The 56,200-nt window shown below is 63.5% G+C and carries 49 protein-coding genes, 5 tRNA genes and 1 pseudogene (1 of these 55 only partly in view); 26 read left to right on the top strand and 29 right to left on the bottom strand.

Features of this window, described 5'->3' with window-relative positions; genetic code table 11:
• Positions 1-519 precede the first annotated feature (519 nt).
• From AC56LY_RS06250 to AC56LY_RS06230, 5 genes are all read left to right on the top strand, one after another.
• Positions 520-1,482 carry an ATP-binding protein gene (locus AC56LY_RS06250; RefSeq protein WP_499577489.1) on the top strand — a complete coding sequence of 321 codons (963 nt, stop codon included), beginning with the start codon at positions 520-522 and terminating at the stop codon, positions 1,480-1,482.
• A 15-nt stretch (positions 1,483-1,497) separates the two neighbouring features.
• A complete protein-coding gene (locus AC56LY_RS06245; RefSeq protein ID WP_499577485.1) occupies positions 1,498-2,727 on the top strand; it encodes a hypothetical protein in 1,230 nt (409 codons plus the stop codon).
• Positions 2,720-4,537: a hypothetical protein gene (locus AC56LY_RS06240; protein ID WP_499577480.1), complete on the top strand. Its 1,818-nt coding sequence runs from the start codon at positions 2,720-2,722 to the stop codon at positions 4,535-4,537. The genes AC56LY_RS06245 and AC56LY_RS06240 overlap by 8 nt, the downstream gene beginning before the upstream one ends.
• An 8-nt stretch (positions 4,538-4,545) precedes the next feature.
• Entirely contained in the window at positions 4,546-5,190 is a 645-nt protein-coding gene (locus tag AC56LY_RS06235; RefSeq protein ID WP_499577477.1) for an OmpA/MotB family protein, read from the top strand.
• A 437-nt stretch (positions 5,191-5,627) separates the two neighbouring features.
• A complete protein-coding gene (locus tag AC56LY_RS06230) occupies positions 5,628-7,268 on the top strand; it encodes a nuclease-related domain-containing DEAD/DEAH box helicase (protein ID WP_499577475.1) in 1,641 nt (546 codons plus the stop codon).
• Here AC56LY_RS06230 and AC56LY_RS06225 read toward each other — a convergent pair.
• Together AC56LY_RS06225 and AC56LY_RS06220 are read right to left on the bottom strand one after the other, a co-directional pair.
• The gene (locus tag AC56LY_RS06225; RefSeq protein ID WP_499577473.1) at positions 7,259-8,266 is read right to left on the bottom strand and encodes a helix-turn-helix transcriptional regulator; all 1,008 of its coding nucleotides are present in this window, start codon (positions 8,264-8,266) and stop codon (positions 7,259-7,261) included. The two genes, AC56LY_RS06230 and AC56LY_RS06225, sit on opposite strands and share 10 nt — an antisense overlap.
• Complete coding sequence (locus AC56LY_RS06220; protein ID WP_499577471.1) at positions 8,266-8,673, bottom strand: hypothetical protein; 408 nt, start codon at positions 8,671-8,673, stop codon at positions 8,266-8,268. The genes AC56LY_RS06225 and AC56LY_RS06220 overlap by 1 nt, the downstream gene beginning before the upstream one ends.
• A 562-nt stretch (positions 8,674-9,235) precedes the next feature.
• Between AC56LY_RS06220 and AC56LY_RS06215 the strand changes: the two genes are divergently transcribed.
• Entirely contained in the window at positions 9,236-10,522 is a 1,287-nt protein-coding gene (locus AC56LY_RS06215; RefSeq protein ID WP_499577467.1) for a DUF445 domain-containing protein, read from the top strand.
• Between the two features lie 88 nt (positions 10,523-10,610).
• Positions 10,611-10,742 carry a transposase gene (locus AC56LY_RS06210; protein WP_499577465.1) on the top strand — a complete coding sequence of 44 codons (132 nt, stop codon included), beginning with the start codon at positions 10,611-10,613 and terminating at the stop codon, positions 10,740-10,742.
• A gap of 866 nt (positions 10,743-11,608) precedes the next feature.
• Here the strand turns inward: AC56LY_RS06210 and AC56LY_RS06205 are convergent.
• The 6 genes from AC56LY_RS06205 to cysS all read right to left on the bottom strand — a co-directional run bounded on the left by AC56LY_RS06205 (position 11,609) and on the right by cysS (position 17,821).
• Positions 11,609-11,701, bottom strand: a tRNA-Ser gene (locus AC56LY_RS06205).
• A gap of 97 nt (positions 11,702-11,798) precedes the next feature.
• Positions 11,799-13,046: an aspartate kinase gene (locus AC56LY_RS06200; RefSeq protein ID WP_183551359.1), complete on the bottom strand. Its 1,248-nt coding sequence runs from the start codon at positions 13,044-13,046 to the stop codon at positions 11,799-11,801.
• A gap of 157 nt (positions 13,047-13,203) precedes the next feature.
• Positions 13,204-14,628 (bottom strand): tRNA lysidine(34) synthetase TilS, encoded by a 1,425-nt coding sequence (gene tilS, locus AC56LY_RS06195; RefSeq protein ID WP_499577462.1) that lies wholly within the window; start codon positions 14,626-14,628, stop codon positions 13,204-13,206.
• 26 nt (positions 14,629-14,654) lie between these two features.
• Positions 14,655-15,632 carry an acetyl-CoA carboxylase carboxyltransferase subunit alpha gene (locus AC56LY_RS06190; protein ID WP_482898391.1) on the bottom strand — a complete coding sequence of 326 codons (978 nt, stop codon included), beginning with the start codon at positions 15,630-15,632 and terminating at the stop codon, positions 14,655-14,657.
• A 99-nt stretch (positions 15,633-15,731) separates the two neighbouring features.
• Positions 15,732-16,421, bottom strand: coding sequence for a DNA-3-methyladenine glycosylase family protein (locus AC56LY_RS06185; RefSeq protein WP_499577460.1), 690 nt, complete (start codon positions 16,419-16,421; stop codon positions 15,732-15,734).
• Positions 16,421-17,821, bottom strand: a complete 1,401-nt coding sequence (cysS, locus tag AC56LY_RS06180) for a cysteine--tRNA ligase (protein WP_499577457.1) — start codon at positions 17,819-17,821, stop codon at positions 16,421-16,423. Before cysS ends, AC56LY_RS06185 begins: the two co-directional genes overlap by 1 nt.
• A 286-nt stretch (positions 17,822-18,107) precedes the next feature.
• Between cysS and AC56LY_RS06175 the strand changes: the two genes are divergently transcribed.
• The 7 genes from AC56LY_RS06175 to AC56LY_RS06145 all read left to right on the top strand — a co-directional run bounded on the left by AC56LY_RS06175 (position 18,108) and on the right by AC56LY_RS06145 (position 23,265).
• Positions 18,108-18,725 carry a peptidylprolyl isomerase gene (locus AC56LY_RS06175; RefSeq protein WP_499577454.1) on the top strand — a complete coding sequence of 206 codons (618 nt, stop codon included), beginning with the start codon at positions 18,108-18,110 and terminating at the stop codon, positions 18,723-18,725.
• Between the two features lie 59 nt (positions 18,726-18,784).
• Positions 18,785-19,276 (top strand): peptidylprolyl isomerase, encoded by a 492-nt coding sequence (locus AC56LY_RS06170; RefSeq protein ID WP_499577451.1) that lies wholly within the window; start codon positions 18,785-18,787, stop codon positions 19,274-19,276.
• A 31-nt stretch (positions 19,277-19,307) separates the two neighbouring features.
• Positions 19,308-20,090, top strand: coding sequence for a UDP-2,3-diacylglucosamine diphosphatase (locus AC56LY_RS06165; protein WP_499577448.1), 783 nt, complete (start codon positions 19,308-19,310; stop codon positions 20,088-20,090).
• A gap of 163 nt (positions 20,091-20,253) precedes the next feature.
• Positions 20,254-20,622, top strand: coding sequence for a GntR family transcriptional regulator (locus AC56LY_RS06160; RefSeq protein ID WP_499577445.1), 369 nt, complete (start codon positions 20,254-20,256; stop codon positions 20,620-20,622).
• A complete protein-coding gene (locus tag AC56LY_RS06155) occupies positions 20,619-21,491 on the top strand; it encodes an ABC transporter ATP-binding protein (protein WP_499577443.1) in 873 nt (290 codons plus the stop codon). The genes AC56LY_RS06160 and AC56LY_RS06155 overlap by 4 nt, the downstream gene beginning before the upstream one ends.
• Positions 21,488-22,471 carry a hypothetical protein gene (locus AC56LY_RS06150; protein ID WP_499577442.1) on the top strand — a complete coding sequence of 328 codons (984 nt, stop codon included), beginning with the start codon at positions 21,488-21,490 and terminating at the stop codon, positions 22,469-22,471. The genes AC56LY_RS06155 and AC56LY_RS06150 overlap by 4 nt, the downstream gene beginning before the upstream one ends.
• A 5-nt stretch (positions 22,472-22,476) precedes the next feature.
• Positions 22,477-23,265, top strand: a complete 789-nt coding sequence (locus tag AC56LY_RS06145; RefSeq protein ID WP_499577440.1) for a hypothetical protein — start codon at positions 22,477-22,479, stop codon at positions 23,263-23,265.
• Here AC56LY_RS06145 and AC56LY_RS06140 read toward each other — a convergent pair.
• From AC56LY_RS06140 to rnr, 3 genes and pseudogenes are all read right to left on the bottom strand, one after another.
• Positions 23,225-23,890, bottom strand: a complete 666-nt coding sequence (locus tag AC56LY_RS06140; RefSeq protein WP_258837690.1) for a YceH family protein — start codon at positions 23,888-23,890, stop codon at positions 23,225-23,227. The genes AC56LY_RS06145 and AC56LY_RS06140 overlap by 41 nt on opposite strands.
• A gap of 186 nt (positions 23,891-24,076) precedes the next feature.
• Complete coding sequence (rlmB, locus tag AC56LY_RS06135) at positions 24,077-24,820, bottom strand: 23S rRNA (guanosine(2251)-2'-O)-methyltransferase RlmB (RefSeq protein ID WP_332530077.1); 744 nt, start codon at positions 24,818-24,820, stop codon at positions 24,077-24,079.
• Between the two features lie 1,185 nt (positions 24,821-26,005).
• Positions 26,006-28,295, bottom strand: a pseudogene (rnr, locus tag AC56LY_RS06130) (ribonuclease R); the annotation flags it as partial.
• Between the two features lie 385 nt (positions 28,296-28,680).
• Between rnr and AC56LY_RS06125 the strand changes: the two are divergent.
• From AC56LY_RS06125 to AC56LY_RS06110, 4 genes are all read left to right on the top strand, one after another.
• Positions 28,681-28,765: transfer RNA gene (locus AC56LY_RS06125), tRNA-Leu, on the top strand.
• Between the two features lie 40 nt (positions 28,766-28,805).
• Positions 28,806-28,890, top strand: a tRNA-Leu gene (locus AC56LY_RS06120).
• Positions 28,891-28,946: 56 nt separating this feature from the next.
• A tRNA-Leu gene (locus AC56LY_RS06115) sits at positions 28,947-29,031 on the top strand.
• 52 nt (positions 29,032-29,083) lie between these two features.
• A tRNA-Leu gene (locus AC56LY_RS06110) sits at positions 29,084-29,168 on the top strand.
• A 103-nt stretch (positions 29,169-29,271) separates the two neighbouring features.
• On the opposite strand, the gene cueR is transcribed toward AC56LY_RS06110, so the two are convergent.
• On the bottom strand, positions 29,272-29,661 hold the full coding sequence (cueR, locus tag AC56LY_RS06105) for a Cu(I)-responsive transcriptional regulator (protein WP_499581966.1): 390 nt from the start codon (positions 29,659-29,661) through the stop codon (positions 29,272-29,274).
• A gap of 115 nt (positions 29,662-29,776) precedes the next feature.
• Between cueR and AC56LY_RS06100 the strand changes: the two genes are divergently transcribed.
• Both AC56LY_RS06100 and phaP read left to right on the top strand, forming a co-directional pair.
• The gene (locus tag AC56LY_RS06100) at positions 29,777-29,992 is read left to right on the top strand and encodes a hypothetical protein (protein WP_499577439.1); all 216 of its coding nucleotides are present in this window, start codon (positions 29,777-29,779) and stop codon (positions 29,990-29,992) included.
• Between the two features lie 72 nt (positions 29,993-30,064).
• On the top strand, positions 30,065-30,628 hold the full coding sequence (gene phaP, locus AC56LY_RS06095; protein WP_499577438.1) for a TIGR01841 family phasin: 564 nt from the start codon (positions 30,065-30,067) through the stop codon (positions 30,626-30,628).
• A 50-nt stretch (positions 30,629-30,678) separates the two neighbouring features.
• Here the strand turns inward: phaP and tssA are convergent, their stop codons facing one another.
• The 7 genes from tssA to AC56LY_RS06060 form a co-directional block, all read right to left on the bottom strand.
• On the bottom strand, positions 30,679-31,665 hold the full coding sequence (gene tssA, locus AC56LY_RS06090; protein WP_499577436.1) for a type VI secretion system protein TssA: 987 nt from the start codon (positions 31,663-31,665) through the stop codon (positions 30,679-30,681).
• Positions 31,666-31,680: 15 nt separating this feature from the next.
• Positions 31,681-34,338 (bottom strand): type VI secretion system ATPase TssH, encoded by a 2,658-nt coding sequence (gene tssH / locus AC56LY_RS06085; protein WP_499577434.1) that lies wholly within the window; start codon positions 34,336-34,338, stop codon positions 31,681-31,683.
• 12 nt (positions 34,339-34,350) lie between these two features.
• Positions 34,351-34,848, bottom strand: coding sequence for a type VI secretion system baseplate subunit TssE (gene tssE / locus AC56LY_RS06080; RefSeq protein ID WP_499577432.1), 498 nt, complete (start codon positions 34,846-34,848; stop codon positions 34,351-34,353).
• Positions 34,849-34,922: 74 nt separating this feature from the next.
• On the bottom strand, positions 34,923-35,414 hold the full coding sequence (locus AC56LY_RS06075; protein WP_183551309.1) for an Hcp family type VI secretion system effector: 492 nt from the start codon (positions 35,412-35,414) through the stop codon (positions 34,923-34,925).
• A gap of 55 nt (positions 35,415-35,469) precedes the next feature.
• On the bottom strand, positions 35,470-36,960 hold the full coding sequence (gene tssC, locus AC56LY_RS06070; RefSeq protein ID WP_499577431.1) for a type VI secretion system contractile sheath large subunit: 1,491 nt from the start codon (positions 36,958-36,960) through the stop codon (positions 35,470-35,472).
• A 1-nt stretch (position 36,961) separates the two neighbouring features.
• Positions 36,962-37,477 carry a type VI secretion system contractile sheath small subunit gene (gene tssB / locus AC56LY_RS06065; RefSeq protein WP_499577429.1) on the bottom strand — a complete coding sequence of 172 codons (516 nt, stop codon included), beginning with the start codon at positions 37,475-37,477 and terminating at the stop codon, positions 36,962-36,964.
• A 60-nt stretch (positions 37,478-37,537) separates the two neighbouring features.
• Positions 37,538-38,119, bottom strand: coding sequence for a tetratricopeptide repeat protein (locus AC56LY_RS06060; protein WP_499577427.1), 582 nt, complete (start codon positions 38,117-38,119; stop codon positions 37,538-37,540).
• Between the two features lie 203 nt (positions 38,120-38,322).
• Between AC56LY_RS06060 and tssJ the strand changes: the two genes are divergently transcribed.
• Genes tssJ through icmH form a run of 3 tightly spaced genes read left to right on the top strand, consistent with a single transcriptional unit; the run spans position 38,323 to position 41,093 of the window.
• Positions 38,323-38,886 carry a type VI secretion system lipoprotein TssJ gene (gene tssJ / locus AC56LY_RS06055; RefSeq protein ID WP_499577424.1) on the top strand — a complete coding sequence of 188 codons (564 nt, stop codon included), beginning with the start codon at positions 38,323-38,325 and terminating at the stop codon, positions 38,884-38,886.
• A 54-nt stretch (positions 38,887-38,940) separates the two neighbouring features.
• On the top strand, positions 38,941-40,332 hold the full coding sequence (gene tssK, locus AC56LY_RS06050) for a type VI secretion system baseplate subunit TssK (RefSeq protein ID WP_499577422.1): 1,392 nt from the start codon (positions 38,941-38,943) through the stop codon (positions 40,330-40,332).
• Positions 40,329-41,093, top strand: a complete 765-nt coding sequence (gene icmH, locus AC56LY_RS06045; RefSeq protein WP_499577421.1) for a type IVB secretion system protein IcmH/DotU — start codon at positions 40,329-40,331, stop codon at positions 41,091-41,093. The genes tssK and icmH overlap by 4 nt, the downstream gene beginning before the upstream one ends.
• Positions 41,094-41,136: 43 nt before the next feature.
• Here the strand turns inward: icmH and AC56LY_RS06040 are convergent, their stop codons facing one another.
• The 4 genes from AC56LY_RS06040 to AC56LY_RS06025 form a co-directional block, all read right to left on the bottom strand.
• Positions 41,137-41,910: an OmpA family protein gene (locus tag AC56LY_RS06040; protein WP_499577419.1), complete on the bottom strand. Its 774-nt coding sequence runs from the start codon at positions 41,908-41,910 to the stop codon at positions 41,137-41,139.
• A gap of 1 nt (position 41,911) precedes the next feature.
• Complete coding sequence (gene tagF / locus AC56LY_RS06035) at positions 41,912-42,859, bottom strand: type VI secretion system-associated protein TagF (RefSeq protein ID WP_499577417.1); 948 nt, start codon at positions 42,857-42,859, stop codon at positions 41,912-41,914.
• Positions 42,859-46,623 (bottom strand): type VI secretion system membrane subunit TssM, encoded by a 3,765-nt coding sequence (gene tssM, locus AC56LY_RS06030; protein ID WP_499577415.1) that lies wholly within the window; start codon positions 46,621-46,623, stop codon positions 42,859-42,861. Before tssM ends, tagF begins: the two co-directional genes overlap by 1 nt.
• A gap of 119 nt (positions 46,624-46,742) precedes the next feature.
• Positions 46,743-47,582, bottom strand: a complete 840-nt coding sequence (locus tag AC56LY_RS06025; protein ID WP_499577413.1) for a M15 family metallopeptidase — start codon at positions 47,580-47,582, stop codon at positions 46,743-46,745.
• Between the two features lie 60 nt (positions 47,583-47,642).
• Here AC56LY_RS06025 and AC56LY_RS06020 point away from each other — a divergent pair, with 60 nt between their 5' ends.
• The 3 genes from AC56LY_RS06020 (at position 47,643) to AC56LY_RS06010 (ending at position 52,407) form a co-directional block, all read left to right on the top strand.
• Entirely contained in the window at positions 47,643-48,377 is a 735-nt protein-coding gene (locus AC56LY_RS06020) for a hypothetical protein (protein ID WP_499577410.1), read from the top strand.
• Positions 48,378-48,464: 87 nt separating this feature from the next.
• The gene (locus AC56LY_RS06015; protein ID WP_499577407.1) at positions 48,465-50,120 is read left to right on the top strand and encodes a VRR-NUC domain-containing protein; all 1,656 of its coding nucleotides are present in this window, start codon (positions 48,465-48,467) and stop codon (positions 50,118-50,120) included.
• Complete coding sequence (locus AC56LY_RS06010; protein WP_499577404.1) at positions 50,059-52,407, top strand: ATP-dependent DNA helicase; 2,349 nt, start codon at positions 50,059-50,061, stop codon at positions 52,405-52,407. Before AC56LY_RS06015 ends, AC56LY_RS06010 begins: the two co-directional genes overlap by 62 nt.
• Positions 52,408-52,411: 4 nt before the next feature.
• Here the strand turns inward: AC56LY_RS06010 and AC56LY_RS06005 are convergent, their stop codons facing one another.
• From AC56LY_RS06005 to AC56LY_RS05980, 6 genes are all read right to left on the bottom strand, one after another.
• Entirely contained in the window at positions 52,412-53,140 is a 729-nt protein-coding gene (locus tag AC56LY_RS06005) for a LytR/AlgR family response regulator transcription factor (protein ID WP_499577402.1), read from the bottom strand.
• Positions 53,141-53,144: 4 nt separating this feature from the next.
• Positions 53,145-54,212, bottom strand: coding sequence for a sensor histidine kinase (locus AC56LY_RS06000; RefSeq protein WP_499577399.1), 1,068 nt, complete (start codon positions 54,210-54,212; stop codon positions 53,145-53,147).
• A complete protein-coding gene (locus tag AC56LY_RS05995; RefSeq protein WP_499577397.1) occupies positions 54,212-54,937 on the bottom strand; it encodes a LiaI-LiaF-like domain-containing protein in 726 nt (241 codons plus the stop codon). The genes AC56LY_RS06000 and AC56LY_RS05995 overlap by 1 nt, the downstream gene beginning before the upstream one ends.
• Positions 54,927-55,304, bottom strand: coding sequence for a LiaI-LiaF-like domain-containing protein (locus tag AC56LY_RS05990; RefSeq protein ID WP_499577394.1), 378 nt, complete (start codon positions 55,302-55,304; stop codon positions 54,927-54,929). The genes AC56LY_RS05995 and AC56LY_RS05990 overlap by 11 nt, the downstream gene beginning before the upstream one ends.
• 179 nt (positions 55,305-55,483) lie before the next feature.
• Positions 55,484-55,660 (bottom strand): hypothetical protein, encoded by a 177-nt coding sequence (locus tag AC56LY_RS05985; protein ID WP_499577391.1) that lies wholly within the window; start codon positions 55,658-55,660, stop codon positions 55,484-55,486.
• 395 nt (positions 55,661-56,055) lie between these two features.
• On the bottom strand, positions 56,056-56,200 hold the 3' portion of the coding sequence (locus AC56LY_RS05980; protein ID WP_499577390.1) for a TonB-dependent receptor. The gene runs 2,879 nt beyond the window's last position; 145 of the gene's 3,024 nt are visible here — the last part of the coding sequence; its start codon lies off the right edge, out of view; its stop codon occupies positions 56,056-56,058.

Raw genomic sequence — 56,200 nt, 5'->3', positions numbered from 1 at the left:
CGATCCGTAGTACAAATTTCCGGATAACTCATGTTGCTGCCGCGACAGCGTTGCTCGCCGATCTGCACGCACTGCAGACAATACATGATCACACCGCCTGCATGCGCCAACCCGCCCCCCCGCCGCCGCCGCCCATGCAAAACGGGTGGGGATCAGCATCCATGCATTTCTTGGGTCTGGTGAATATATGAACCCTCCCCCCGTCAACATACTGGGCCTTCGCTTGTGCGCGGGATAGCACGCACAGGCGGGCACTACTTTAGTCTTAACCCCGGCTTTAGCCATCAACGGCACGAATGCAGGGAAGCAGACTCGGGCGAGGTTGAGCAGCCACACGTAAATGGATTCCAAACTTGCTGCGTGCTCGTCGTATCCCCTCCACATACCAACAGTTACTAACCATACAAACTGCAATTTAGTTTCCAAAATGAACTATTTTTGTTATGATCATAGAGATGGGATTTCGTATAAAAAAGGCATGCGACGCAGTTTGTCGTCAGTGTGGTGCATATTGATTACATGCAGCGAAGTGAAACCAGTATTGAAAAAATGTGGCGGGCGTTTTTCGCTAGATTAAAACAACTAAAAAATATGACGAAATTTCTGACAAGTGCACCACGTTTCAAGCTTGACGAAGACCTCGTCCTTTCCGACGTCACAGCCCTTCAGCTGAAGGAATGCCTGGCCAAATTGCGATTTCGCAAAATAATCTACGATGACTGGGATTTTGCATCCGTCGATCCAATGGGGTTGTGCACAGTCATCAACTTTTACGGGCCACCCGGTACCGGAAAGACGATGGCGGCGGAAGCTATAGCGGGACAATTGGGTCTGCAATTTCTTTCGCTGGGGATAGCCGAAATAGAAAGTAAATTCCTTGGCGATACGGCAAAGAACATCCGTGCAGCCTTCGATGCTGCACGCGACGAGCAGGCCTTGCTGTTTTTCGATGAAGCCGACACGCTACTTGGCAAACGCCTTTCATCGGTAACGCAAGGCGTAGACAATGAAGTCAACGCGATGCGTTCAACTTTGCTGATCGAACTGGAACGATTCAACGGAATCATTGTGTTCGCAACCAACTTTGAACGCAACTATGACCAGGCCTTTCGCAGCCGCATCGGTTACCACATCCATTTCGATCTACCCGACTACCCGGCGCGCCGTCGCCTGTGGGAACGCTTGCTAGTGCCGGGCATCCCGCTAAATATGACGCGCGAACAAGTGCTGAACCTTTGCGCCGAACTGAGCGAAGGTTTTTCCGGCCGCGAAATTCGCACTTGCATGCGCTTGGCCTTGCCTAAGGCGCTTCTAGCAGCGGAAGCGATCGGCACGGCACCGGCCTTGGACCAGCTTCACTTGACCGAAGCAATCGCAGAGGTTAAGCGTGCAATGCAACACGTCGCCAGCCCGGCGACGAGCTTCCTTCCAGCAAACGACACAACAGTCGCACGGCGCCTGCTCGGCGTTCACAATTCATAAAGAAAGAAATACATCATGGGATGGTTCGACAGTGTTAGCAGTTTCATAAGCAGTGGCGTTAGTGCAGCGATATCGGCCGTTCGCAACGTGGTGACGTGGTTGGCGAATGAAGGAGAAACTTTTATTGGCACGGTCAAGGAGACCTATGCCAAGGTCAAGCCGTTTTTGCAAAAGACCAAACCCTACCTTCAAGGCCTTGCTATGGCGGCGCCGTTTCCTTGGCTAAAGGCTGCCATCTTCGCGGTCGATACTGCCATCACCAGCTTGTTGGCTCTGGAGAACAGCCCAGTCCTGCGGCAACTGGAACGTGCAGCACGCTGGGTCATTGAGCTGGCTACACGGATCGATAAAAAACTTTCTGCGGCAGAAGAGGAAATTGCGCGCGAACACCAGCAAGGCTTTGCCCAAGCTAAAGCCCACGCCCAGACCGAAGAACAGGTCAAGGTTTTCGACGTTGCGGCCATGCTCAACGATCTGGTTCTTGTGAAGACGCGCATCGACAACCTGCTGGAAAGCGGGGATTTTGCCGGATTCGATCATTACCTGCGTCTACGCGCAACCCACAAGTTGATGCGCTCGGTGGAAGATTCGCTGATCAGCGCAAAGACCATTGATCAAGTAAGTGCCGATGACATCTTCCTCGTTGAGGCTGGCGCGACACTGGTCTCCGACACACCGCAATTGAGCGATGAGGAAGCGTTGCGGCTTGATGGCATTGTCATGTCACGTTACGGCAAAAAGCTCACGCCATTCGTGTTTGAAGAGATGAGCAAAATGTGGCAACTGGCTTTGACCGACGACCAGCGCCAATGGAAGCGCATGGCACAGAAGCTTTCCACTGCGAAAGGAACGTTGAGTCGCCTGAAATTCGAAGCGATCGTGGCCCCGCTGTCCACCAGCGATCAGGTAATGCTTGAGGAACTGAGCGCCATGCTTCCTCAGCAACTGGCTGCCAATGACGACCTGATGAAGCGCAATGCGGAACGTGAACACTATGTCAGCGCCACTGAAGGCTTTTTACAACTACTTGAAAAATCGCCTGAGCAGCTGCGCGCCGAAGATAAAGAATATTTACTGACGCAAGGTCAGGAAGTTGGCTCGTTACTGATCGACTGCGCGCAAAAGGGCCTGCGCTGGGCTGATTTGACAGTAGAGCAGCAAGGCCTGATCGCTGATTTCGCCAACATCTTCCGCGCCGATAGTATCGAGCGGGGCGATGCCCTCGAGGTAGAGTGCAATGGATAATTTACTGCTGCGCTTCTTTCTGCCGACGGTCGATGGCAGTATCCACGCTGTCCTGCAACTGACCTTCGCTGCGATTTTCCTTGGATCGGTTGCCCTGACGATCATACAGGTAGCACGCCAGGCGAAGCCTGAGCAGTGGGCGCGCCGAGCGGCCAATTCCGATGCGGACGAGGACAGCGCCATAGCTCATGCGAACGTCGATGAATTGGCTGCGACAATAGCGACGCCGGCTGAGCGCTGGGCTGATATTCTGCCCAGCCTGCTACTGGTCTTCGGCCTTCTGGGTACGTTCATTGGCTTGGGCCTGGCGCTGACGGAAGCCGCTGGCGTGCTGGGCCCCGGCACCGACGCGCTGAGTGGCCTGACACCGATCATGGATTCACTTGGTTCGAAATTCAAAACCTCGACCTGGGGCATTATCGCGTTCCTGTTCTTGAAGGTCTGGTTCATGCGCAATCCGTATGATGAGCCGCGCTTTGCCTGGGCCGCGCACGAAGTGCGTCGTCAAGCGACGCTGGAGCAGGCGCGCTGCCAGAAAGAACGCGTGGAGGAACGCCAGCAACTGATCGGCGCCATCGAGCGCTCCAGCGCGTCCCGCTATGTTGAAGAACTGGTCACTGCGGCTCACAAGCAACACGAAATGGACGATGCCCGTTCGCAGCGGATAGCGCAGATCGTTGTCGGCCTCGAGGCGTTGCGAAAGCAGCAAAATGAACTCGTGGCCGATGCAAGGGCGACGTCATCGAATACGGCGCGTCTCGTGCAATCTGGCGAAATCCAGCTACAGCATTTGGGCGGGATCGCACAGGATAGCGCGGCGAACCGTGCTGCTATGGACGATTTTGTCGCCAGCGTGCCTAAAAACATGGTCAAGATGGCAAACGCTGCGAACAAGATGTCGGAAGCGGCTGAAGCGGCCGGTACTGCCAGCTCGGAGCTGGGTACGGTCATTGGCAATTTCCGTGAAACGATGACAACGGTACTCAGTGAGGTGAAAACTGAACTGGGCGCGACCATGGAGGGAATGAACAGCACTTTCAGCGCCAATATGGAAACAATGTCCGGTGAACTGACCCGCGCAACCACTGGCATTGAAAACGCCAGTCGCTCTTCGGGGGAAATAATGGCGACGGTGCTTGGTGAAGTCAAGACGGAACTGGGCGACACGATGAAGGCGATGAGCGAGACTTTCAGTGGCAATATGGAAAAAATGTCAGGCGACCTGACTGTTGCAACAACTGGCATCGCAGACGCCATCGGGACGATGGCAAGCGGGATCGAAGGCACGATCACCACCCTTGAAAACGCCAGTCGGCAATCTGTAGAACGCCAAGCTGTAGCTCAAGGAACATTCAAGACATCCGGCGACGCCTTGACGGGATCGATCGAGATGATCACCTCTGTTGTAGAAGCATTGGGAACGAAGATCGAAAACAGTTTGGCATCGGTCTCAAAATCCAATATGCAGCTCGCCACATTCGAAAGCGAGCTTAAAAAGAGTAGCCTGAATGTCAATGCCACCCTGGTCATCGTAGAAAAGCTTGTGGCCGGGATCAACGGCCAGCAGGTAAACACGGATCAAAATGCTCTGCTGCAGCATCGCCAGCTCGACGAATTCATAGCACTCAAGACTCGGATAGTGTCATTAACCGAGTCAATTGAGGAACTGACTAATGTCAGGAAAAGCGATGCCGGCACTGAGGATGGGCAACGTGTCGCCGCGACGCTGGTGCGCATTGAAGCATTGCTGACAAGTCTCGCGCAAAGCCGCAGTCGCGCGCAACGTGCCACCGACGTGCTCGCGGCATGAGAAATGCAATGAAAGAAAAGCCCAGCGAGTGGATCGTGATCGCCGACCTGATGTCCGGCGTGGTCGCCGTGGTGATGCTGATGCTAGTGGTGTCGGTGGTGCAAAAGCAGGTTGCCGAAAAACGCCACAAGGCGCAACTGACGCAAGGCGCGGAGGCGCAGCAGCAGCGCATCGCCGGTGTCCTCAGCCAGATGCAGTTGGCATTTGCACAGGAAGGCGCATCCAGCTACATTGCGATTGATGCAGGTGCCGGCAAGGTCACGCTGAAGGAGCGCGCCTTTCGCAGTGGCAGTGCTTGTATCGAACCGGAAGCAAAAGCGGCATTCGCCAAGGTCGAAGACCGGATCGCTGCTTATTTAGTGCAATTCAAGGGAGGGCAGATTTTTGTGGAAGGCCATACCGACAACGCACCGGTAAAGGCCGCCGTGTTGGACCTGCGTGCTTTCTGCACCGTTTATGACGACAATTTCACGCTGTCGGCAGCGCGCGCCAGGGAGGCACGCAAACTGCTCGTCGGCCACAGCGATCGCGATGCCGCCCGCCGCGTGGTCGTGGCCGGATTTGGGGATTCATATCCGCTGACCGGTCTCGATCCAGGTGACGCACGTAACCGGCGCGTTGAATTACGTTTTGCGAACGGCGAACAGCACTGATCGCTTATCAGATGGCGATTCCAGCTACCCGGCCCAAGTGTCCACCCAATGCCCGCTGCCGTGGTGATATGCACGGTGACGGTTTCCAGATGGGGCTGTGAACCGGCGATAATCTGGGATGCTGGCAGGCCGTCATTTTCACCCGGTCCGGCATGATGCCGGTACGGTAGTGTCAGACCCGGTCAAACGTAAAGCCTGCCGTACGCCGTTATCTGATGCACATCACTCTGCGCCACGCAGCGCTTGTTGTCGTCCAGGTTCGCCGCTGTGCACTTCCGCTTGGCGTTACCTACCTGCACGAGCCTGGCGCTATCCTTGATCGGATGTCAGGCATCTTCTCACTGGATCAGCGCGAGAAATAATGTCGCAGAAATAAATTATTTTGTTAAACGGCAATTCCGACCGATAATCAAAAAAACACTACGACGGGCTTGCACATGGCAATCGTTTCACCAAATATGGTTGCGCCGCTGCGTCTTGACGCCGGACGTTTTCGCGAACTGGACGTACTCGAACGCCTGCGCGAGCATTTGCCTGCGCAGTTCGAAGTCTTCCACAGCATCGGCCTGCACTCGCTGCAAGGCCCCCACGATCGGTATGGCGAAATTGACGTCGCGATATTGGCGCCCAATGGTTCCCTGCTGCTTATGGAAGTCAAGGCCGGGGCAGTTGTGCTGCGAAACGGCGAGATTTTCAAGGTGTACAACGATGCGGAGTGCAACGTCGCCCGCCAGAGCCTGACGCAGCGGGCGGCGCTACAGAATCGGTTGGGCGAAGCCCACCTCAGGACGCCACTGCTCAGTTGCCTGGTGCTGCCCGACTACACGCTCGATGACACGCAGCTCGTCTCCATCCCGCGCGAACGCATCATCGACGCGACGCGCTTTGACATGATGGTCACGCTGGTGCAGGAGTGGCTTAGTAGCGTGCACAGCGACGTCGATCGCAGCGCACTGCGCCGGCTTTTGCTGAACCAGTTCTGCGCAACGCCCAATCTCGACGTGTTGCGCGACCAGTTGCGCGGAACCGTGCGTCACTTGGCTGACGGTCTGGCCACCTGGGTGCCGCGTATCGAGTCGCTCTCCGGCATCTATTGCGTGCAAGCCACCGCTGGCTCGGGAAAAACCCAATTGGCCCTGCAACTGCTGGAAACCGCGGCGTCGAGCCAATTAAAAGCACTGTACGTCTGCTACAACCGCAGTCTGGCTGACTATGTGCGCAAGATTGCACCTACGCGTGTCGAGGTGGTGAACTACCACGACCTCTGCGTGGACCATCACCGGCGCCATCACGGCGAACCGGATTTCGCCGCATCCGGTGCATTCGATGCCATGGTCGATACCTACCAGCTTGCCAGCGCCAGCTTCCCCGCGAAGCTGGACCTGCTGATCATTGACGAGGCCCAGGACTTTGCGCCAGGGTGGGTGGACAGTGTGGGCAATCTGCTCAAACGCGGTGGCAGGCTTTACCTGCTCGAGGACGCGCACCAGCGCCTGTACCAGCAGGACGATTTCAAGCTCGAAGGCGCGGTGGTGATCCGCTGCCAAGACAACTTCCGCAGTCCTGGCGCAATCTGCGATGTCATCAATTCTTTGGCACTGGCGCCATCGATCCGCAGCATGAATCCGTACCGCGGCGACTTGCCGGATATCCTCACGTACGAATCCGACGCCCAACTGGTTGCTGGCGTTGAAGCCGCCGTGAACGCGCTGCTGGCACGTGGGTTTGCATTGAATGATATCGCCGTCGTCACGGGCCGCGGACGGAACAACTCCGCGTTGCTGAACCGCGCGCAGATCGGCGCCTGGTGCACACGCCGCTTCACCGGCGAATTCGACCGATCCGGTGAAGCGTTGTGGAGCGCAGGTGACTTGCTGATTGAATCGGTGTACCGCTACAAGGGGCAAAGTGCACCCGCGGTCATCGTGGCCGAATTTGATTTCAAGGAACTCGACGAGCACGCCCGACGCAAGCTGTTTGTCGCCCTCACCCGCGCGCAGATGGCGGCATCGCTAGTGCTGTCGACAGGCGCCGAGCGGTGCCTGATGGCGGAGGTGCACGCTAACGTTCAGGCGTAAGCAGCAGCCATTTTGGTCGCGATGCTGGCCATTTCTGCACGCAGCTCGGCCGGCTCCTGCACCTCGACGCCGTCACCGAACCCAAGCAGCCACCACACCAGCGATCGCGTGTTCGGCACCGATGCGACAAGCTGCAGGCGCCCGTCCGTCCTGGCACTGAGCATCTGGTCGCTACTCAGTGGAGTTTCAAACAGGTGCTCACCGGCCACCCGCGAGAACGTGGCGCGCAGTGTAATTGGTGCGCCGGCGATCACCCCGAACTGGCCCGACGCGATGTAGGCATCCAGGTTGAAACCGGACTTCTTGCGCGCATCGTCATAGCGCATCTCGGCTTTCTGGACACGGTGCAGCGCGATGGTACGCACGTCATCGTAATCGGCAAACATGCACACTAGATAAATCAGCCCGCAGCGCTCGACGATCCCGAGGGGATGGACCGCCGCATACACTGCTGCCGCAGGCGCATCGCGCTTTTTGTAGTGCAGTGTCAGCTGGCGATCATGAAGCAGGGCCAGGTAGACAGTCTGCTGGCACTCCAGGTCGAGCGACGGCGGCAGCAACGGCTGCGCGGGCGGAATGCTGCGTACCTTGTTGAGCCAGGCTTTTGACAGCGTCGCGCCATTCACGGAAGACAGCGCGCGCGCGGCTGAGTGGAAGTACGGCTGCAGCGCAGCGATGGTATTCGGCGGCAGATGATTACCAAGATGCTGTTCGACCAGGGTCAGCGTCAGCGCCTCGGGCAGCGACAGGCCGGGCAAGTCGAAACTGGCGGCGTCTTTCTGCCAGCTCCAACCGAACGGCTTGTTACGGTCGTCGACAGTGAGCGGAAATACGGTCGCCAATTCGATCAGGTCGCGCTGAATGGTGCGTTCGGTGACCTGAAAATCCATGTCGCGCAGGCGATCGCACAGCTCGCGCACGGCTATCTTCCCGGGGGTCCGCGGTAACAAACGCAGCATGTTCCACTGGCGAAGCAGCGATAGTTGATTGGTCGCCATCAGAGGACGTCCCAGTAGCGTTCCCAGAAGCCGGGGGCGTCGTGTGCCGCGTTGCGCCGGGCAAAGTCGAGCGGCATTACATTGAAGCGCACGCTGGCGTGGCGCATGCTGCCGTCCGCGTGTTCCAGATAATTGCGGAGCGTGCAATACGCCGGCAGGCTGTCATCGAACGGGACGTCGAGGCAGATCTGGCCCAGATAGCGCTGCGGGTTGGTTGGGTTAGCAAACGGGCCGCACGGCTGCCAGACAAATCCATTCTCGTCAAACCAGGCTAGCACGGCATCCCGCATGGTGTCGGTTTCAAATTGGTAACCGCGCCAGTCGTCATGCGGGTGGAATTCGAGCCATAACACGGCACGTTGCTGGCAGCGAGCGATGGCGTCAACGTGGTCAATCGATTCGGGCATGGATGGAGGGACATGGATAAAGCGGAGATAATGGAGGGTTGACCATATTTGTTTTATTTTAACAAATTTCGCTTATTAAATATTGTATTGAAGCACCATTTTTGAGCTTCTCGGAAATCATGCATTTCACCAGCGACAAGGCGTGTCGCGTGCAGTGATTTCCAGTGCTGCGACGCCTCTTGTCGCATTTCCTCATACAGTGCATGGGAAACCCGAACCTGACAAAGGATGCGCGATGCAGACAGAGACCCTTACAGATGCACAATTCAACGTCATTGGCTATATCGAGACCGATTCCAGCGGAAAGCAAACTGCAAAAACCGCACGATACGTGACAGTTGGCTATTACTGCCCTCGCAACAACTGGACTGTTGACCGACACTTTTGCCGCGTGTCGTCGGGGAATACTCTGGCGTGTCTGGTACTGGACAGCTCAGCCGCGTCCGTGAAGTATCCAAAACAAAATTATTGATGAATTCATACAACTTCGAGTATTGTGAAATTGTTACATTCATTTTTGCCGCGGCCGTATCGCACCTGCGGTTTGATCATCAAGGAAGTCATGAACACTGAAGCAAATATTGTCGCGCAGCTCGACGTTGTAGAAGACACGTATCGTCGCAGCCGACTGCGCGTAATGCAGCGCATCGCACTGGGACTACTGCTCGCGGCTGGTGTGCTGTTCGCCGTTGCGCGTTCGCAGCATGGCCAGCATCCGGCGTGGGGATACCTGGAGGCCTTCGCGGAAGCCGCCATGGTTGGCGCCATCGCTGACTGGTTTGCCGTCGTGGCGCTGTTCCGCTACCCGCTTGGAATCCCGATTTGGCATACTGCCATCATCCCGAACAGCAAGGACAGCATCGGCAAGAGCCTCGGCAACTTCGTCGAAAATCATTTCATTACCGAAGACAGTATCGTCGAGCATGTGCGCAAGGCGGACATTGCGATGCGCTTGGGCGAGTGGCTGATTCATCCAGTCAATTCAAAACAGGTCGGCAATGCCGCGGCCGGTTTTGTGCGGCAAGCGCTGCAGCAGTCGGATGGTGATGCCATCCGCGAAATAATCAGCGAATTGGCGACCAACGAGCTGGTCAAGCTCGACCTGCCTGCACTGGCGGGTGGCGGCATGGACGCGCTGGTTGCGGAGGGCATGCCCCAAACAATACTTGACGCGGTGCTCGCGCAAGTCGGTGGCTGGCTAGCCGATGAGGACAATCATGAGACGATCGGTAGCGTCATGATTCGCAGCCTGGGGATCGAAAATGGGATGATCAAATCCGTGGTGCAGGCTTACCTGCCGAAGGTGATCGAGTCGCTGCAAAATCACGTCACCGAGGCAAGACAAGATAGCCACCATCCGCTGCGCGCCAAGGTGGGAGGTTGGATCGCCGAGAGCTCGATGCGTCTGAAAGCCGATCCGGAGTGGAAATTGGCCATCACGCGCTATCAGCAACAACTCGTGCACAGCGAACGGGTCCAAGATGCGCTAAACGGACTGTGGGATACGTTCCGCGAGCGGATGCTTGCTGACCTGCAAGGGAAATCTCCAGCGCTGGTGAACGCAACACAAGGGCTGGTGGAGAAAGCCGGGCGCATGCTGGTGACCGAAGATAGCGCGCGGCAATGGTTGAACGCCGCGATCGAGTCGATCAGCCGTACTCTGGTTCAGCGGTATCAAGGTGAGGTGACGCCGTTCATTGAGCAGCAGCTTGCAAAGTGGACGAAAGAGGAAATGAGTGACCGGATTGAACTGGCCATTGGACGGGATTTACAATTCATTCGAATCAACGGGACGATTGTTGGTGGACTGGTCGGGATCGTGATCCACGCGCTTACCGTCGTGCTCTAAGAATCATTCAGTCGCAGCGCGGCACACGCTGAGGTGATCTGACTTTTTAGGATACTTCCATCTGGTAATTTTCAGAGGGAGTGAGAGTATGAAATTAACGACCTATACACCAAAATTCCAAGCAGAAGTGGTCAACCCGGTCCTCGTCGAAGGCCTTACGCTTGACGAGGCTGCGAAGCGAGTAAGCATTTCCAAAGGGGTTTTGGCGAACTGGGTTTAGCGCAGAAAACAAAGGCAGCCTCCGACGGCGCCGCCAGGCAGTCGCAGCGTATCGGGTCTGGGCGCCAGGGTAACCAAGCTGCGCAAAAAACTGATGGTCGAGCGCATCGAAAAAGAAGTGCTGAAAAAGGCCACCGCATACTTTGCAAGGAAGTCGCTGACCCGAACTCGTTAATGAGATTGGTGCGACTCGATTACCCGCATAGATTGTTGTACCGTGGCGTCGACGTTTTGCGGAATGGATTCGATGTGGCGCTGGAACGTCTACCATGGCAACGCGCGCATGACCAGATCCGTTTCAGCGTCACTCACCAGCATCGTTTTAAACACCGTCGAGGCATGCGTAGCGAGCGTCGTGTCCCACTACGCCGCGTGCTTGGCACTTTTTCCACTGCCGCGATGGAATCAATGTATGCAGCGGCGCACCGTTCACAGGTGTTTAAACGGGCCGCTGAGAGGGTCTGCGACGTCCTGTCGGCGTCGTGCGCTGCGATTGGGCTCAATGCCACGTACGACCAGGCGACGGCACTCCTGAGCCTTTTCGCGCGCCATCCCGAGGCTGACAGAGCGGCGAGGGTCTGGTCTGACATTGCGACACGGGCTCGGCCTGGGCAGATGGCTGCGGACGCCGCGCTTTGCGCGAGCTGGGGCGCTGGGGCGCATGCTTTACTGCGGAAGTGTGAATGGGAAGCGCGCCCATGGCGCGCTGCGCTGTGCGCGTTGCGCACAGCAGATGGACGATTCGGAGAGGGCTGCCCAAATATGGGCAGCCCTTCGAATCCCACGAGGGGGCCATGCAGATGGCCCCCTCGTCTCCGGGAGGTGTTAACGGAAAAAGCTCCCTTGCGGGAGCTTTTTGCTTTTTTCTGGCGGAGACGGTGGGATTCGAACCCACGATACAGGTATAAGCCGTATGCATCCTTAGCAGGGATGTGCCTTCGGCCACTCGGCCACGTCTCCAATCAGTGCCACCGTTTCCGTCGGCGCTGAGTGCAAGCATCTTAAGGGTTGGTGCTCATTTGGTCAAGAAAACACACCCAAAAAATTGCAAACTGGCTTAACTTTGTTCGAGATTAAATGATTTGTGCAGGGCGCGCACGGCCAGTTCCATGTACTTCTCGTCGATCAGCACCGAGATCTTGATCTCCGACGTCGAGATCATCTGGATATTGATGCCCTCTTCCGACAGCGTGCGGAACATGTCCGAGGCCACGCCGACGTGGCTGCGCATGCCCACGCCCACCGCCGAGACCTTCGACACCTTGGCGTCGCCGACGATCTTGGCCGCGCCCAGGATGTCCTTCTGGTCTTCCAGCACTTTCATCGCCTGCACATAGTCGTTGCGCGAGACCGTGAAGGTGAAGTCGGTCTTGCCGTCCACCGACTGGTTCTGGATGATCATGTCGACTTCGATATTGGCTTCGGCGATCGGGCCCAGGATGTGGAAGGCGACGCCCGGCTTGTCCGGCACGCCCAGGACGGTGATCTTTGCTTCATCGCGATTGAAGGCGATGCCGGAGATGACGGCTTGTTCCATATTGCTTTCTTCCTCAAACGAAATCAGGGTGCCGGAGCTGGCTTCTTCGGCCAGGGGCATCAGGGGATCGGTCAGCGACGACAGCACGCGCGTCGGCACCTGGTAGTTGCCTGCGAACTCGACCGAGCGGGTTTGCAGCACTTTCGAGCCCAGCGAAGCCAGCTCGAGCATTTCTTCAAAGGTGATCTTCGACAGGCGGCGCGCCTCGTCGACCACACGCGGGTCGGTCGTGTAGACGCCGTCGACGTCGGTGTAGATCAGGCATTCGTCGGCCTTCAGCGCAGCCGCAATGGCAACCGCCGAGGTGTCCGAACCGCCACGGCCGAGGGTCGAGATATTGCCGTCCTCGTCCATGCCCTGGAAACCCGTGATGATGACGATCTTGCCGTTGGCCAGGTCGCGCAACACGCGAGTGTCGTCGATCGACTGGATGCGCGCCTTCGTGAACGACGAGTCGGTGCGGATGCCCGCCTGCCAGCCGGTGTACGAGACCGCGTCCTTGCCGATGGCCAGCAGCGCCATGGCCAGGAGGCCCACGGACACTTGCTCGCCGGTCGAGGCGATCATGTCCAGTTCGCGTGGATCGGGCTGGTCCATGATCTGCTTGGCCAGACCGATCAGGCGATTGGTTTCGCCCGACATGGCGGACGGTACGACGACGATCTGGTGACCTGCGTCGTGCCACTTGGCCACACGGGCCGCGACATTCTTGATACGGTCCGTCGATCCCATCGACGTCCCGCCATATTTGTGGACAATTAAAGCCATATCAGGAAGGGTTCCAGCTAGGGTAAGGATCAAAAAGGGACCCTTACTCTAGCATGGTGCAGCGCGGCATCACAAGGCTCGTTGGCGGAAAAGCTATACGAAAAGAACATAACCTAATGCTTTTCGCAACGCCACTGGCCGCGCTTGCCTCTCTGCCTCAGGCCGTGTTCGGTTCCCAGTGCAATTCGATCCTGTCCTCGCCGCTTTCCAGCACATGCGCGCAATCCATCCCGATACCGGCAGCGAACAGCAGCTCGCGGCCACGGCTGACAGTGGGCAGGCGCTCGCGCTCCCAGGCCGGCACGCCCAGCGCCTGGAAATGCGCCTTCAACCCGCGCGTGGGCCGGTTGGCCGCTGTCTTGAGACGCTCGCCACCCTTGCGGAAATCGATCATCAACGGCAGCGCGCGCAACCAGGCGGCGTCGAACCCGCGTGCGGCCGGCACGAAATGCAGCACGCCGCCGTAGGCCGGAAACGCCATTGACGCTTCACCCTGCCAGCGAAAGCGCTGCCCTTCCTTGACGAAGATGCCGAGATCGTCGGGGTCGCGCATACCTTCCAGTTCGGGCAGGTGCGGCGTCAGGTACAGCTTGCCGCGATGGCGGCGGATGTGGCAGTCGGGATGCGTGACCTTCAGCTGCGCATCCTCACGCGCCGAAAACAATTGCCAGACCATCTCGGCGAGCCACGCCGTCGACGGCATCGCCAGCCCGCGTACGGCAAACAGGTGACGCAGGCAATTGTCGATACGGTCGGCGCTAAGCGCCCCGAGTATGGCGAGGTCGACTGCGTCGCCATCCAGGCAGGCGGCCAGGTCCTGCGCCGCCAGTTCTTCGAGCATGCGCTGGGCCGACGCCACGTGCGCGGCACCGCGCGCCAGGCGCGCCTGGAAGCCGGGGAAGTTCGCGGCCAGCGCCGGCATCACCTGATGGCGCAGCGCGTTGCGTGCATAGCGCGCATCCTGGTTCGATTCATCCTCGACCCAAAGCAAAGCGTGCGTCGCGGCATAGGCCTCAAGCGCAGCGCGCGATTGCGTCAGCAGCGGGCGCGCCATCACGGTGACATCGTCGCCCAGCAAGCCGGGCGAGCGGTTGGCCGCTTCCATGCCGGACAAGCCGGCCGGCCCCGAGCCGCGCAGCAATTGCAGCAGCACGGTTTCGGCCTGGTCGTCGAGGTGATGCGCGGTCAGCAGCAGCGTCGCGCCATGCTCACGGCACATGGCGCCCAGCGCCGCATAACGTGGGCGGCGTGCGGCCGCTTCCACGCCGGAGCCGTCGACCGGGATCGTCACGCGACGGTGGTCGAACGGCACACCCAGCGCTGCGCAACTGCGTTCGCAATGCGCGAGCCAGGCATCGGCGTTCGGGCTCAGGCCGTGATGGACGTGGAAGGCAAACAAGGGGATCCCCTGCTGCGCGCAAAAGGCGTGGGCCAGGTGCAGCAAGACCATCGAATCGAGGCCGCCACTGCAGGCGATCGCGATCGAGGTGGGCGTGTAGGTGGTGGACAGGCGCGCGAGCGCCTCAATGCATGCTGACGGGACCGATCCGGCTGGATCGGTCCCGCGATTGGTTCTGCTCACTGTTGAGACTCGCTTACTTTTGTTGCTTACTCTTCACGCGGCAGCGTTTCCTTGAACTTGCCATACGCCATCAGCTTGGCATGACGGGCTTCGAGCAGGTCCTTGGTCTTCATGCCCTGGAACTGGCGCAGCGTGTCGGCCAGTGCGCGCTTGAGCAGTTGCGCCATCTGTTTCGGATCGCGGTGCGCGCCGCCCAGTGGTTCGTTGACGATCTTGTCGACCAGGCCCATCGCCTTCAGGCGGTGCGCGGTCAGGCCCAGTGCATCGGCGGCATCGGCCGCGCGCTCGGATGTCTTCCACAGGATCGATGCGCAGCCTTCCGGCGAAATCACCGAGTAGGTCGCGTATTGCAGGATCAGCACGGCGTCGCCCACAGCGATGGCCAGCGCGCCGCCAGAACCGCCTTCACCGATGATGGTGGCGATCAGTGGCACTTTCAGTTCGGCCATCACGTACAGGTTGTGACCGATGGCTTCGGACTGGCCGCGCTCTTCGGCTTCGATGCCCGGGAATGCGCCCGGCGTGTCGACGAACGTAAAGATCGGCAAGCCGAATTTTTCAGCCAGCTTCATCAGGCGCATGGCCTTGCGGTAGCCCTCGGGCTTCGGCATGCCGAAGTTGCGCATCGCGCGCTCTTTGGTGTCGCGGCCCTTCTGATGGCCGATGACCATGCAGGGCTGGCCATTGAAGCGGGCCAGGCCGCCGATGATCGACTGGTCGTCGGCGAAGGTGCGGTCGCCATGCAGTTCATGGAAATCGGTGAAGATCGAATTCACATAGTCCATCGTGTACGGACGCTGCGGGTGACGCGAAATCTTCGACACTTGCCACGGAGTCAGCTTGGCATAGATGTCTTTGGTGAGCTGCTGGCTTTTCTTGTCCAGGCGATCGATCTCCTCGGAGATATCGACAGCGGAATCATCTTGTACGAACCGCAGCTCTTCAATCTTGGAATCGAGCTCGGCGATCGGCTGCTCGAAATCGAGGAAAGTTAATTTAGTCATTGTCACTCCGGGGTAATGTCTTGGCCGTGCTCTGAGGCTGCGCGGCGGATCAGGGCGCTATTCTACCGTAAGCCAGTGGCGTGTCGGGCGGATCGGGGCTCAGGCCGCAGGGGCGACCGGGTCCAGGCTGCGCCACAAATACCAGGTCGCCACCGTGCGCCAGGGTTCCCAGTTGGCCGACACCTCGCGCGCATCGCTGCGCGAAACCGGTTCGCCCGAGAAATAGTTTTGGCTGATGCCCTGGATCAGGCCGGGATCGTCCAGTGGCAGGACGTTCGGCCGCAGCAGATTAAATATCAAAAACATCTCGGCTGTCCAGCGGCTGATGCCGCGAATCCGGATCAGCTCGGCAATGACGGCTTCGTCATCCATTTCGGACCACAGGTCGGCGTGCACCCGCTTGGCCTTGAAATGGTCGGCCAGGTCGAGGATATATTCGGTCTTGCGCTTGGACAGCCCGCAGCCGGACAGCTGGACTGCGCCCAGCTTGATGATCTGGCCCGGGCCCAGGGTCGGGCAGACAGCCAGCAGCTTGCCCCAGGCCAGGTCGGCCGCTTTCGGCGTAACCTGCTGGCCGACGATCGAGCGCGCGAGCGTCGTGAACGGGTCGGGCTGGCCGCGCAGATGCAGGTCGCCGAACTGCGGGATCAGCTTGTTCATGATGCGGTCGCGCTGCATCAGTTCGCGCTTGGCCTCGGCCCAGTAGATCGGCACGGCGAGCGCATCGTGCGCCGGCGACGTGCCTGCCAATGCAGCCACGCTGCCCGACTTGTCCTTGTTCGCTGGCATTATGTACGGCGCCAGGTCGTTCCGTCGGCCTTGTCTTCCAGGACGATGCCCGCCTCCGTCAACCCCTTGCGGATGGCGTCGGCGCCAGCGAAGTCGCGCGCGGCCTTGGCGGCTGCGCGGCGTGCGATCGCGTCCTGGATCGCTGCTTCGTCCAGGCCACCCTCGCCCACATCGGGACTGCCCGCCTGCAGGAACGCCTGTGGTGAGCGTTCGAGCAGGCCGAGCACGGCGGCGAGCGCCTTGAGCTGGCATGCGGCGTCAATCGACCGGGTGCGGTTGACTTCGCCGGCCAGATCGAACAGCGCGGCTACCGCCAGCGGCGTATTGAAATCGTCGTCCATTGCGTCGCGCACGCGGCGGGCGTGGGCTTCGTCCCAGTCGACCGCGACCGGCTCGCTGCCAAGCTCGATGCCGTTCAGCGCCGTGTACAGGCGGGTCAGCGCTGCCTTCGCGTCGTCGATATGCACGTCGGAATAATTGAGCGGGCTGCGGTAGTGGGCGCGCAGGATGAAGAAGCGCACGACTTCGGCGTCGTACTTCTTGAGCACGTCGCGGATCGTGAAGAAATTGCCCAGCGACTTGGACATCTTTTCGTTATCGACACGCACGAACCCGTTGTGGATCCAGTAGTTGACCATCGGCGCGCCGAACGCGCCTTCGGACTGGGCGATCTCGTTTTCGTGGTGCGGAAACTGCAGATCGGCGCCGCCGCCATGGATGTCGAAGTGTTCGCCCAGCGTCGCGCACGACATGGCCGAGCATTCGATATGCCAGCCTGGCCGGCCCTGGCCCCACTGCGAATCCCATTTCGCTTCGGCGGGCTCGGATTCCTTGGCGGCTTTCCACAATACGAAGTCGAGCGGATCGCGCTTGCCGGTGTTGACATCGACGCGCTCGCCGGCGCGCAGGTCGTCGAGCGATTTGCCCGACAGCTTGCCGTAGCCGTCGAAACCGCGCACCGCGTAGTTGACGTCGCCGTCCGCGGTTTGATAGGCCAGGCCTTTTTGCTCGAGCTTGCCGATGATCGACAGCATCTGCGGGACGTACTCGGTAGCGCGTGGCACGACGGTCGGCGGCAGGATGCCCAGCGCAGCCGTGTCTTCATCCATGTACCCGACGAAGCGGCTCGTCAGCGAACCGATCGTTTCGCCATTCTCGACGGCGCGCTTGATGATCTTGTCGTCGATGTCGGTGATGTTGCGCACATACTCGACCTCGTAGCCGGACGCCAGCAACCAGCGGTACACGACGTCGAACGCCATCATCATGCGTGCATGGCCAACGTGGCAGTAATCGTAGACAGTCATGCCGCAGACATACATGCCGACCTTGCCGGCGACCTTCGGGACGAAAACCTGCTTGTCACGCGCCAGCGTGTTGTAAATCTTGAGTTGGCTCATTGAATTTTCGGTTCGCACGAGGATGGCAAACGCTTGCCGGCGCCGCAACGACCATCCCGGCGCGGCATTGCATGCGCGCCAGCCGGATGGGTGCGGCGTGGGGTGCGCCTGGGGCCTCGGTGTTATTCTTATTTGATCGAATGGGACGTTGTTTGTAAGCGCTTCTCTTGTGCGCTTCAAGGAAAGTATAGCATTGATAAAAACCCGGCTGGCCCCATACGGACCAGCTTTATTTTTGGGACAACCCTTGACAGCGCCACGTGCGCCGTCCATCAGAGGAAGCCAGATGTCATCGTCATTCAACCGCCGCTTCGCCCTCGTGCGCGTCGCCGGCGCTACCGCTGCCCTCGCCTGCGGCCTGCTGTTCTCCGGCAGCGCGCTGGCGGCCGACATGCCGCAGTATTCGATCAAGACCAGCATGGGCGAGATCGTCGTCGAACTCGATCAGGAGAAAGCCCCCAAGACCGTGGCCAACTTCGCGGCCTATGCCAAGTCGGGCGCCTATAACGGCACGATCTTTCATCGCGTGATCGAGGGCTTCATGATCCAGGGCGGCGGCATGAACGAAAAGTTTGAAGGCCGCAAGACACAGAAGCCCATCAAGAACGAATCGAACAACGGTCTGTCGAACCAGCCGTACACGATTTCGATGGCGCGCGAAGACAATCCTGACAGCGCCACCTCACAATGGTTCATCAACGTGGCCGACAATTCGGGCATCGATTTTCCGTTCGTCGGCGGCTCCGGTTACACGGTGTTTGGCAAAGTGGTCAAGGGCCAGGAGACGGTCGACAAGATCAAGGCCGTCGTGGTCGACGACGTGCGCGGCATGCAGAACGTGCCGGTCGTGCCGATCAAGATTACGTCCGTGACGCTGCTCAAGGGCGACAAGCTAGTAAAATAACGGTTCCGCCGCGCCTGCATCTGGCGCGCACGCCCATCAACCAACAACAAGGACACCACATGACGACGATTCTCATCACCACCAATCAGGGCAACATCACCGCTGAACTGGACGCTGAAAAAGCACCGAAGACCGTTGCCAACTTCATCGACTACGTCAACAAGGGCCACTTCAGCAACACGATCTTCCACCGCGTGATCAAGGACTTCATGATCCAGGGCGGCGGTTTCGAGCCAGGCATGAAGCAAAAGCCAACGCCGGCCACCGTCGAGAACGAAGCCAAGAACGGCCTGAAGAACGACAAGTACACGCTGGCGATGGCCCGTACGTCGGATCCGCATTCGGCATCGGCCCAGTTCTTCATCAACACCAAGAACAATGCCTTCCTCGACTACCCGGGCCAGGATGGCTGGGGTTACGCCGTGTTCGGTAAAGTCACCGGCGGCCAGGACGTCGTCGACGCGCTGAACAACGTCAAGACCAGCCGCGGCGGCATGCACTCCGACGTGCCGGTCGACCCAGTCATCATCGAGAAAATCGAAGTTCTGTAATGTTCGGCGCGCACCAGCATCAGTCGGTCTCATGAGCGTTCCGTTGAGCGCTCCCACGACGCTGCCTGCGCGCCCATTCGCGCTGTTCATCTCCGACCTGCATCTGCAGGTCTCGCACCCGCGCACGCTGGAAGCGTTTCTACGCTTTCTTGCCGAGCGCGCGGCGCATGCCGAGCACCTGTACCTGCTCGGCGATATCTTCGAATACTGGGCCGGCGACGATGACGTTGCCGATCCGTTCCACCAGAGCATCATCACGGCGATCCGCGCCGTCGCCGACGCCGGCGTGGCGGTCTTCTGGATCGCTGGCAACCGCGACTTCCTGGTCGGCGCAGGCTTTGCGCACGCCGCGCATCTGACACTGCTGCAGGAACCCCATGTCATCGAGGCCGGCACGCGTCGGATCGCGCTCGTGCATGGCGACGCGCAGTGCACGCTCGACACCAAATACATGGCGTTTCGCGCCCAGGTGCGCGCCCCCGAGTGGCAGGCACAATTTCTCGGCATGCCGCTGGCGCAGCGCAACGGCATCATCGCCGGACTCCGCGAAGGTTCGCGCGAAGCCCACACGGGCAAGTCGTACGAGACGATGGACGTCACGCCCGATGCGGTAGCCGATGTGTTTGCCTCGCTTGATGCCGACGTCATCATTCACGGCCACACGCACCGGCCCGCCGTACACGCGCACGGCGACAAACTGCGCTACGTGCTGCCCGACTGGGAACTCGACGAGGCACCGGCCCGCGGCGGCTGGATCGCGCTATATCAAGACGGCAGCCTCGTGCGCTACGACGTCGACGGCGCCATTCTCTAACATCCTTCCGCCTTTTACCCGGCCCGCATGATCTCGCATCTGCATATTGACGTTTGCGCGACCACTGTTATACTCAACTACAACACCACTTCAACACACCACCATGAGGAGGCAGGCATGTGCATCACCCTGACGCCGCACCGAACCACCACGGAGGCCCCCGATGACCGTCGGCTGGAACGATAAGACCCCGATTTACCGCCAGCTCAAGGAGCGCGTCGTCGGCATGATGCTCGACGGCGTCCTCAAGGCTGGTGACGCCCTGCCCTCGGTGCGCCAGATTGCCGCCGACTATCAACTCAATCCAATCACCGTGTCGAAGGCCTATCAGGAACTGGTCGACGACAACCTGGTGGAAAAACGAAGGGGAATTGGCATGTATGTCACCGAAGGCGCCAGCGAGAAACTGCTGGCCAGCGAACGCGAACGTTTCATCAGTGAAGAGTGGCCGGCGATGCTCGAGCGCATCCGCCGTCTGGGCCTGGACGTCAAACAATTGCTGAGCAATGTGGATCACGGAGGTGCCGCATGAGCGCCGTCATTTCCGCCAGGGGCTTAAGCAAACACTACGGCAAGCGGATCGCCGTCGACAGCGTCGACATCGAGATTGCCGCCGGCCGCATCGTCGGCCTGATCGGTCCCAACGGCTCAGGCAAGACGACGACGCTCAAGGCAGCCCTTGGCCTGATCCAGTGCGAGGGCGAGCTGTCGGTACTGGGCCTCGATCCACGCACCCAGCGCGATGAACTGATGAAGGACGTCTGCTTCATCGCCGACGTCGCCATCCTGCCGCGCTGGCTGCGCGTGAAGGATGCGATCGACTTCGTGGCGGGCGTGCATCCGCGCTTCGACCGCAGCAAGGCCGAACGCTATATTGCCAACACCAGGCTGACGCCGACGATGAAGGTCAAGGAAATGTCCAAGGGCATGATCGTGCAACTGCACCTTGCGCTCGTGATGGCCATCGACGCGAAGCTGCTGGTGCTGGACGAGCCGACGCTGGGCCTGGACATCATCTACCGCAAGACGTTTTACCAGAACCTGCTGGAAGACTATTTTGACGAAAACAAGACGATCGTCATCACCACGCACCAGGTCGAGGAAGTCGAGCACATCCTGACCGACCTCCTGTTCATCCGCGACGGCAAGATCGCGCTGGCCGCGTCAATGGAAGAAATTGGCGAGCGCTACGTCGAAGTCATGGTGGGCAGCGACAAGGTGGCGGCGGCCAGGGCGCTGCAACCGATCGACGAGCGCACCGTGTTCGGCAAATCCGTGATGCTGTTCGATGCACTGCGCGCCGGCGGCCTGTCCCGCATCCAGCTGGCTGCACTCGGCGAAGTCCGCAACCCGAGCGTGGCCGACCTGTTCGTCGCCACCATGAAAGGAACCTACGCATGACTACGCCAATGAGCACCATGAAATGGCTGATCCGGCGCGAACTGTGGGAACACAAGGGCGCCTTCTTCTGGGCGCCGCTGGCCGTGGCCGCCGTGCTCGTGCTGCTGTTCGGCGGCGGCTTCCTGTACGCCATCATCGCCAACCCGTCGTTCCACATGCAGGTCAGCGGCGAACAGGTCATGACGGTCAATGGTTTGCCGCCGGCAGTGCTGGCCAAGCTGGCCGCTGCCGCCGCGTCGAGCTACCTGGTGATCACAGCGCCGCTGTTCTTCGTGCTGCCGGTGGTCGTGTTCTTCTACTGCATGGCGGCGCTCTACGACGACCGGCGCGACCGCAGCATCCTGTTCTGGAAGTCGCTGCCGATGTCCGATGCCCAGACCGTACTGTCGAAGGTCGCAACGGCGCTGCTGGTCGCGCCACTGGCGACGATCGCGATCGGCATTGGGGCCTCACTGATCCTGCTCGTGATCGGCCTGCTGGGTGGCGCCATCAAGGGCATCAACCTGATCGCGCCGGTGCTGGCCAATGTCGACTTTTACTTGGCGCCCGTGTATCTGATCAGCTTCCTGCCGCTGTACATCCTGTGGGCGTTGCCGACGGTGGGCTGGCTGCTGCTGGTCTCAAGCTGGGCAAAGTCGCGCGTGTTTCTGTGGGCCGTCGGCGCGCCATTGGTGGCGCTCGCCATCCTGGCCTGGTTCGATTTCCTGGCCGGGCGTTTTGCCGGGGTGTCGATGAACGTCAAGTGGTTCGGCGAAGAGATCGTGGCGCGGGTGCTGCTGGGCGTGTTCCCCGGGATCTGGTTCGGCGAAGTCAATGGCGCGGCGCTGGCGCAGCAGCAACAGGCCGGTCTGGATGGGCCGCTGCTGTTGGGCACGTCGTATGCCACGCTGCTCACGCCGGGTGTCTGGATCGCGGCGGCCGCTGGCTGCGCGATGATCTACGGCGCGATTCGCCTGCGCCGCTGGCGTGACGAGGGTTGAACGCGATGCGACTTCTTTCCATCCTGATGCTTGCGATGCTAGTCGGTGTCAACGTCAGCGCCAGCGCTGCCGACACGCCACCGGACAGCCCCGAGTCCATCCACGTCAACGCGATCCGCAACCCGGAGGTGAGCAAGTACACGGCGATCGTCGCGGGCCTGGACGCCTTCGAGCGCCACCACCGCATGGCGCCGACAGCCGAAGTCTTGCGGTTCCGGGTCGAGCGCCGCGCCTGGACCGACAAGACGCCAAAGCCGGGCGAGGCGCCACTGGCGCTGCGTCTGGAAGGCAAGGACGACTTCGTGCTGCCGCTGACCCTGAACGATGCGTTCGAAACCATCGTGCCGCGCAGCAGCGCCGCGACGGCGGCGGACAGCGAACTGGTGCTCAATCGCAAACGGCGCATGTACCGGGTGACGCCGCTGGTGCGCTCGCCCGGACTGCCCGACAATGTGCGGCGCCTTGGCGACCTGCGGCTCGAATGCCACGTGATGGTCGCGATGGGCAAGGAGGAGCTTGGCCTGATGCGCACGCTGTTCGTCAACAGCGTGCTGCTGACGCCCAACTGGTGCAATTTCTTCAATGCCGAGCGCGAAGGCTTTCAGTTCGACACGCCGGAGCGCCTCGCGCGCGCCACCTTGCGTGAAGGCGATCGAACGAAAGACCTGCCGGTCGAAGGGCGGAGCTTTCGCACCGCCATGAACGATCCGGACTGGAGCGACGACGCGCTGATCGAACTGGCGTTCGAGCCGGTTACTGGAACTGCTGGCGAAACGCCTCGAACTGGCCCTTGAGGTCTTCCATCTCGCCGCGCAGCGCGGCGACTTCTTCTTCGAGCTGCGCGATGCGGCCACCCTGCGTCAGGTTGCTCGCGCTGCTGGATGTCTGCTCGCTGCCGGCAACGATGGTGATCTCGCCGCCCAGCAACTGGCCGTAACGCGATTCCTTGGTACCCGGCGCGCGCTCGAGTTTCACGACCAGCGGCGGGTATTTGTCGATCAGGAATTGCAGCGCCGTTTCGACATCGGCCACGGTCTTGAATTCGTGCAGGCGCCCGCTGCGGGTGCGTATCTCGCCAGCGGTCTGCAGGCCGCGCAGCATCAGGATCGTGAGCACGGCCAGCTTGTCCTGCTCGAGCGTCCACTTGATGCGCATGCGATGTTCGTACTTGACGACGCGCGCGCCGGCCTGCGAGATGGCGTTCACGAGCTTGCGTTCGGCCAGGCGCTGCAGCGTATCGAGCACGACCGCTTCGCTGATCTGCATGACCGGATCGCGGCTCGACAACTGGTTGCAGCCATTGACGATCGCGTTGAGCGACATCGGATAATTGTCGGGCGTCAGGCCTTCTTTTTCGGCCAGCACGGCCAGCACGCGCAGCTCGACCGGATCGAGTACCGCCACCATTTCATTCGTCATGCGTTTCCTTGTTATGCCAAACGGTTCAGTTGTTCGAAGCGAGTTTACCACCGTCATTGGCGCAGGATGGCCTGGCGTGTTTCGTCGCCGATTCGGAAAGAGCATTGCTGGGTGGGGATTTGGTACTGCGGAGGGATGAAACTGCCCGGATTGCCGCGAGCGCAGCAATCCGGGCATGAAGAACAATCAGCTGTCGCGGCCGATACGCTGGCGGCGCGCTTCATACAGGCAGACGCCCGAGGCCACCGACACGTTCAGGCTTTCGACCGAACCGAACATCGGGATGCTGACCAGCACATCGCAGGTCTCGCGCGTCAGGCGGCGCATGCCCTCGCCTTCCGAACCCATGACCAGTGCGGCCGGGCCCGAGAAGTCGGCTTCGTACAGACCCTTGTCGGCGTCATCCGTGGTGCCGATCAGGAGAATATCGCGCTCCTTCAGCTCGCGCATCGTGCGCGCCAGGTTGGTCACCGTGATGTACGGGACCGTTTCGGCGGCGCCGCTGGCGACCTTGGCGGCGGTGGCGTTCAGGCCCACCGCACGATCCTTCGGCACGATGACCGCGTGCGCGCCGACACCGTCGGCCACGCGCAGGCAGGCGCCCAGGTTGTGCGGATCGGTGATGCCGTCAAGGATCAGCAGCAATGGCGGACCTTCGATGGCGTCGAGCAGCTCATCGAGATTGCGCGCCAGCGCGAGCTGGCTGGCAAACGCGATCACGCCCTGGTGACGGCGGGTGCCGGTGATCTTGTCGAGGCGCGCTGCCTCGACCGGCATGACGCGCACGCCGGCTGCCTTGGCGTGGGCGATCAGGTCCTTCATGCGGCCGTCGTTGCGCTCGGCATCGACGAAGATTTCTTCCACCGACTGGGCCTCGTGACGCAGTCGCGAGGTCACGGCATGGAAGCCGAACATCATTTTATTTTTCATTTGCTACTTTTCGAATACTTTCAGGGACTTACTTCTTGCTGGTTTTGGCTGCGGTCTTCGACGCGGTCTTCACTGCGGTCTTGGTTGCAGCTTTGGCCGGGGCCTTGACAGCCTTCGGCGCGGCCGGCTCAGCGACAGCCTTGGCTGCGGTTTTGCGTGGCGCCGCTGCTGCCTTGTTGGCTGGCGCTTTGGCCGCGACTGGCTCGGCCGGCGCCTTGGTGACTGCTGCCTTGGCTGGCGTTTTGACCGCTGCTGCCTTGGCCGGGGCCTTGACTGCTGCCGCCTTGGCCGGCGTCTTGACAGCGACGGTCTCGGCCGGAGCCTTGACTGCTACTGCCTTGGCTGGTGCCTTGACTGCTGCCTTCTTCGCTGGTGCCTTGACCGCTGCTGCTTTGGCCGGTGCATCAACTGGGGCTACAGCGACCGGCGCTTTTACGGCAGCCGTCTTGGCAGCAGCCTTTTTGGCTGGTGCCTTGACCGCTGGCGCTGCCACGACTGGTGCTGCCGCAGCTGGCGCCGCAACTGCAGGCGCTTTTGCGACCGTTTTCTTCGCTGCGGCTTTCACTGGCTTGGCTTCGGCAACCGGTGCTGGCGCAGGAGCTGGTGCAGCCGCGACCACGTCGTTGACGACGGTTTTGGTTGCACGTGGCTTGCGTGCTGGTGCTGGCGCAGCAACTGCTTCGGCAGGCTTTGGCGGCGCAACCGGCGCTGGTGCTGGCGCAGCAGCAACTGGCGCTGGCGCTGGTGCTGGCACAGGCGCAGGTTTCTGCGTCTGCACTGGCTTTGGCGCCTGGACTGGTGCTGGCGTTTGCGCTTGCGGCGCCGACGTCATCACTGGTGCCGCCGCTGCTGCTGCAGCACGTTCGGCTGCCTTTGCTTTCTGACGGGCCTTGCGCGATTTCGGCTTCGCCTGTTGCGGCTCGATACCATCCTGACCAAGCGGACGTGCAATTTCGAGTGGCGACTGCTGTGGACGACCTTGATCGTTGTTGCCACCGTTGTTGCCTGGCTTCGGCCCACGCGAACGACCACCGCGCGAACGCTTGCCGTTGCCGCCGTTGTTATTGCCGTTGCCGCCGTTGTTATTACCGTTACCGCCGTTCTGATTGCCGTTGTTGCCGCCACCACCATTGCCGCCATTGTTCTGACGACCATCGTTCGTGCGTGGCTCATTGCTGCGCTGTTCCTTGTTGCGACCGCCCTGATTGCGCTCGCGCCCGGCATCGTCGCCCGACGACTCGGCGCCAGGCGCGGACGCCAGCGTCAGGTCGATCTTGCGCGATTCCAGATCGACGCGTGCCACCTTGACGGTCACCTTGTCGGTCAGGCCATAGCTCTGGCCGGTACGCTCGCCGCGCAGAACGTGGCGCGCTTCGTCGTACTGGAAGTAATCGGCGCCCAGCTCGGTGACGTGCACCAGGCCTTCAACGAACAGCTCGTCCAACTGCACGAAGATGCCGAAGGTGGTCACGCCGGCGATGGTGCCGGTGTACTCTTCGCCGATCTTGTCCTGCATGAAGAAGCACTTGAGCCAGTTTTCGACGTCGCGCGACGCTTCGTCAGCGCGGCGTTCGTTGGCCGAGCAGTGCACACCCAGGGCGTCCCAGATGGTCAGGTCTTTTTCGTTCTTCGGCGCCTTGCCGTCGGCCTTGTCTTTCGCGGCCTGCTTGCGGGCCGAGTTCGACTGCGTCGTGTTCAGCTTGGCCAGGTCGATGCCTTTCGGCTCGTACTTCTTGCCGAGCAGGATCGCCTTGATCGCGCGGTGCGTCAGCAGATCGGGATAGCGGCGGATCGGGCTGGTGAAGTGCGCGTAGGCCTCGAACGCCAGGCCGAAGTGGCCGACGTTGTCCGGGCTGTAGACGGCCTGCTGCATCGAACGCAGCATCATCGTCTGCAGCAGTTGCGCATCCGGCCGCTCCTTGATCTGCTGCATCACGGCGGCGTAGTCGCGCGCGCTCGGCTTGTTGCCGCCGGCCAGGTTCAGGCCGACCTGCTTGAGGAAGGTGCGCAGCTGGTTCAGCTTTTCTTCGGTCGGCGTTGCGTGAATGCGGAACGTGCCCGGGTGCTTGTGGCGCAGCAGGAAATCAGCGGCGCACACGTTGGCCGACAGCATGCACTCTTCGATCAGGCGGTGCGCATCGTTGCGGGTACGCGGGATGATCTTCTCAATCTTGCCCAGCGCATTGCAGACGATGTAGGTTTCGGTGGTTTCGAAGTCAATCGCACCGCGTTCCTGGCGCGCCTTGAGCAGCGCGCGGAACACCTGGTTCAGGTGCTGCAGATGCGGCACGATGCCCGGACGCTTTTTGGCCTGTTCGCCGTTGGCGTCAGCCAGGATGTCGGCCACTTCGTTATAGGTCATGCGCGCAGCCGAGTGCATCACGGCCGGGTAGAACTGGTAGGCGGTGACTTCGCCATCTTGCGAGACCACCATGTCGCACACCAGCGTGCAACGGTCGACAGCCGGGTTCAGCGAGCACAGGCCGTTCGACAGCTTCTCGGGCAGCATCGGAATCACGCGGCGCGGGAAGTAGACCGACGTCGAGCGTTCGATTGCGTCAGCGTCGAGCGAGTCGTTCGGCTTGACGTAATGGCTCACGTCGGCGATCGCGACCAGCAGGCGGAAACTGTTCACGCCCTTGATCGTCACCGGTTCGCAGTAGACGGCATCGTCGAAGTCGCGTGCGTCTTCGCCGTCGATCGTCACCAGGGGCACGTCGCGCAGATCCACGCGGTCGGCCAGATCGGCATCGATGACTTCGTTCGGCAGGCGCCCGGCCTGCTTGAGCGCGGCCGGCGAGAAGATGTGCGGCACGCCGAACTTGCGCACGGCGATTTCGATTTCCATGCCCGGGTCATCGAGCTCGCCCAGTACTTCGACGATACGGCCGGTCGGCTTCTGGAAGCGGCCTGGCTGCTCCAGCAGCTCGACACTGACGACCTGCCCTGCACGCGCGTTGCCGGTCGGGCCGGTAACGATCACGTCCTGAGCGATGCGCTGGTCTTCGGGCGAGACGATCCACGCGCCTTCTTCATTGAGCAGGCGACCGATGATATGCGTGTTGGCACGCTGGACGACTTCGACGATCGAGCCTTCCGGACGGCCGCGGCGGTCCATGCCCGTCACGCGCGCCATGACGCGGTCGCCGTGCAGCACTTTCTGCATTTCACGATCGGACAGGAACAGATCGGGACCCGGTTCGTCGGGAATCACGAAGCCAAAACCGTCGCGATGCGCGCTGACTTTGCCGGCCACGAAGGCGGAATGATCAGCCAGCATATAGTTGCCGCTACGGTCGGAACGGATCTGGCCGTCACGCTCCATGGCGTTCAGGCGGCGGCCGAGGACTTCCTGCGCTGCGGGCTGAACGTCAAGGGCATGTGCCAGGGCGGCTGCATCGAGCGATTCAGCGGCGTCGCGGAAGACAGCGAGGATTTCCTCGCGGCTTGGAATGGTATGAGTAGGTTGCTTCAAATCGATTCTTTTTTCTTTTGGCCAGTAGAGCGCCGCACATCACATAAGGGCGGCAGCGTGGTTAATTGACACCATGACAGGCGTAGTGTAACGGAGGTCTATCCGATTCGCCTAACATGATGTGCGCCAACGACCGGCGCCCGTGCAACGAGGTGCTTATACGGGATGCTTGCGCGTGAGTCCTTGTCAAGAACTTCACCTTGGGTCTTTGACTATTGAAAATGATCCGCTATAATCTCGCTCTCTTCAGCAACGGCCACAACGCCGGGGCGATGAAAAGCAGGGGTAACAGAGTATGTTTGATGTGAAGTCAGCTATTTTCAGGAATAGTTGATCTGGCGGAAAATGACAAACCCTGCTATTGTAGCAGAGATGTTCTTGCAGTGCCCACGTGGCGGAATTGGTAGACGCGCATGGTTCAGGTCCATGTGCCGCAAGGTGTGGGGGTTCGAGTCCCTCCGTGGGCACCAAAAAGTTGATCAGGTTGTAAAGTTTTACCGTAGTTGCAGTGCCCACGTGGCGGAATTGGTAGACGCGCATGGTTCAGGTCCATGTGCCGCAAGGTGTGGGGGTTCGAGTCCCTCCGTGGGCACCAAAGGTTTCAAGCAGAGTATCAAGTAGCACGCAGTATCGTTGTTGAGTAGTCCCAGTGCCCACGTGGCGGAATTGGTAGACGCGCATGGTTCAGGTCCATGTGCCGCAAGGTGTGGGGGTTCGAGTCCCTCCGTGGGCACCAAAAGTCTATCTTGCAGTAAGTAGTCAGCAGTATCGTTGTCAGCAGTTGCAGTGCCCACGTGGCGGAATTGGTAGACGCGCATGGTTCAGGTCCATGTGCCGCAAGGTGTGGGGGTTCGAGTCCCTCCGTGGGCACCAAAAAATGTAGTGAGTTTGTGGACCCCGTGTCCCGCAAAACGCCGTAGCCTTTGAAACAGGGTTACGGCGTTTTGCGTTGTGCCTCACGTTTTCTGACGCAGGCTCAGTGCGCCGCCAGATCATCCAGGATCGGGCAGGCCGAGCGCGCATCGCCATGGCACGACGCTGCGAGGCTTACCAGCGTGCGCCGCATCGCTGCCATCCCGGCGATCTTGCGGTCCAGTTCCTCGATATGCGTCTGCGCCAGTGCGCGCACATCGGCACTGGCCCGGCCCTTGTCTTCCCACAACGCCAGCAGATTCCTGATCTGGTCCAGCGAAAAGCCCAGCGCCCGCCCCCGATGAATGAATTGCAGCACGCGCACCTCGCGCTCGCTGTAGAGGCGATAACCGGCATCCGTGCGGCGTGGCGCCGGCACCAGGCCGATCGATTCGTAGTGGCGGATCATCTTGGCGGTGACGCCAGACGCGCGGGCGGCGTCGCCGATGTTCATGCTCGATGCGGGTGCTTGCACGGTCAGCTCCTGTCGTGGGTCAGGCACCAGCTTACACCTTGCCACGATGGGAAGGACAAGTGCGCGCTTGACTTGAACGCCGTAACGGTCGAGCATGGACATCATGCAGATTCTTCGCTCTGCCGCCCTCGGGGCGGCGCTCATGGTCGTCGTCGCTTCCAGCCTGGCTGCACCGGCGCCGTATTACCAATGGCGCAGCAAGCTCACGGGCGCACTGGCCTGTTCGCCGACGCCGCTGGGTGAAGGCTGGGTGAAGTCGAACGGCCCGTATCGTGACGCGCGTTGCGAAAAACCCATCGTTGTTAAATAATGACCCGGCAGACGTCGCTTGTCTGTCATCGTTCAGCTTTCAAAAACAGCTTACCCACTGAGGAGACACCCCATGTTTACCAGCCCGGAACAGTTTGCCAACGCCACGAAAACCCTGTTCGACCTGCAGATGCAGACCTTTAATGCGCTGGCCGGCAAGACCGTCAAGGGCGTCGAGCAGGTCGTCGCCCTGAACATGAACGCTGCCAAGAGCACGATGGACAGCACGCTGCAAGCGGGCCGCGACATCGCCCAGGCCGGCAACCCGAAAACCGCATTCGAAACGCTCGCGGCGCGCATGCAGCCAGCCGCCGGCGTGACCAACGCAGCCGAGTACACGACGCAGTTGAAAGCCATCATCGACGACATGCACAACGAGTTCCGCGGTGCGGCCGATGCGCACGCGGTCGAAGCGAAGAACACGCTGTCGGCGCTGATCTATGACGTCACCCAGAACGTCAAGCCGGGGTCGGAGAATGCGGTCCAGATCATGAAGGCGGCGATCGACAATGCCTTCAAAGGGTATGAACAGGTGACGGCCGCCACGCGCCAGGCCGTGCAGACGGTCGAAGCGCAGTTCGAACGCGCCAGTACCATCGTCACCCCCGGCGGTGGCAAGCAGGACAAATCCGAGTAATTTCGCCCTCCCCGCAACCCGGCCCCTCAGGGCGCCGGGAGCTTCGCCGGCTAATCAGCCTGGCCATCAATCCCCAGCAAGTCTTCGAGCCGCGCCAGCGACGCTTCGTCCTTGATCACCGCACGCAGCCACGCATTCAATGGCTGCTCGCCCCAGCGCGCTGCTTTTTCCGCCAGATACGCGACGGGGCTGTGCGGCTCCGTACGCCGGAAAAACTCGGCAACCTGGCGCAGCTGGGCCAGCGCCTGGTCGCGCCCCTGAACCGGCGCGCCTTGCCGGCCGGAGCGCACCACGGCGATGGCGCCACCCTCCCCCATCGTTGCTGACGCATTCTCCGTGACGGCCGCCGGCAAGCCAGGGGACATCAGGTCGATGACGTCGCGCAGCGCCGTGCGGGCCGCGCGATAGCTCGGGCCGTCGTTGCCCAGTCGCGCATCGACGACCCGTTCCAGTTCGTCCAGCGCCACAACGCATGCGTCGCAGTCGGCCAGCAGCGCCTTCACGAACGCCGGCTTGCCGCGCGCACGCAGCGCGTCCAGTTCGGCAACGGCTTCCGGCCCGCGTGTGCGCGCCACTTCCCACCCTTGCAGCGTCAGCGCGCCGCTCTCGTCCAGCGCGACACCCTTGGCCAGCGGCGCCACGTGGCCCGCCAGCCAGGCCAGGATGCCGATGCGCCGCTCGACACCGTCTTCGTCGGCCTGCGGGTGCACGTCGTCCCAGTAGCGCTCGCACAGCGCGGCTACCAGGCCCAGGCCGTCGGCCAGACTGCGCATGCCGCCGGTTTTTGTGCTTGCCTCGGCCAGCCAGACAGCCAGTTGCAAGTCCTTGCTTCGAGTTTCGAGCAAAGCTGCGCAGTGTTTGCCGACGAACTTCCAGTCGGCTTCCTTGAGCGCCGTGACCCAGGCGCCCTGCTCCAGCGACGGATCGTCGGCCAGGCGCGCGCGGGCGATGGCGTCGACTTCGGGCGCGAACGCCAGATCGGCGCCGCACGGATTGTCCGGCGTGATGGGTTTGAGAAGAGCGGCGATATCGAGCATGGTGTCTCCTTGAGATCAAGCCTGCACCGGTTCGATCAGGTATTTGAACTTGCCGGCGCGGGTGGCGCCGACCTTCACACGCGTGATCGCGCCGCCTTCCATCATCCGCGCCAGCACGCTGTCAGCGATGTCGGGCAGCAGCGTGCCGCCCAGGATATTGTCGACATTGCGCGCGCCGGAATCGACTTCCGTGCAGCGGCTGAGCACTGCCGCCACCAGCGCGTCGTCGTACTCGAACAGGGCCTTGTGGTTGTCCAGCACGCGCGCGCCGATGCGCGCGAGCTTCAGGCGGATGATATTGGCCAGCACCTCGTCACCGATCGGATAGAACGGCACCACGCTCAAGCGGCCCAGGAACGCCGGCTTGAAATGCTTCATCAGGCTCGGACGCAGCAGGTCGGCCAGCGCGTCGGGCGCGGGCATGTCGGCGGCCGGCTTGTTCAGGCACGCGGCCATCACCTGACTGGCGCCCACGTTCGACGTCAGGATGATGATCGTGTTGCGAAAGTCGATTTCGCGGCCTTCGGCGTCGTCCATCACGCCCTTGTCGAAGACCTGGAAGAACAGCTCGAGCACGTCCGGGTGCGCTTTCTCGGCTTCGTCGAGCAGCACCACACTGTACGGGTTGCGCCGCACCGCTTCGGTCAGCACGCCCCCTTCGCCATAACCCACATAGCCCGGCGGCGAGCCTTTGAGGCCGGAGACGCTGTGCGCTTCCTGGTACTCGCTCATATTGATCGTGATGAGTTTGCGCTCGCCGCCGTACAGGATGTCGGCCAGCGCCAGCGCCGTTTCGGTCTTGCCCACGCCCGAGGTGCCAACGAACAGGAACACGCCCTTCGGCTTGTTCGGATCGTCGAGACTGGCGCGCGCCGTGCGCACGCGCTGGGCCACGACGCTGCTCGCGTGGCGCTGGCCCAGGATGCGCTCGTCGAGCATCGCCTGCAGATTGACGACGGTGCGGATTTCATCCTTGACCATGCGTCCGAGCGGGATGCCGGTCCAGGCCGCGACAATGGCGGCGACCGTGTGCCCGTCGACCTGCACAGGCACCAGCGGGGCGTCGCCCTGCAGGCTACGCAGGCGCTCGCCGAGCGCGCGCAGCTGCGTGCTGCCGCCGTCGGCCCCGTTCAATCCGGCCGCTTCGAGTTCGGCGCGCAGTGTACCGATCTGGCCCGCCAGCACCTGCTCGTCGGCCCAGCGGCGCTGCAGCGCGGCCTGCTCGGTAGTCGCCCTGGCGCGGTCCTCGCCCAGCGTCGCCAGCACCTGCGCGTGATCGTCCCCGGCGCTGGCATCGCGGCTCAGGGCCTTGACGCGGGCGTCGAAACGCTCGATGCGGCGCCCGCAATCTTCCAGCAGCGCCGGCGTCGCGCTCTGGCCCAGCGCCACCCTGGCGCACGCCGTGTCCAGCACACTGATCGCCTTGTCTGGCAACTGACGCCCGCTGATGTAGCGGTGCGACAGGCGCACTGCCTCGGTGATGGCCTCGTCGTAGATGCGCACGCCGAAGTGCTGCTCCATCAATGGCGCCATCGCGCGCAGCATCGCAGCCGCAGTGTCTTCGTCGGGCTCTTCGACCTTGATCACCTGAAAGCGCCGCGCGAGCGCGGCATCCTTTTCGAAGTATTTCTTGTATTCGCCCCAGGTGGTCGCGGCGATCGTACGCAGCTCGCCGCGCGCGAGCGCTGGCTTGAGCAGGTTGGCCGCATCGTTCTGGCCGGCCGCGCCGCCGGCGCCGATCATCGTGTGCGCTTCGTCAATGAACAGGATGATCGCGTGCGCGCTTTGCTTGATCTCCTGGATCACGTTCTTGAGACGGTTTTCGAACTCGCCCTTCACGCTGGCGCCGGCTTGCAGCAAGCCCATGTCGAGCGTGTGGATCTCGGCACCCTTGAGCACATCCGGCACGTCACCATGCGCGATACGCAGCGCCAGGCCTTCGACGACGGCCGTTTTGCCGACGCCCGCCTCACCGGTCAGGATCGGGTTGTTCTGGCGCCGGCGCATCAGGATGTCGATCGCCTGGCGGATTTCCATGTCGCGGCCAATGACCGGATCGAGCTTGCCGTCACGCGCACGGGCAGTCAGGCACGTCGTGTACTGATCGAGGGCGGGCGTGGCGCGGCCCGCGGACTGCGCCAGCGCCGATGCCGCGTCCGGCCCTGACTCGCCGACCTCGGGCGCGATGCCCTGCGCTTCGACCGAGCCGCGCGTCAGGCGTTCGGGATCGTGCTTCAGGCGGTCAAGCGGAAAGCGCGCGAACAGCGGCGATGCGCGCTGCGCCAGTTGCGCCAGCGACGGCTCGGTCAAGAGGGCCAGCAGCAGATGGCTGCTGCGGATCGTTGGCGGCCCGCCGACCCCGAGCGAAGCGATCAGCCACGCATGCTCGAACAGCAGCGGCAGATGGCGTGAAAACACGGGCATGCGCGCGCTGCCGGTGGCAAAGCGCGCCACCTCGCGGCGCAGGTCGGCGTCAAGCCCGGTCAAACTGATGTCGCAGTGGCGCGCGATCGCAGCCAGGTCGCTGCCCGGCTGCTCGATCAGGCCAAGAAACAGGTGCTCGACATCGACTTCGTACTGGCCCAATCCAACGCAGATGCCGGCCGCGCGCGTGGCCGCCGCGCGGGTGGTGTCGTTGAGCTTCGAGATCAGCGTCTTGAGATTGATGTCCATCGTGTCTCCTGGTCAGGTGCCGTCGCGGCCTTTGGCGGGCCTAACGGTGCGGTGGATGTTGTAGTGCAGCGACGACGGTTGCAGCACCGCGTTGAAGTTGATCGTCTCGTGCTGGCCGTCCAGCACGAGACGGGCATGGATGGCGAACTGCAGCCGATTCACGGCGCCCGCATCCGGCTCGAGCACGGCGCGTACGTCGGACAGGCGCGGCTCGTGCGCCGCGATCGCCGCTTCGATGCTGGCGCAGATGGCGGCGCGGTCGATGCTGCTGGTCAGGCAACAGCCAGCAAAATCGACCAGGCCATAGTGCAGCAGCGACGCGCGCGCATGCGGGTAGCCGGCCAGATCGCCGGCATCAAGCGCGATCCGGGTATTGAGCAGCGCTTCGAGGTCGCGCGCGACGCTGTCCTTGAAACCCTCGATGCCAATCCGCGTGCAAGAGGTGTCAGGGACAGCATCGCGACGTTCGTCCATCAGCCGGTCGAGCAGGCCGGGCGTACAGCGATGCATGGTGTCTCCCGGGGAGTCGGTACGACGAACACGCGGCGGCGCGCGGCCGCCGCGTGGAAAGCGGCGGGCGCCGCTCAGACGATCTTGTTGGCCGCCAGGTCCCAGCCGCCCGAGGTGTTGCCGCCGGCGCCGCCGGTCACCTTCTGCTGGGTGTATTTCCACTTGATCTTCGAGAACTTCAGGCCCACTGCTTCGTGGATGATGCTGCCTTCGGCGACGCTCGGCTGGACGCCGCCGATCAGCACGTTTTCAAGCTCGATCTCGAAGTACTTGATGCGCTCGCCCTGGCCATCGGCGCGCATGAATTCCAGCTTGGCCTTCGGGATGGTCTTGCCTGCCGAGCAGGTCTGCAACAGGATGGGCGAAGCCAGGTCGGCGAGCTTGGTCAGCGCGATTTCCTGGTGCTCGCAGCGCTCGGCGGTGTGGCCGCCGCCGGTGGATGCCGTGGCCGAACGGGGCTGGCTCACGCCCCAGTTCACCGAGGTGCACTCGATCCAGTCCTTGTGCCGGTCATCCTGCGACTCGCCTTTGATCCCGTCGATCTGCAGGTACACGTCAATTGCCATGTTCTACTCCAAGTGTGATTGAAACGTCGGTTGAATAACAAGTTGGTTACAGCGGTCAGTTCTTGGTCGATTGCGGCAACTCCGCGACCAAACGGAGCGAAACGGACAGCTCGTCGAGCTGGAAATGCGGTCGCAGGAACGACACGGCGCGGTAGACGCCGGGCCGGCCCGGCACCTCGGAGACCTGCACGCTGGCTTCGCGCAGCGGGAACTGCGCTTTCTGGTCCTGGCTTGCGTTATCGTCGAGCAGAACGTATTGGGTGAGCCAGCGGTTCAGGTAATCCTCGACATTGGACGCTGCCGCGAAGCTGCCGATCTTGTCGCGCATCATGGATTTCATGTAGTGCGCAATCCGCGACACGGCAAAGATGTATTGAAGTTGCGACGACAGCACCGCATTCGCATTGGCCGCCTCGTTGTTGTACTTGCGCGCCTTCTGCGCCGACTGCGCGCCAAAGAACGCCGCGTACGACGTGTTCTTGCAGTGCACGAGCGAGATGAAGCCCAGGTCCGACAGCTCTTTCTCGCGCCGGTCCGTGATCGCCACTTCGGTCGGGCATTTCAGCGCCACCTCGCCTTCGTCGGTCTTGAACGTGTGCGTCGGCAGATTTTCGACCAGGCCGCCGCCCTCGACGCCGCGGATTGCCGCGCACCAGCCGTAATCCTCGAACGCGCGCGTCAGGCGCGCGCCGAACGCATACGCGGCGTTGCACCACAGGTAGCGCGAATGGTCGCTGCCGTCGACATCCTCGACGTAATTGAAGCCTTCGGTGGTCATGCCGTCGGCCGGGTGGTACGGCAGCCGGCCCAGGAAGCGTGGCAGCGTCAGGCCGACGTAGCGTGCGTCTTCCGATTCCCGGAACGCCTTCCACTTCGCGTATTCGACGGTGTCGAATACCTTGGCCAGGTCGCGCGGCCTGCCCAGTTCGCCGAAGCTTTCGACACCGAACAGTTCGGGGCTGGAGGATGTGATGAACGGCGCGTGGCTGGCGGCGGCCACGTGCGACATCTGCTCCAGAAAATACATGTCTTCGGGCTGGCGCGAGATCTCGAAGTCGCCGATCAGCGTGCCGTACGGCGCGCCGCCGAAGGTGCCGAATTCTTCTTCGTAGATTTTCTTGAACATCGTGCTCTGGTCGAACTCCATGGCCGACTGGAAGTCTTTTACCAGCTCGCGCTTGGACGCGTTGAGCATGCGGATCTGCAGGTTGGCGCCGGTGGTGCTGTTTTTGACCAGGTATTGCAGGCCGGTCCAGCTGCGCTCGAGCTTCTGGAATTCGGGCGCGTGCATGACGGCGGAGAGCTGTTCCGAGATCATCCGGTCGAGCTCTGCCAGCCGGACATCGATCGTGGCCGACAGGTTGGAGGACATCACCATCGTGCCCTGCATGACCTGGCTGACCAGCTCCGAAATCAGGTCGCGCGCCCGTGCATGCTCGCTGCTGGACGTGGCCACGCGGCTTTGTTCGACGATCTGGTCGAGCAGCGTCGCATCCAGCTCGGGCGCGCCCGGCTGTGCGTTGATTGCGTCGAGAACCGCGGCCATCTCAACCCTCCTCGCCCGCGTCGACATTCTGCTTGCGCAGGCTGCCCAGCTTTTCGGTATTGCCGAGCACGTCGGTCAGGATGTCTTCCAGCTTGTCGTTTCCGGCCAGCTTGTTGCGCAGGTCGGCCAGCTTGGTGCGCGCCTCGAGCAGCCCGGCCAGCGGCGCCACCTGGCGCACGACCGACTCGGGCCGGAAGTCGGCCATTTCGCGAAACTGCAGCTGCACGCCGAACGTGCCGCCGTCGGGCGACAGGTGATTCTCGACCTGGAAGCTCGCCACCGGCGCGACGCCGCCCAGCACCTCGTCGAAATTGGAGGCATCGACGTTGACGAACTTGCGGTCCTTCAGGCGCTTCTTGTCGACCTGGGGATCGGTCCCGAAATCGCCGACGACGCCGACCACGAAGGGCAGCTCCTTGTTTTCGGTCGCGTCGCCGATCTCGACGTCATACGTCATCTGCACGCGCGGCGCGCGCACTTTCTGCAACCGTTTTTGTACGCTCTCGTTCTTGGCCATATCGACTCCAGTGGGGGATGGGATGGCCGGCATGGCCGGCCCCTGGTACGGGCTGCGGCGTTATTTCAGGACATCGAACGGGCTGCCGCCCGCAGGCGCCGGTGCGGGTCGCGCTGGCGCCGCCACCGCCGTCTGGGTCGGCGGCTTGCGCACCGGCGCGCGCACAACCGGGCGCGGGTTGACCAGGACTTCCTCGCCGAGGCTGGTGCGCAGCAGCCTGGCCAGGTCCTGCGCCTCGCTGCGCACCGAGCCCTGCAGATTGTTCTTGCGGGTCAGGTCAGCCAGGGCCTTGCTGGCCACGCGCAGGCCGCTGACGGCCATGATGCTGTAGGCCAGTGTGTCGTTGGGATCGCGCGCCAGCGCTTCCTGCGCATTGCTGATCGCCTCGCCATACTGGCTGGCGTCGAAACGAATCTGCGCCATGCGCACCCACGGTTTCTTGTCGACAGGATGGGCCACGCTGGCCGATTTGAGCAGCAGGATCGCCTGTTCGGGCTGGCGCGCCGCCACTGCCGCATCGGCCTGCGCGTAGAGGTTTCCGGATACGGCGGCGCGCGGTGCGCTCCCGCCCGTCCCTTCTGTGGCGCACCCTGCCAGGACGGCGACGCCGAGCAGCATGGGTAACAGTCGTTGGCGAATCATGTTCGGCTCCGGTGGATAAACAAGCCACCATTATTCGCATCGAGACCCATGCGAAGTTGCGCACTGTCAATGGCAAGCGAATTCAGCAGCCGCGTGTGGGATCGCGGTGCGAACCTGCCTGCACTTGCGCTGGCGCAGCGCATCCCGGCTGGAAACGGATTCAATCCAACGTTGGTGCTCAGGAAAATTCCAAGGAGAACGGAATGACGGCAACTAACCGCTGCGCGCTGCTGGCCCTTGCCCTCGCTGCGGCACTGTCCAGCTGCGGCGGCACCGCGCTCGGCCCGCTGGCAAGCCTGCGCAAGCCACCTGCGCTGGCCGAATCGCAAAAGCCGCCACGCAATGTGCTGCTGCGCATGCACGCGGCGACGCGCCTGAACGTTAACGAACGCGGCCAGCCGCTGGCACTCGCCGTGCGCCTGTACAAGCTGCGCCAGAAGGACGCGTTCGAAGGCGCGCCGTACGCGGCGTTTCTCGATCCGCAGCAGGAACGCGAGCGGCTTGGCGCCGATCTGGTCGACGTGCGCGAGATCATGCTGGTGCCGGGGCAGCGTTACGAGGTCACTGAAAGTGTGGCGCGCGAAGCCCGCCACATCGGCATCGTGGCGCTGTTCCACAATCCGGCAGCCGGCCACTGGCGCACGACGCTCAGCAGCGTGGACGCCGAGCGCGACGGCGTCACCATCGGCCTGCATGCCTGTGCGCTGAATGTGGCGGGCGGGCCCGCCGGTGCGGTGACGGCGCTGGCGTCTGCGCGCTGTCAATAAACGGCAGAATCTTTCCTGCAAGCTAAACAGTTTCGGACATCGAGCGAGGCCGACGTGAGCATGCCATCCAGGGTCTTGTGGGACGAGGGATTGTTCCTGCGGCCCCAGCATTTTCAGCAGCAGGAGCGCTACCACGAGGCGCGCCTGAACCAGACTGCCTGCGCGCTGCATCCGTATTGCTGGGGTGTGCGCAAGCTGACGGTCGATCTCGACGCGCTCAGGAACGACGTGCTGCGCATCGAGGCGCTCTCGCTGCTGTTCCCCGAGGGCGAGATATACCGGGCGCCCGACGGCGACCTGCTGCCGCCCCAGGTGCGCCTGGCCGATTTGCCGCCGGACCTGCAGAGCGTGACGTACCACGCCGCCCTGCCGGCGCTACGCACGCATGGCGACAACTGCAGCGGCGACGCCGGCGATGTCGACGACAGGCCGGATGACGCAGAAGGCGATCTGCGCTTTGCCCGCTATCAGCGCGACACGCACGAGACGCACGACCTGTACAGCAGCGCCGCCGAGGCCCCGGTCACGTATCTGCGCAAGGCGCTGCGGCTGGTGGCCGAAGGCGAAGCGCTCGAAGCGTACGACAGCTTTCCGCTGCTGCGCCTGCGCCGCGTGGCCACCGGCGGCTTCGAGCCCGATCCGGGCTTCATCCCGCCGAGCCTGTCGATCGATGCGGTGTCCGGCCCCGGAATGGGCCTGTACGGCGCCCTGGCGCGGCTGATGGAAAAGCTGCAGGCCAAGGTTGCCGCGCTGTATGGCGACCTGCGCGAACCGAGCCGCAACGTGGTCGAGATCCGCGGCGGCGACGTGTCGTCGTTCTGGCTCCTGCACACGGCCAGCGCCGGCTATGCGGCGCTGGCCCATTACCTGCACCACCGCGAACTGCATCCCGAACGCCTGTACGGCGCGCTGCTGCACCTGGCCGGTGGCCTGATGACCTATTCACGCAGCTACCGGCTCGATGACCTGCCGTCGTATGTCCATGCCGATCCGGCGCCGCAGTTTGCGCGCCTGGACGGCATCATCCGCGACCTGCTCGATACCGTGATTTCGTCACGCTATTTCACCATCGCCCTGCAGCGCGACCGGCCGTCGTACTACCATGGCGCACTCGACTCGGGCCGCATCACGCCCCAGACCACGCTGTATCTGGCGGTGGCCGCGGACATGCCGGCGCTGCGTCTGGTCGAGACGGTGCCACTGCAGTTCAAGGTCGGCGCACCCGAGGACGTCGACCGCTGCGTGCTCTCGGCGCTGCCGGGCGTGAAGCTGCTGCACGCACCGCAGGTGCCCAGCGCGATCCCCGTACGGCCCGACCTGGTGTACTTCGTGCTCGAGGCGCGCGCGCTGCTGTACGAGGCCATGCTCAAGGCGCAGGCGATCTCGGTCTACGTTCCCAACGGGCTGCGCGAATTGCGGCTCGAACTGATCGCGGTGTCGGCATGAGCGCGTTCATCGAGCGCCGGGCCGCGCCCAAGGCCGATGCCGGCGAGCGCGCCATCCGCACCCAACGCCTCAGCGACATCATGTACGAGGGGTTCTACGCGCTGTTCCTGCTCAAGACCGGTTGCGGGCCGCAGGACAAGGGCGCCTTCGCCGACAACATGACGAGCTTTCTTGGCGACGTCGACCGCAGCGCCAAGGCACTGGGCATCAGCGCCGACGATATTCAGGCTGCCAAATATGCATTTTGCTCGGCAGTCGACGAAATCATCCTGCGCTCGACCTTCGACGTGCGCGAGGCGTGGGAAACGCGGCCCCTGCAGCTGCGGGTCTTCGGCGACCAGCTGGCCGGCGAACACTTCTTTCACCGACTCGAAGACCTGCGCGCGCGCGGGGCGCAGCACGTCGAAGCGCTCGAGGTCTTCCATATGTGCCTGCTGCTGGGTTTCCAGGGGCGCTATGCGCTCGACGGCAAGGACAAGCTCGATTACCTGGTGGCGCGCCTGGGCGACGAGATCGCCCGCATGCGCGGCCGCACGCGCGGGTTCGCGCCGCAGGCCGAGCGGCCGGACCAAGTGATCAACCGCGTCCGCAGCGACCTGTCGCTGTGGGTGCTGGGCACGGTGTTCATGGTGGCCGGCCTGGGCGCGTACGTGGGCTTCCGGACAGTGCTGGGCAATGACACGCGCTATGCGCTGGCGCAGTACAACGATCTGGTCAAGCTGCCGCCTAAAGCGGCGAACGTGACGATCACGCTGCCATGACGCCTGGTGACTCCCGGCCTGCAATTTGCGGGCCGGGAGTCCTTTACTGAATCACCTTGAACTCGATGCGCCGGTTGCGCGCCTTGCCCTCCGGCGTGCGGTTGTCGGCCACCGGTCGGTCGGGCCCCTCGCCCGATACCGCGATCGACTCGGCGGCAATGCCCTGCGCCACCACATACGCCTTGACCGCTTCGGCGCGCGCCTGACTCAGCGACAGGTTGCCGGCGCGCGAACCGGCGTTGTCCGTGTGCCCGATCACCGCCACCTTCACGCCCTTGATCTTTTGCAGCGCGGCCGTCATCCCGTCCAGCACGGCGGTGCCGGCCGGCGTCAGGGCCGCCTTGCCGGACTCGAATTCGATGATGCGGTCAGCCAGTGCTGCATCCAGCACGCCCTGCTGCGACGCCTGCACGCGCAAGCCGTTGTTGACCGTGTAAGTGGGATTCAGGCTCGCCGCGATGTCGCCCGCGATCTGCTGGCGCTGGCCCTCGTTGAGCACATCGCCGCGCAGGCTGACGCTGTTGCCGTCGACCTTCAGCTGGCCGCCTTTCACCAGGCGCAGGTTCGGCCCGATCAGGCGGCCGACATACGCGCTCCAGTTGGCGGGCGTCGATACGGTGCCGACCGACAGCTGGTCGACCACGCGCGCCGCGCCGTAGACACTGCGCAGGCGCTCGAGCAGCGCCGCACGGGTGGCTTCGTCGGCCACGGTGCCGGTGATCAGGACCGGTGCTTCGGCCTGGGCCTGGGCTGCGCCGTGCGGCAGGCTTGCCAGACCCGCGACGCCCAGCATGACGATCAGTGTGCGAAGTGTCATGTCAGGCTCCGATGAAGGTGGTCATGAACAGCTCGCGTGCCAGCGCCAGCGGCAGGTCGGGCTGGGCCAGCTGGCTCGCCAGCGCACGCACGTCGGGGTCAAGCTGCAGCTGCTCGTCGATCCAGCCGGTGTGGCGCAAGCGCACCTGCAGCTCGGCGCCCACCAGCGGATCGATCATGGCGCGCAACGTGTCGGCCAGCGCGTCGCAAAAGCCCACCACCAGCACCGGCCGCTCGTCCTGGTGCGTGATGAACAGCGCCAGGTCGAACCCGGCGCGCCGCAGGAACGGCGCGATCAGCCCGAGCCAGAACGCGGCCACCGGATAGCGCGCCGCGGCGTCGAGCGGCAGTGGCAGCACGAGACTCTTGTCGAGGGCCCTGGGCTGGCTGTGCATCACCGGCTGCAGCAGCAGGCCAAGCGCCAGCACCAGCCGTTCGACGCCGCAACCGCCCAGCAGCGCGTCGAGCGAGCCGACCGTGCCGGCGTCGATCCAGTGCAGGTAGGCATCCGCGTCACCCAGGCCGATCGCGCTGTCGGCGATCGCCTGCAGCGACGCCGTGGGATCGGCGTCGGCCAGCACCTTCGGGCAGATGGCTTGCAGGAACTCCCACAGCGGCGCGAACGCGACCGGACAGTTCGCCACGAACGCGGCCGGATCGGCGACCGTCAGCGTGCGCGTGGCCAGAAACGGAAAGCGACGGCCCGACTGGTCGTGGCTGGCGCGCAGATGCCCGGCCACCGCGTGATGGCGCGCCGGGCCGACGAGGGCAAAACTGACGGGTGCCATGGCGTCGTAGTGAAAACGCCAGCGCGCGTCGGACGGCAGCAGCGTCATCACCTGCGCCAGCCAGGCATCGAGCATGCCGATCGCGGCAGGGTCATGCGCCAGCTTGACGAAGTCGGCGCGTGCCGGCAGCTTGCCGAAGTAACCGATCCGGTCGGGGCGCATCACTGGCCTCCCGTGCTGGCCAGCGTCGGAGCCGGGGTCGCCAGCGGCGGCGCATCGAAGTGGCCGACGATCGACGGCGGCAGCCGCATGCCACGAAACCCCTGCCCCTGCGTCTGCCCGCCGCCGCCCGCCTGCGCACTGCTGACGATCTTGAGGTCGACTGCCACCGTCACATTATTGACGCTCCAGCGCAGCTCGAACACGCCGCCGTCCTTCTTCGTGCGCTGCGCCGACTCGAACAGGCGCTGCAGGCCGAACTGGCCGGGCTGGTTGAACAGTTCCACGGTGCGGCCATCGAACGTGATGGCCGACACGCGCGCGCCCGACACGCCCTGCGGCCCCGGATGCACCATATTGCTCCAGCTGGGCGGGGTGTTGCGGTAGCGGAGTTGCTGGCCGTCGATCTCGACCGTGTATTCGAGCGTGCCAGGCGCCGTCAGGGGCAGTATCTGAAACACGGTCTGCGCCGCCGTGCCGGCCGCCACGCCGTTGTTCGACAGCGGCGCGATCCAGGCCGGGAACGCGGCCACCGCCTGCGGCGCGAGCGAGATGCCGATGTCGGCCCAGGTGCGCGCGGCCAGCACGTCGCCGCGCCGCACGACGAGCGGGCCCATGGCCGTGCCCACGAATTTGGCCACTGCGCCGTCGGGGCCGAACACCTGGCTGATCTCGCCCGGTGTGGCCTCGACGCTGGAGCCCTGCGCGAACGGGTACTTGGTCGCCAGCGTGCGCGTAAACGGTTCGACGACCTGCGCCTGCCAGGTCTTGTTGATCTCGGCCTCGGATGGCAGCACGATCATCGCGAAGGTCTGCGTCAGCGGGCGTACGAGCAGTGGCCGCAGCGCGCTTTTCTGGCTCTCGCTCATCCCGGTCAGCATCTGCTCGTCGACGTAGCGCAGCGCCTCGGCCAGTTCCGAGCCGCTGCCCTCAAGCGTCTGCTGCATGAACTGCTTGGCGCCCGGCCCCGGGTCGCCCTGGTTCTTCAGCGTGTTCAGGCGCGTGCGCAGGCGCGACAGCGCGTCGAGGTAGCCGGTCATCAGGGATGCCTCTTTTTCCTTTGCGCCGACCAGGCGCGCCACACCGGCAAACTCGCGCCCGATGGGCCCCGCGCCTTGCGGTCCGCCCGTCAATTCGACAGGATCGATGGTGTCGGCCAGCGTGCGCGCATCGGACGGGGCCCGGCGCAGGATTTTTTGCTTGATCCACTCGGCGACGCCACGTTCGGTCTTGCTTGCGGGCAGGCGCAACCCGCCCGGATTGTCCCACGCGGTCTCTTCATGGATCGTGCGCAGCAGCCGGGCGATGGGCGAGGATTGCGGGTCGCCCAGCCGGTTCATCGCCTGCACGCTGGCGTCGAAGCCGCGCAGGTCGGTGATCGTCACGCCCTGCAGGAACTTGACCCACTCGCGTGCGTAGTCGGCCTTGTACAGGTCGACCAGCGCCTTCTGGATCTGCTCCGGGCTGCCCTCCAATGTCAGGTCGTCGCGCGCCGTGGTCTTGAGTACCCAGTCGACGGTATTGAGTTCGCGGCTCGAAGCTTCGCGGATCGCGCCCAGCACGAACTTGTCCCACGCCGCGCGGGTGAACGCGCCACTGACGGCATGGCTGCCGGCCACCAGGGCGCCATCCTGTTCGCCGACGATGCGCGCCACCGTCACCGCCGGGAAGCGCGTCGCGGCGCGCGTGCGGATGTCGGCGTACACGCGTTCGCGCGCCGGCGTGCCGCGCACCACGCGGCGCAGGTGCTCGCGGGTGGTGTCGAGCAGGCCCAGCTTGAGCGTCATCTGCGGCCAGGCGGGATCGTCGACATTGGCCAGGTGGAAGCTCAGCAGGCGCTCGGCGCTACGGATCATCTGCTCGCGCGGCATCGCGCCGCGGTTCGCTTCCAGCCAGCAGCGCCAGTAGCGCGTCAGCTGGTCGTTCAGGTGTCCCGGCTCGGCATGACTTTTATCGCCGAGCATCAGGTAGGTCTTGAGCGCGTTGTAGGCGTCGCCGACGCTGGTGGGTGACGCATCCTGGTAGGGCTGGCCCGGCCGGGGCGCCGGCGTGGCGGCCTGGCGCGTCGGATCGAGGTTGGCGGCATTGGTATTGACTTCGGCGAGCATGGTTTCGAGCGCAGCCGTCACCGGTTCGACCATCACCGCGCGCACGCCGGCGAAGTATTCGTCGCGCAGCTTGCGCGATAGCTGCCCGCCCTGGTACAGGCCGAAGCCCAGCGCCCACGGCTTGTCCTGGTGATAGCCGTCGAGCAGCTCGATGCGGTCCTGCAGGATGTCGAGCGCCTCCAGCCGCGATTGCAGATCGATGCGCCCGGCCTGCAGTTTCGTGACTTTATCGAGGTCGGCCTGTACGTTGGCCACCAGCTGGCGGTTGCCCAGATAGGACCAGGACCAGCCGCCCATCGCGCAGCCGAGCAGGATCGTGGCCCCGAAGAACAGGCCCAGCTTCCAGCGCGCCGCCGCCGGTTTCGTGTAGCGTTTGACCAGATCGCGGTCGGCGAAGATCACCGTGCGAAACAGGTCGCGCAAAAAGTAGCCCGACTGCTCGCCCGTCGGCGCCGCGACGGTGCCCTCGCGCGCGCCGAGCGCCAGGTCGAAACGGCTGGCCACGCGCAGGCTCGACAGGTCTTGCACGCTGCCCTCCTGCAGCGCGCTGGTAAAGTAAAAGCCGCGAAACACGGGCTTGAACTGGTACGTGTTTTCGTCGAACAGCGTGGCCAGAAACGCACGCAGCGGCGTGCGGATCGCCGCGAATTCGAGCGGAAAGGTAAACACGCCCGGGCGCATCAGCGTGCTGCGGTTCGCGCCCATCCCGGCCAGGCTCATCTCCTTCAGGCCATCGACGAGCTCTTCGAATTGCGCGTCGAAAAACGCCAGCACGTCCTGCGGCGCGCTGCGACGGTTGTAGCGCAGCGTGGCGCCCCAGATGCGCTCGCGCTCGGCCTGTTCGCTGTCACTGAAAAAATCCAGGAACCCCGCCACCAGGTCGACTTTGGTGAACACGACATACACGGGCGGATGCACGCCCAGGCGCTCGGTCAGCTCCTGCATCCGGGTGCGCAGGTTCTTGGCCAGTTCATGCGATGCCGTGGCCGGGCCGGCCATCAGCTCGGCCACGCTCACGGCAATCAGGATGCCGTTCACCGGTGCGCGCTGACGATGGCGGCGCAGCAGGTCGAGAAAGCCGAACCATTCGTCGCGGTCGTCTTCCTGCACCGAATAGCGACCGGCCGTGTCGAGCAGGATGCCGTCGGTGGTGAAAAACCAGTCGCAATTGCGGGTGCCGCCCACGCCCTGCAACGCCTTGTTGCCGGGGATCGGAAACGTCAGCCCCGAGCGGACGATGGCGCTGCTCTTGCCCGCCGCCGGGTTGCCGATGACCATATACCACGGCAATTCGTACAGCGCGGCCGCCCCGCGCGTCAGGCCCAGCTTGGATGTCTTGATGGTGCTGACTGCGTCGAGCAGGTTCTTGCGCAGCACGGCAACATCGCCCTTGCCGCCGTCGTTCGCCCCTTCGTCCTCGCCATCATCGGTGGCAATGGCCGACGCGAGCCTGCGCCCTTCGCGCGCACCCCAGGCGCGCCGGATCATCCAGCCCACGCCCCAGATGCCCAGCAAGGCCAGGCCCACGATGGCAGACCACACGAGGCCGATGTCCAGCGCCACGGCGCCGAGCACCAGGAGCGCCGCGACGGCCGCCACGCCGATCAGGATCAGGATCGGCAGGCGGCTGTCGGACAGGAACTTCCAGAATCGTGCCATGGCGGGGCCCAGGTCCGTTGAAAAAAGAGTCTCACAGGAAATGCTCGCATGCGCATGGCAGCCACCGCTTGAGCGGGCGCAACACGGCGGACTTGGCGCAACGCTCAGTCGCCGCTGCGTCAGCGCTGCATCACCCCGCGCAGGCGCAACTCGGTGTGGCCAAAATCCATCATTTTCCAGCGCCCGCCCCAGGTCAGCCCCAGCGACTCGGCCACCTGGCCGTAGACCTGGTAGCCGCGCATCGCCCACGGGTCTTTTTCAGAAATGACCAGCTTGCCGTCGCGCAGGAACGCGCAATCGCCGGCCAGGCCGTACTGGTGCCAGCTCTGGAAAGCGCGCGCATTGGTGACGTTGCTGCCGCTGGCCGCCAGCGCATCCTGGCGCGCCGGGCTGCGGTAGCCTTCGAGCAGCGCCATCTCGTAGCCGTGCTGCTCTTTCATGATCTTGAATGCCAGCAGCAGGCGCGCGCTGAAATCGGGGTGCAGCAGGCCCCAGTTGCGGCTGGCGCCCACGAGCATCGGCCGCACCAGTTCGACTTCGGCGGTCGTGAAGGCGGCGGGTGGCAGCGCCACGGGTGGCGCCAGCTGTTCGCCGGCCAGGAGCGCCGCCACCTTTTCGTCCGGCATGGCGGCGCTGCCTTCGTACACGGGCAGCATGGCGGGGTTGCTCAGCGCCAGCGCAAGCAGCGACGGAATCAGGATCACCGGCGCGCCAATGGCCAGCAGCACCCGATGCTGGCGGACCGTGCGCACGATGCGCGCACGCACGCTGAACGCGGGGTTGTTGCGCACGGCATCCAGGGCCCGCCCGCCCGCGTGGCGCCAGGCGCCGGCACGCCTCGCCAGCGCGCGCAGGCTGCCGATGCTGCGCGTTGCCAATGCGCGACCCGCCGGGAACACAGCGAGCCAGATCAGCCCGGATGCGCCACAAACGTACAGAAGCGCGATAAAAATCAGCATCGGTACCTCCAGGATTGTTTCTAATCGGAACAAGAAAAATCCCATCTTAGGAGTGCTGCCGTGCGTCCACCCGACGAAAATCAAGCGAACCCCACGCACCCGCACCTGCGGCCCAATCTGATGTCGTCGGCGCGGCGCGGCGGCAACGAAGACAGCATCCTCGCCAAGCTCGAACGCGAGCCGGCGCGCCGCGCTGCGGCGAGTGGCAGCGGCATTCGGCTGGCCTGGTATGGCGGCGCCGTCGTCGTCGCACTGGGGTTGACCTGCATCCTGGCCTGGCTGGCGGCAGGCCAGGACGCGTTGCCCCCGTTCGAGGTCGCGCGCGCCAGTAACGTGGCGCGCAGCATGGCCGCGGCGGACGAACCGGTTGCGCCGGCGGCATCTGCCGTGATCATCGATGCGCCGCTGCCAGCCCCTGTCTTGCCCGTGATCGCCACGGCGGACCTCGCGCCCCAGCCGCTGCCGCCGCTGCGCCTGTTGAAACCGGCGGCGGTAGTGCGGGCGCCAGTCAAGCCCACACGCCCGCCCGCCGTGACGGAGCGCAGCGTGACGACGGCCACAACCAGGACCGCGCCTCCTGTCCCGGCACCGGCACGCATGCGCGTTGCGCTACCGCGTCAGGCCGCCCGGCCGGCGAAACATCCGGGACCGGCGCGCATCGCCGAGGTGCCCGACAGCGATGTCGCGCTGATCTCGGCGGTCATCTATCACGCCAATGGTCACGCGCTGCCCGAACCGGATGCGAACCCGGCGCATTGCAGCGACGACACCTGTCGTCCACGGCCAACGCGCTAGCACCGCCCCGGACGATCGCGCCGAAACTGCTGGATTCCCTGTCCGCCCGGGCTTATACTGTACATAAGAACAGTAACGCGGGTGGTCATGATCAGGTTGTTGGAAAACGAGTTTTATTATCTGGACAACTTTCAGCGCGTGCTCGACTGGATCGGCGAACGCTATGCCGACCTGCTCGACGCGCAAGAGCACGCGTTCCTGGCCGCCTTCCCTGCCCTGCCGCATGCGGCGCGCGCGCTGTTCGTGCGCATGGTCATGCGAAAAGGCACGCTGTTCCGGGCCAGCAAACTGCGCTACGCCGAGATCGGCTGCCCGGTCGAGGCCGCCAGCCACCTGCTTGGCACCGGCTGGATCGAAGCCGATCCCGAACTCTCGCTCGACGAACTGTTCGAGCTGCTCTCCAAGCCCGAAGTCGCCCAGGCCTTCCCGCACCTGCGCCAGAAAAGCGCGCGCAAGGGCGACCTGCTCGAGGCCTTGCGGAGCGACTGCGCCGATCCGCGTCGTTTCTCGGGCTGGTATGGCGACTGCCCCGACGTGGCCTGGCGCATCCACGTCAAGCCGCTGTGCGACCGCCTGCGCCTGGTTTTCTTCGGCAACCTGCGCCAGGGCTGGACCGACTTCGTGCTGTCCGACCTGGGCCTGTTCCGCTACGAACAGGTCGAGATCTCGCCGGCCTCGCGCGGGTTTCGCCAGCGCGCCGACATCGACCATTACATCCTGCTGCACGCGTGCCGTGAGCGCTTCGCTGCCGGTGAAGCCGTCGAGGATGTCGTGCGCGACCTGCCCGAGCATGCGTTCGACAACGACTGGCTGGCCAGCCGGCGCGAAAAGCTCGTGTTCCAGATCGGCCAGCACTACGAAAAGCAGAAAGACTGGGATGGCGCGTTTGCCGCCTACGCCCGCTGCCGCTACCCTGGCGCGCGGGGCCGCGCCATTCGGGTCCTTGAAAAACACGAGCGCTTCGACGACGCCTGGGCCCTGCTGACCGAGGCCCAGGCCACCCCCGAGAACGACGCCGAGCGCCAGCACCTGGCCCGCATCGCGCCGCGCCTGGCGCGCCGCCTGGGCCACGCGCGCCTGGGCCGGCTGCCGAAGACCGAGGTGCAGCGCATCGACCTGTGCCTTGTGCCGCCGAACGGCGAGCGCTGGGTCGAAGGCGCGGTGCGCGACCACCTGGCACAAGACGGTGCGCCCGTGTTCTACGTCGAAAACGCGCTGGCCAATACGCTGTTTGGCCTGCTGTGCTGGCGCGCCATCTTTGCCGCCATTCCCGGTGCGTTCTTCCACCCGTTCCACCGCGGCCCGGCAGACCTGTACAGCGCCGACTTCTACGCGCGCCGCCTGGCCGAATTTAGCGCCTGCTTCGACGAACTCGATTCCGGCGTCTACCGCGACACCATCCGCGCGACGTACCGCGACAAGGCCGGCCTGCAATCGCCCTTCGTGCACTGGGACGGCATCAGCCTCGAGCTGGTCGAACTGGCTTTGGACTGCATCCCGGCGGCCCACCTGCGCAAGTGGTGCGAGCGGATCCTGGCCGACGTGCGCGAAAACCGCACCGGCTTTCCCGACCTGATCCAGTTCTTCCCTCTCGAAAACCGCTACACGATGATCGAAGTGAAAGGCCCGGGCGACCGCCTGCAGGACAACCAGCAGCGCTGGATCGAGTACTGCGCCGCGCATGCGATGCCGGTGGCCGTCTGCTACCTGGTCTGGGATCTGGCGCCCGAGATGGCGGCCTGATTTGACCGGTACCACGCAACCCGCCTTCACGATCGCCGTGCGCGCACTGTGCGAGTTCACCGCCAAGGCCGGTGACCTCGACCTGCGCTTCACGCCCTCGCCCAGCGCGCAAGAAGGCATCGCCGGCCACGCCGTCGTTGCCGCACGCCGGGGCGATGGCTATCGCGCCGAGCTGCCGCTGTCGGGCGAATGGAACGGTTTGCGCGTGCGCGGCCGCGCCGACGGCTACGACGAAACCGAGAACCTGATCGAAGAGATCAAAACGCACCGCGGCCGCCCCGAGTCCATCCCCGACAACCACCGCCACCTGCACTGGGCGCAGGTGCGCGTGTATGGCCACCTGCTGTGCCAGGAGCGCGGCCTGGACGCAGTCAACCTGGCCCTGGTCTACTACGACATCGGCAGCGGCGTCGAAACCGTGCTGCGCGAGCAGCGCGACAGCGCCTGGCTGCAGACCCATTTTGCGGGCCTGTGCGAACGCTTCTCGAGCTGGGCCGCGCAAGAGAGCGCACACCGCGCCGCGCGCAACGACGCGCTGACGCACCTGCGCTTTCCGCATGCCGACTTCCGGCCCGGCCAGCGCCACCTGGCCGAGAGCATCTACCGCGCCAACACGAGCGGGCGCTGCCTGCTGGCACAAGCGCCGACCGGCATCGGCAAGACGGTCGGCAGCCTGTTCCCGACCCTCAAAGCCATGCCGCAGCAAGGCATCGACAAGGTGTTCTTCCTGGCCGCGAAGACGCCGGGCCGGCGCCTGGCACTCGATGGCGCGGCCAAACTGTGCTCGGCAACTGCAACCCCGCTGCGCGTGCTGGAACTGACCGCGCGCGACAAGGCCTGCGAACATCCGGATAAAGCGTGCCATGGCGACGCCTGCCCGCTGGCGCGCGGCTTCTACGACCGCCTGCCGGCCGCGCGCGCCGCTGCGGCCGAGGTGCTGGTGCTGGACCGCGAAGCGCTGCGCACGGTCGCCCTCGAACACGACGTCTGCCCGTACTACCTGGGCAGCGAGATGACGCGCTGGGTCGACATGATCGTCGGCGACTACAACTATTATTTCGACGGCGGCGCGATGCTGTACGCACTGGCGCAGGCCAACGGCTGGAAGGCCAGCGTGCTGGTCGACGAAGCCCACAACCTGGTCAACCGCGCGCGCTCGATGTACAGCGCAGAGATCGACCGCGAGCTGCTGCGCGCCGCCCGCGCCGTCGCGCCACCGGCGGTCAAGAAAGCGCTCGAGCGGGTCGGGCGCGCCTGGACCAATGTCGACAAGGGCGCGCCCGCGCCGTACCAGCTGCTCGAGTCGATGCCGGCGAAACTGGTCGATGCGCTGCAGGATGCATCCAGCACCATCAACGAACACCTGGCCGCCTTCCCCGGTCCGCTCGACCCTGACCTGCAGCGCTTTCATTTCGACGCGTTGCAATTTGCGCGCCTGGCTGAATCGTTCGGGCCGCATTCGCTGGTGGACCTGTCGCGCGACGCCGACCGCCCTACCCTGCGCGACTCGACCATCTGCATCCGCAACGTGGTACCGGCGCCGTTTCTCGGCCCGCGCTTTGCCGCGTCGCATTCGAGCACGCTGTTCTCCGGCACGCTCGGCACCTGGCAATACTGCACCGATACGCTTGGCCTGCCGGCCGACACGGCCTGGGTCGAAGTGGATTCGCCGTTCACGGCCAGCCAGCTCGATGTGCGTGTCGCCAAAGGCATTTCGACCCGCTACCAGGCGCGCGCCGCGTCGGTGCAGCCGATCGCCGAACTGATCGCGCGCCAGTTCCACGAACGCCCCGGCAACTACCTGGCGTTCTTCAGCAGCTTCGACTATATGGACCAGGTGGCCGGCGCGCTGGCGAAGCTGGACCCGGGCGTAACGGCCTGGCGCCAGGAACGCCGCATGAGCGAGACTGCGCGCCAGGGCTTCATCGACCGCTTCGCCATTGGCGGCGCCGGCGTGGGCTTTGCGGTGCTGGGCGGTGCATTCGGCGAAGGCGTCGACCTGCCGGGCGAGCGCCTGATCGGCGCGTTTGTCGCTACGCTCGGTCTGCCGCAGGTGAACCCCGTCAACGAACAACTGCGCGAGCGGATGCAGACGTTGTTTGGCGCCGGCTACGACTACACCTACCTGTACCCGGGCATCCAGAAAGTGGTGCAGGCGGCCGGCCGCGTGATCCGTACCGAGCAGGATCGCGGCGTGGTGTGGCTGATCGACGACCGCTTCGCCCAGCCGGGCATCCGTGCGCTGATGCCGGCGTGGTGGGAGCTCGGCACGCACAATTCGCGCTGAACGTCTACGCCAGCAGCTCGCGGATACGCTGGTAGCCGCTGCGGCTGATGGGCAGCTTGACGCCGCTTTTCAGCACGGCGCAGTGATTGTCCTTGCTCACCGGTTCGATGCGCGCGATCGCGCCAAGGTTGACGATGTGCGAGCGGTGGATGCGCACGAAGATGGCGGAGTCGAGCTGCGCCTCGAGTTCGGCCAGGCTGCCAAGCTTGAGGTACTGCCTGCCATCCGCGCAGACGGCCACATAATCGTCCTGCGCCTCGATGTAATCCACGCTGGCCGTTGGCACCACGTGCACGCGCGCGCCGTCGCGGATCAGGATGCGCTCGATGGGCGTGTGGCGCGCCGCTGCTTCCTTGACCACGGCCTCGATCTGCGCCGGCCGGGCGTTTCGCAGGCGCGCCTGCGCCAGCGCTTCACCAAGGCGCGCACGTGAAAACGGCTTGAGCAGGTAATCGATCGCATGCACCTCGAACGCCCGCAGCGCGAACTGATCGTAGGCGGTGGCGAAGATGTAGTGCGGCTTGCTGCCGGCCAGTTCGACCACCTCGAAGCCGTCGAGTTTCGGCATCTGAATATCCAGGAACACCAGCTCGGGGTCGAGCTCTGCGATCGCCTTGACGGCCTCGAAACCGTTGGCGCACTCGCCGACGATCTCGACGTCGGCGTGCGTCGCCAGGTATTCGCGCAGCACGGCGCGCGCCAGATGTTCATCGTCCACGATCAGAACCCGCATGCGTTCACTCTCCCATGTCTGCGGGCAGGATCAGGTCCACCCGAAAAATCGCCCCATCGCGTGTCGCGTGCACGCTCGCGTCGATGCCATACGCCGCGGCGAGGCGCTGGCGCACGTTTGCCAGGCCGACGCCACCACCCTTGCCCGCCGGCCCGCCATCCGGATCGACATCGTTCTCGACCCGCAGCTTCAGTTGCGAGCCGGCGCGCACTGCCTGCACGCGCACCACGCCGCCCTGCGGCAGCTGCCCGATGCCGTGCTTGACCGCATTCTCGACCAGCGGCTGCAGGATCATCGGCGGCAGCAGGCAGCGCGCCGCGTCATCCGCCATCTCGCACGCGAACGCCAGGCGCGGCCCGAAGCGCACCTGCTCGATCGCCAGGAAGCGCCGCGTCAGTTCGACTTCGTCGGACAGCGCCACCTTGCGGTGCGCCTCAAGTCCCAGCGTATGGCGAAAAAAGCCGGCCAGCTGCAAGGTCATGTCGCGCGCGGCGTCGGCATCGATGCTGGTGAGCGCGCTGATCGAATTGAGGCTGTTGAATAAAAAGTGCGGATCGATCTGCGTGCGCAGCATGCGCAGTTCGGCATCCTGCGCCAGCAGCTTCAGTTCGAGCTCACGCGTTTCCAGCCGGCGCGCGCGCTCGAACTCCAGCGCCAGGTAATGCGCGCAGGCCGTCATCCCATACAGCAGCACGCCGACGCCGAACATCGCCGCCGCGACGGGTGGCGAGAGCAGCACGCCGCCCATTGATGGCGCCAGCCAGCGCCACAGTGCCGCCCACGCCAGCGCCGCCGCGCACCACAGCAGGGCCGCGCTGGCGGCCGTGACGAAGAACACGACCAGCACCGAGCGCAGCGACTTGGTGGCCAGCGGATAGGCGCGGCACAGGTAATAGCTCGAAAAGCCGCACACGCTCGCATACACCAGCATCAGCGGCAGCGCGAACAGCAGGCTGGCCGGCATCCCGGCGCCGGTGGCCGCGTTCAGCAGGCCCGCGAGCATCAGTCCCAGCATCAGCCAGGCCGCCAGGTACAGCGCGGCGCTGCGCCCGGCCCAGAACATCCGGCCCATCAGTTGCGGATTTCCACACCACCCATGATGGCGTAGCCGCGAATGACCAGGCGCTTGCTGCCATCGGGCGGCACGACGGTCTTTTCTTCGAAGCCGCCCAGGATCGGCGTGCCAAGCAGGATCACGGTCCAGTCGGGCGGACACTTGATGGTCACGCCGCCCCAGAACGCGAACACGTTGATCACCGCCTCGCCACGGATCGAGGCGCCGCGCATATCGAGTTCGCACCCGCCCATGACCGCCGTGATTTCACCGCCGCGAAAATCCTGCGTGGCCACGCGGCGCTCGTAGCCGCCCAGGATCGCCGTGATGTCGACCACGTCGCCGCTACCCGTGTCGTCGAGCATCCCGGCCCCGGTACTTGACGCGACGGCCCCCGTCATGCCGCGGTTGCGCAGCGCCTTGGCCACCAGAAAACCGCCCAGGCCAATCAGGATCAGTGGCCACAAGGTGCGCACGCTGAAGTTGATGATGTCGAGCCGGTCGAGCATCATCAGGATGCCCACGCCGACCAGCGCGGCGCCAAGCAACGTGCCACCCTGGCTGCGCGTGTCGCACAGCTTGACGGTGCCAACGATCACGAACAGCATCGGCCAGAACGAAACCGCGCGGTGCATGTCGACCAGGCCGAGGTTATCGAGCAGGAACAAGAGGCCCATGCCGATGACCAGCACGCCAAGCACGACCTGGCCCGTCACGCCCCTGGGCAGGCGATCATTTTTCATGGCGGCTCACCTTCTGGTTATTCAGGAAACGGCGCGCGATGAACGGATCGAGCACCAGCTTGATGCCCCACATCAGGATGAACAGCGGCCAGCTGTTACGGAACGTCAGCCCGAACGCATTTTCCAGCACGGCGAACAGCCACAGGCCGGTAAACACCGTCCACAAGCCATTGCCGAATTCTTTGGGACTGGGGTAGCCGATCGTCTGGCTGATGCCGACGGCGACCAGCAGCAGCGGCGCGTAGTGCCAGTAATCCTCGGCATTGATGTAATACAGGCGATCGAGCAGCACGACGGCGCCGATGACGATGAGCAGCAAGCCCCAGACAATCTGCTTGCGCCAGCGATAGGATTCTTCGGATTGCATGATGCAGACCTCCTTGTGATCGAATAGGGATCACGATAGCAAGGGTCGGCACGTTGGCGGAAGTGGTTTTCGGCGAATGGCGAATCCGTTCGGGCGAATGGCGAATCGACGCGCGGCGCGAACGATCAGGCGAAAAAAAACCCGCCGTGTGGCGGGTTCGGTGTGCAGCTCAGGCGCAATCAGGCAGCGCTGGCGGCTTCCTGGCGCTTGGCCAGGCCTTTTGGCACGTTGCGATACTTGGCGCGGGCTTCGGCCTGGCGTACGGCTTCGCGTGCGATGTTGGTGCGCTTGATCTCGAGGCGTTCTGCCTTGCCGCGATGTTGAGCGATGTGCTTGCTTCCGATTCTGGTGGTCATGTGGTCTCCTTGGTTGAACTATGCGCCGCGTCCTTGTCAGGACGTCGACGCGAAAACATACGCAAAGGCTAGGCGCGAGTCAGGCGCCAGTGACGGCTGCGGGCCGAGGTTTGACATCGTACACGGCAACCTTCGCTTACCTGCTGTCCGGCGCTGGCACAGGGCCGGCACCGGTGTAGAAATTGGTGCCGATCCTCGAGGCGACCGGCTAACCTGTTGAGGTGTCGGATGGCTGCGAATTACTTCGCGCGTTCCTCACTCAGACAGGAGCATCTTAACGGCTACGCCCCACATTCACCGTTAGATGCCGCACACTTTGGGCGTCAATACGGATGAGCTCGATGTACCCATGAAAAAGGGGGCCGAAGCCCCCTAACCTTCACTGCATAAGCCGATCAGAACTTGTAGCGCAGGTTCAGATAATACTGGCGACCGCTGACATCGAGCTTCTGCTGCTCTTCTTCGCTGTAGCGATATTGCGCGCGTTTGGCGTTGGTCAGGTTGGTCGCGCTGAACGCGAGTTCCAGGTTGTCGGTGAAG

Source organism: Telluria sp. ZT3P25 (assembly GCF_059685895.1).
This window is presented reverse-complemented; position numbering and strand designations above follow the sequence as displayed.

What these genes read in the sequence shown, in the direction of transcription:
- AC56LY_RS06250 (WP_499577489.1), top strand. Translation starts at nt 520, where the DNA reads ATGCAGCGAAGTGAAACCAGTATTGAAAAAATGTGGCGGGCGTTTTTC.
- AC56LY_RS06245 (WP_499577485.1), top strand. Translation starts at nt 1,498, where the DNA reads ATGGGATGGTTCGACAGTGTTAGCAGTTTCATAAGCAGTGGCGTTAGT.
- AC56LY_RS06240 (WP_499577480.1), top strand. Translation starts at nt 2,720, where the DNA reads ATGGATAATTTACTGCTGCGCTTCTTTCTGCCGACGGTCGATGGCAGT.
- AC56LY_RS06235 (WP_499577477.1), top strand. Translation starts at nt 4,546, where the DNA reads ATGAAAGAAAAGCCCAGCGAGTGGATCGTGATCGCCGACCTGATGTCC.
- AC56LY_RS06230 (WP_499577475.1), top strand. Translation starts at nt 5,628, where the DNA reads ATGGCAATCGTTTCACCAAATATGGTTGCGCCGCTGCGTCTTGACGCC.
- AC56LY_RS06225 (WP_499577473.1), bottom strand. Translation starts at nt 8,266, where the DNA reads ATGGCGACCAATCAACTATCGCTGCTTCGCCAGTGGAACATGCTGCGT.
- AC56LY_RS06220 (WP_499577471.1), bottom strand. Translation starts at nt 8,673, where the DNA reads ATGCCCGAATCGATTGACCACGTTGACGCCATCGCTCGCTGCCAGCAA.
- AC56LY_RS06215 (WP_499577467.1), top strand. Translation starts at nt 9,236, where the DNA reads ATGAACACTGAAGCAAATATTGTCGCGCAGCTCGACGTTGTAGAAGAC.
- AC56LY_RS06210 (WP_499577465.1), top strand. Translation starts at nt 10,611, where the DNA reads ATGAAATTAACGACCTATACACCAAAATTCCAAGCAGAAGTGGTCAAC.
- AC56LY_RS06200 (WP_183551359.1), bottom strand. Translation starts at nt 13,046, where the DNA reads ATGGCTTTAATTGTCCACAAATATGGCGGGACGTCGATGGGATCGACG.
- AC56LY_RS06190 (WP_482898391.1), bottom strand. Translation starts at nt 15,632, where the DNA reads ATGACTAAATTAACTTTCCTCGATTTCGAGCAGCCGATCGCCGAGCTC.
- AC56LY_RS06185 (WP_499577460.1), bottom strand. Translation starts at nt 16,421, where the DNA reads ATGCCAGCGAACAAGGACAAGTCGGGCAGCGTGGCTGCATTGGCAGGC.
- cysS (WP_499577457.1), bottom strand. Translation starts at nt 17,821, where the DNA reads ATGAGCCAACTCAAGATTTACAACACGCTGGCGCGTGACAAGCAGGTT.
- AC56LY_RS06175 (WP_499577454.1), top strand. Translation starts at nt 18,108, where the DNA reads ATGTCATCGTCATTCAACCGCCGCTTCGCCCTCGTGCGCGTCGCCGGC.
- AC56LY_RS06170 (WP_499577451.1), top strand. Translation starts at nt 18,785, where the DNA reads ATGACGACGATTCTCATCACCACCAATCAGGGCAACATCACCGCTGAA.
- AC56LY_RS06165 (WP_499577448.1), top strand. Translation starts at nt 19,308, where the DNA reads ATGAGCGTTCCGTTGAGCGCTCCCACGACGCTGCCTGCGCGCCCATTC.
- AC56LY_RS06160 (WP_499577445.1), top strand. Translation starts at nt 20,254, where the DNA reads ATGACCGTCGGCTGGAACGATAAGACCCCGATTTACCGCCAGCTCAAG.
- AC56LY_RS06155 (WP_499577443.1), top strand. Translation starts at nt 20,619, where the DNA reads ATGAGCGCCGTCATTTCCGCCAGGGGCTTAAGCAAACACTACGGCAAG.
- AC56LY_RS06150 (WP_499577442.1), top strand. Translation starts at nt 21,488, where the DNA reads ATGACTACGCCAATGAGCACCATGAAATGGCTGATCCGGCGCGAACTG.
- AC56LY_RS06145 (WP_499577440.1), top strand. Translation starts at nt 22,477, where the DNA reads ATGCGACTTCTTTCCATCCTGATGCTTGCGATGCTAGTCGGTGTCAAC.
- AC56LY_RS06140 (WP_258837690.1), bottom strand. Translation starts at nt 23,890, where the DNA reads ATGACGAATGAAATGGTGGCGGTACTCGATCCGGTCGAGCTGCGCGTG.
- rlmB (WP_332530077.1), bottom strand. Translation starts at nt 24,820, where the DNA reads ATGAAAAATAAAATGATGTTCGGCTTCCATGCCGTGACCTCGCGACTG.
- cueR (WP_499581966.1), bottom strand. Translation starts at nt 29,661, where the DNA reads ATGAACATCGGCGACGCCGCCCGCGCGTCTGGCGTCACCGCCAAGATG.
- AC56LY_RS06100 (WP_499577439.1), top strand. Translation starts at nt 29,777, where the DNA reads ATGGACATCATGCAGATTCTTCGCTCTGCCGCCCTCGGGGCGGCGCTC.
- phaP (WP_499577438.1), top strand. Translation starts at nt 30,065, where the DNA reads ATGTTTACCAGCCCGGAACAGTTTGCCAACGCCACGAAAACCCTGTTC.
- tssA (WP_499577436.1), bottom strand. Translation starts at nt 31,665, where the DNA reads ATGCTCGATATCGCCGCTCTTCTCAAACCCATCACGCCGGACAATCCG.
- tssH (WP_499577434.1), bottom strand. Translation starts at nt 34,338, where the DNA reads ATGGACATCAATCTCAAGACGCTGATCTCGAAGCTCAACGACACCACC.
- tssE (WP_499577432.1), bottom strand. Translation starts at nt 34,848, where the DNA reads ATGCATCGCTGTACGCCCGGCCTGCTCGACCGGCTGATGGACGAACGT.
- AC56LY_RS06075 (WP_183551309.1), bottom strand. Translation starts at nt 35,414, where the DNA reads ATGGCAATTGACGTGTACCTGCAGATCGACGGGATCAAAGGCGAGTCG.
- tssC (WP_499577431.1), bottom strand. Translation starts at nt 36,960, where the DNA reads ATGGCCGCGGTTCTCGACGCAATCAACGCACAGCCGGGCGCGCCCGAG.
- tssB (WP_499577429.1), bottom strand. Translation starts at nt 37,477, where the DNA reads ATGGCCAAGAACGAGAGCGTACAAAAACGGTTGCAGAAAGTGCGCGCG.
- AC56LY_RS06060 (WP_499577427.1), bottom strand. Translation starts at nt 38,119, where the DNA reads ATGATTCGCCAACGACTGTTACCCATGCTGCTCGGCGTCGCCGTCCTG.
- tssJ (WP_499577424.1), top strand. Translation starts at nt 38,323, where the DNA reads ATGACGGCAACTAACCGCTGCGCGCTGCTGGCCCTTGCCCTCGCTGCG.
- icmH (WP_499577421.1), top strand. Translation starts at nt 40,329, where the DNA reads ATGAGCGCGTTCATCGAGCGCCGGGCCGCGCCCAAGGCCGATGCCGGC.
- AC56LY_RS06040 (WP_499577419.1), bottom strand. Translation starts at nt 41,910, where the DNA reads ATGACACTTCGCACACTGATCGTCATGCTGGGCGTCGCGGGTCTGGCA.
- tagF (WP_499577417.1), bottom strand. Translation starts at nt 42,859, where the DNA reads ATGCGCCCCGACCGGATCGGTTACTTCGGCAAGCTGCCGGCACGCGCC.
- tssM (WP_499577415.1), bottom strand. Translation starts at nt 46,623, where the DNA reads ATGGCACGATTCTGGAAGTTCCTGTCCGACAGCCGCCTGCCGATCCTG.
- AC56LY_RS06025 (WP_499577413.1), bottom strand. Translation starts at nt 47,582, where the DNA reads ATGCTGATTTTTATCGCGCTTCTGTACGTTTGTGGCGCATCCGGGCTG.
- AC56LY_RS06015 (WP_499577407.1), top strand. Translation starts at nt 48,465, where the DNA reads ATGATCAGGTTGTTGGAAAACGAGTTTTATTATCTGGACAACTTTCAG.
- AC56LY_RS06010 (WP_499577404.1), top strand. Translation starts at nt 50,059, where the DNA reads ATGCGATGCCGGTGGCCGTCTGCTACCTGGTCTGGGATCTGGCGCCCG.
- AC56LY_RS06005 (WP_499577402.1), bottom strand. Translation starts at nt 53,140, where the DNA reads ATGCGGGTTCTGATCGTGGACGATGAACATCTGGCGCGCGCCGTGCTG.
- AC56LY_RS06000 (WP_499577399.1), bottom strand. Translation starts at nt 54,212, where the DNA reads ATGGGCCGGATGTTCTGGGCCGGGCGCAGCGCCGCGCTGTACCTGGCG.
- AC56LY_RS05995 (WP_499577397.1), bottom strand. Translation starts at nt 54,937, where the DNA reads ATGAAAAATGATCGCCTGCCCAGGGGCGTGACGGGCCAGGTCGTGCTT.
- AC56LY_RS05990 (WP_499577394.1), bottom strand. Translation starts at nt 55,304, where the DNA reads ATGCAATCCGAAGAATCCTATCGCTGGCGCAAGCAGATTGTCTGGGGC.
- AC56LY_RS05985 (WP_499577391.1), bottom strand. Translation starts at nt 55,660, where the DNA reads ATGACCACCAGAATCGGAAGCAAGCACATCGCTCAACATCGCGGCAAG.